Genomic DNA, 56,195 nt, shown 5'->3' on the forward strand with positions numbered 1-56,195 from the left:
GCGTACCTGCGCTACATGAAGAAGGCGCTGAACAACTGCGGCGACGTCGCACGTGCCGCGTTCGCGAAGATCGGCGTGCTGATGGCATCGGCGCGCCGCACCGAGAAGCCGCTGCACCCGACCAACCTGCACGTGAACCAGGCGCTGTTCCCGCGCGACACCGTGCAGTCGCGCCTGCCCGATCCGGAATGGCTCGAGCGCTGGCTCGACGAGCAGATCCGCTTCGACGGCGAGTGGGAAAAGAAGGTCGTCGAGCGGATCCTGCACAACCTGTCGATCCTGTTCGAGCGCACGTTCGCAACCGCGCAGGAGCTGAACCGCTACCGCAAGGAAGTCACCGGCCGCCTGCAGGCCGAAAGCGGCCCGTCGTCGGCCGCTCAGCCGGCCTGAGGCCGGCTGGCGCTGCAGCCGGCGTGAGTCGCGCCGGCCCTGTGCGGCGCCGTTTCGTATCCGTTGCATGAAGCCCGCCCGGCCGGTCCGGCGGGCTTTTTATCTGGCGCCGCCGCGTCCTGCCGTCAGGTCCGCCGCGCGCGCCGTTGCCCATCCCGTCCGACCTCCATCATGTCCGCCACTTTCGAACGCAAGCTGATCACCCGTGATGCCCTCGCCGCCCTGCGTGCGTCGCTGCCGTCGCCTGTCGTGTTCACCAACGGCGTATTCGACATCCTGCACCGCGGCCACGTCACGTATCTCGCCGACGCGAAAGCGCTCGGCGCATGCCTGATCGTCGGCGTGAACAGCGACGCGTCGGTACGCATGCTCGGCAAGGGCGACGACCGGCCGATCAATCGCCAAGACGACCGCGCGGCGCTGCTCGCGGCGCTGGAAAGCGTCGACTGGGTCGTGACGTTCGAGGAAAAGACGCCCGTGTCGCTGATCGAGGCCGTCCGGCCGGACATTCTCGTGAAGGGCGGCGATTACGACATGGACGCGTTGCCGGAATCGGCGCTGGTGCGTGGCTGGGGTGGCCGTGCGCTGGCGATTCCGTTCGAGCACGATCGCTCGACCACCGCGTTGCTGAAGAAGGTGCGCGCGCAGCAGTCCTGAGCGAGGCCCGGCGCCGTCAGGGTGCGGACGCCGCGAGCGGTTCGGCCGTGACGGCTGGCGGCGCGATCGGGCCGCCGATGACGGGCTGGTCGGAGGCGTGCGCGAGCGGCGTCACGCGCAGCGCATCGGGCCGCACCTGCCGCGCCAGCACGCCGGGTTCGCGCGGGCCGGCCGCCGGCAGCGGCCCGAACACGCCGCGCGCCACCACGAACGCAAGCATGTTGGCGAGAAAGAGAACAGCGATCAGCCAGCGCAGCATCGTCGACACTCCTCGTCGTCATTGACGTGGTTCACGTCATTCCATCGGGCCGGCCGCATGGCCGGCTTTTTCATTCCTGCCGTCGACCGTGCGCGCGGGCTGCCGTCGTGGCGCCGCGCGTCTTTCACCTTCATCGTGACGCGGGCCCGCCCGGGGCTTGCGTCGCCGTGCGCCGGCGCCTTTCCGTCACTCCTGCGCTGCCGTTGCGGCTGCCGCTTCCGCGGCAATCAGCGCGAGCCCGGACAGGATCAGGGCGTCGTGCCGCGTATGCGGGACCGTCAGCGCACGCGCGACGTCATCCGCCGCGCCGCCGGCCAGCACGAGCCGCACGGGCGCCTGCCACGCGTCGGCGAGATCGCGCCACGCGCGTTCGATCAACCCGGCCTGCGCGTACAGGCAGCCGGCCGACAGCGAGCGCGGCGTATCGACCTGGAACGGTTCGGCCGGTGCGCCTGCGAGCAGGCCGCTCGCGATGTCGGTGGTCAGCGTCGGCAACTGCGCAGTGTGCGTGCCGAGCGCGCGCATCATCAGCGCCCAGCCCGGTGCGATCAGCCCGCCCGTGAAGCGGCCGTCCGCGCGCAGCGCCTCGAGCGTCGTCGCGGTGCCGAACGTCGCGATCAGCAGGTGCTCGCCCGGAAACGCCGTGTGCGCGCCGATCAGGCCGGCCCAGCGGTCGCTGCCGAGCTGTTCGGGCGTCGTATAGCCGTTCGTCACACCGCATTGCGTCTGACGCGAGCGTATCGTCGTGCGCGGCAGGCCTGGCCAGCGAGCGTCGAGCAGCGCGTCGAGCCGGGCGGCCACGTCGGCGCCCGCGACGTTCGAGATCCACGCGCCGCGCGGACGCGGCAGGTTCGACCAGTCGGGATCGGCGCCGCCGTCGCGCGCGTGGCCGAACGCGCCCGTCTCGACGAGCGTGCGCCGCGCATCGGCGAGCGCCCACTTGATCCGGCTGTTGCCGGCGTCGATCAGCAGGTGCGGCTCGTTCATTGCGCTTCGCGCAGCGACACGTCGCCGGCGGCGATCGCCTGCACGCCGTTCGGTGTGTCGAGCAGCAACCGGCCGGCCGCATCGATGCCCGTCGCGATGCCGCGCACGCGTTCGACGCCCTGTTCGAGCAGGACGACTTCGCGCCCCGCGAATGCGTGCAGCGCGTGCCAGCGCGGCAGGAATGGCGCGAGCCCTTCGGCGCCGAATTGCGCGAGCGCGGGCGTGAGTGCGTTCAGCGACGCGGCGAGCGTATCGGTGAGGTTGGCCGATGCGCACGCGATCGACAGTGCGGCGGGCGGCAGCCCGCTTGCAAGCGTCGCTTCGCGCGCGCGCAGCGCGTCGACCTGCGCGGCGACGGCTTCCGCGCCACGCACGTTGATGCCGAAGCCGATCACGACGGCGGTGGCGTCGGCGCTCGCCCAGGCAGTTTCGATCAGGATCCCGGCGAGCTTGCCGACGATACGCGGCGTGCCGTCATCGGTGGCGGTCAGCAGCAGGTCGTTCGGCCATTTGAGCGCGACACGCGAGCGGGCGTCGAGCGGCAGGGTGGCCAGCCCTTCGGCGAGCGCAACGCCGATTGCGATGCTGAGGCCGCCGAGCGCGTCGACGGGGCGCGGCACGATGCAGCCGACCGAGCACAGCAGCGCATTGCCGGGCTGTGCGAACCACGGGCGGCCCTGCCGGCCGCGGCCGGCCGTCTGCTCGAATGCGACGCGCACGAGCGGCGCGGGTAGCGCGTTCGCATTGCGCGGCAGCGCCTTGAGCCGGGTGGCGACGTCGGCGTTGGTCGAGCCGGTGGCGGCGACGACGTCGAGCGGCCACGCACGCGGCGCGGCGTCCAGATGGGCCTCGAGCCGGCTGCGCGCGATGTGCGCGTCGCCGGAATCGGGCGTGTCGGAGGAGGTGGGGGCGTTCATGGCGCCTATTGTAGCGACAGGGGGCGCTGGCGCGCGTCGGGCGGGGTAATAGTCATTTCCCCGGGACAGGGGCCAATTGGTATCCGACGCTTCGCGCGTATGTGCTCGTGCCGAATCGAAGGAAGTTACGTTCAGGTAGTCATGGGCATGCGAGCCGGAAGAAATGCCGCACCGACATTCCGGTTGATCAATTGACGAAACATCGCCGACCGATATCGATGGGGCAGAAGTTCGAATTCGTATGATGGATTTCCTGGTGCCGATCGTGCATTTTGGTGCGATGAGATTGCGCTGATAGCGACGAGAGGGAATCCGGATGAATGGTGGCGAGAAATGGTTAAACGAGTCTTCGTTGACCGTTGGCGGAGGGGCGGGGCCCGGTACTTTCGCGGATGAGCGTTGCTCGGGCGCGATGAGCCGAGGTGACGGCGCATGATCCGCTATTTCCTCGCCAAGGGCGATCGGGGCGGCAGCGCGACGATCACCGAGGGATTGGAATGCGTCACGTGTTCCAATCCGCCACCGCGTGTGCAGATCGCCACGCTCTACATGAAAACTTACTGCACGGCTTGCGAGCAGGTGGGGTTTGTCGCGCCGAAAGGCCCGCGCTTGCCCGGCAGGGCGCCGAATGGTCAGGGATGGGCGTTGAGTGGAGATATCAATGCATGCGGGTGCAGTCCGCCGCCTGTGTTCTATGCCGAGCGAGGCATGAGGATGCGGGTCGGTGACGGGGCGACTGAGCCGAAAGAACTGGGAGACGATCATTCTCACTCGCCTGTCTCTGGGGCGGAATGCGACGAGCAGTATGTATTGAAAAACGAGAAGACGGGGCAGCCCTTGGTATGTGTGCCTTATCGAATACATACCAGTTCCGGCCAGGTCTTCAGCGGTATGACTGATCGTGCCGGGCACACACAGCGCGTAGCGACGCGTCATTCGGAGAAACTGCGAATTGAAATAGTGGAGCATGGCCATGCCGCACGATGACTACGAATACGTGACCGTGCATGACTCGGCCATAACGAATACGACGCGTGGTTCGAAGGTTGAGCTTTTACTGGCAGTCGACGGGCCGCCCATCTGCAAAAACATGACCGATGCGGAATTTCGGAAGAAAGTCCTGACGTTGCGCGACGATGCCGTAAAAATAATCACGCAGAGAGTCGACGAACTCGATGTCTGGAGAGAGCCGGCGCGGGCGAGAGTCAGAGAGTGGTTCGGGGTCGCCGACGAGCCCACTCGCGGTGCGCTGACGAGCAGATTGGTGGCGTTGATCACGGTCATGAAGGGATTGACGGCAAGGAATTTCGTTCGCTCCGATCCCGACCTTGATCGGGCTCTCGGCTGTACGCCAAATACGAAAAATCTAGACGGCGAAGTTGCGCACGTTTGCGGCCCCGATACCGCCACGCACACGATATCGATTTCCCCGAAGTTCTGTGAGCTTCCGGATACGAGCGCGGGTACGTTTTCCTCGATGCAACTGACCATTGTTCACGAGTGTGTGCATTTTCGGGATACATTCGGAGCGATTGACTACAAGAACACCTATGGACAATTTCTCAGCAGGCGGCTCGCCAAAGAGGTCCCGACAATGGCGATCAGGAATGCGGACAATATTGCGTGGTATATCTTGTGCATCGATTAGCCTTGTGGGGCTTTGTGCTTCAGGCGTCGTGTTTGCTTGCAGCTTTTCCTTGCAATACTCAAGTAAGCTCGACCTCGGCGTCATGGCCATTTCGAATGCTGACCGGATTGCGCTCGCCAGCTTGTTGGTGACCGTTCGGAACAGTGCGGCCAACAATGGTCCCGTCGTGATCTACGGATATGCCGACGAGCACGAGCGCGACGCAATTTCGATCGCCCGTACTCGGGCCAATGCTGTCCGAGCGTATCTGCTCGATCTCGGCGTAGCAAAAGATCGGATTCACATGGACTCTAAAATCTGGAGAAGCAACTCCGTTGTTCCGTCGAGTGAACGCAATCAGATAGAGATAGAGTTCATTCCAGCGTGTTCATCGGAAGGTTGCGAGAATCCGTGCGGTACGGTCTTGCAGGAGCAGAAGTAACGTACGGTATTCGCGTGTGAGATATCCCCGCAGTGGCGTTGCTGCGCGCCAGCGCTCCATCTCCTTAGCGCCGCATCTCCATCCGCTCCAGCGCCTTGATGTCCTCCTCGGACGTCATTTCGCAGGCCAGCAGCGTCTTGCCCTTCAGCGCCGGGCCCTGGCGGGCCGACACGAGGATCAGCGCGCCGCCCGGGCCGCGAACCGTCAGCCGGCGCGAATAGCCGACGGACGACGCGCCCAGCAGGTGGCCCTTCTCGAGGGCGAGCTGGTAGCGTTTCGCGAGCTGGTCGGCGACCTCGCCGTCCACGAGCACGCCGATCCCGGTACTGACGAACACGACCTGCTGCGTCGTGAAGCCGTCGCGGTGGATCGGCTCCGGCAGTCGATAGACAGCGGCGCCCAGCATCGATTCGTCCGGCTTCGGATCGGCCGCCTTGGCGATGTTGTAGATCGAGTCCATCAGATCCGACGTGAACGGCGGCTTGCAAAGCGCGGCGTTGAAGATGTCGGGCTGGGCGGGCGGCGCGGCGAGTGCGGTGAGCGGTGCGCCGGCAATGACGAGGGCGACGGCGCCGACGGCAGCGGCGCCAAGCCTGGAAAGGCGATGGGACATGGATGCAGTTCTCTCAGGTTTTATTGTGAGGCTGCATGTTAATGCAATGCCGCGTATCGAACGATCGACGTGGAGCAGCCGGGGGGGCGGCAATGCAACAGGCGCGTACGCCCGCGCCCCTCGATCGACTCCGTTGCCGGGTGATCGATGCGCGGGGCGTCGGGGCATGCGCGTCATGCAGCCGGTGGGATGCCGGTGCGTGCGGACGAACGTTACGGCGCGACGACCGGGTGTTTCAGCGCGTGCGCGGTCTCGATCCACTGCGCGTGGAATTCGTCCGCGTCGGGTTTGAGCCCGAGCTCGCCGTTGCGATAGGCCATCGCGAGCGTCTGCACGGCTTCCGGCAGTTCGTGCTCGGCGGCCCGGCGATACAGCGCCAGCGCGCGCGCGTCGTCGCGCGGCACGCCGCTGCCTTCGCGGTACGCGTTCGCGAGCATGAAGTCCGCGGCCGGGATGTCCGCGCGCGACGCGATCTCGAACCAGTGTGCAGCCTGCACGGGATCGGCAGCGATGCCGTAGCCGCTGCGATAGATCAGCCCGAGGTAATACGCGGCGGCCGGGTCGCCCTGCGCGGCCGCTTCGCCGAGCAGCGTGCGGGCGCGTGCGTAGTCCTTCGGCATGTCGCTGCTGCCGAGCAGCAGCGCCTTGCCGAGCGCGAGCTGCGCACGTCGGGCGGCTGGCGCGTCGGCCTTGCTGTCTGCCGCCGCGGCCGTCTCCAGCCAGCCGCGCCCCTCGTCGCGCAGCCCCGGTTCGCGTGCATCGACGAGCGCGATGCCGAGCGCCGCCTGCGCGTCGCCCGAGCCGCGCCGCGCCAGCGTGCGCAGCTGCGCGAGCGCGTGCGGCTCGGTGGCCTGCGTGACCATCGCCTGCCACTCGTCGAGCTGCGCGGCGCTCGGCGCGGGGCCGGCGCCGCGCAGGCCGGTCGCCGCGACGACGGCCGCGACGGTCACGGCCGCCGCCGCGAGCAGCGCGGCCGGCGGGAGTTTCGCGCGCAGCACGCGCCGCGCGGCAGCGGCGAGGCCGGTTTCGGCCGGCCGCATCGTCCGGATCGGTTGCATCGCGTGTCTCATTGGGTGAGGTCGATCTCGTAGGTGGCGAGGTTCTTGCCCGAGCCGTCGTCGGCCGCGACCTGCGTGATGCCGGTCAGGCCCGCCGCCGCCGCATCGCCGAGACGGTTCGGCGCGGACGCGAACTGCACGTGCGCGACCGAGCTCGCGAGCTTCGTGAAGCGCCAGCTGCGCTGCGCGCCGTCGGCCGCGCGCGTGATCGCGCCGCGCTTCTTGATGAACGCGATCAGCACGTCGCGGTTCGCATCGGGCGACGCGAAGATCGTCTTGCTGCCGTCGAGGCCCGGGAAGTTGCCGCCGCCGCTCGCACGGTAGTTGTTGGTCGCGACGATGAGCTGTGCGTTCGGGTCGATCGGCGCGCCCTTGTACGTCAGGTTCCTGATCCGGCTGCCGACGGGCTGCGTGACGTCGATTTCGTATGCGAGATCGGCCGACGTGAACATGTCGAAGTTGTAGCCGGGGAACGTGCTGACGAGCGGCTGCACGGTCGCCTTGGTCGGGTCGATCCGGTTGAAGCGCTTCGCGGCCGTCTCGAGCCAGTTCTTCACGTCGGCGCCGCTCACCTTCACCGCGTACACGGTGTTCGGATACAGGTACAGGTCGGCCGCGTTGTTGATCGCGAGCGCGCCCGGCGCGACGTCGGTGTAGTCGGTGCCGCCGCCGAAGCCGCTCTTGAACGGCGCGCTGACCGACAGCACCGGCAGCGACGCGTACTGCGGCAGGTTCGCCTGCACGTAGGTCTTCACGTAGTCGGCCTGCGCCTCGTTGACGATCTGGATCGCGCCCGGGTCGCCGACATCGGCGAAGTACGAGTTCATCCGGTAGTCGGTCGAGCCGATCGGCGTCTTCACGTAGTCGATCGTTGCCTGGTGCTCGGCGGCGATCGCGGCGGACACGGACGGATCGGCCGCGACGTAGCTCTTGTCGGCGTTCTGGATCGGCCGCGCCTCGACGGTCGTTAGCGACTTGTCGACGCTCCACGTCTTGCCGTCGAACTTCAGGCCGAGCTTGATCACGCCGAGGTGCTTGCCCCAGTAGTTGGCCATCACGGTCGGCACGCCGTTGACGGTGCCCTTGACCTTGTCGACGCCCGGCAGGTTGAACTGCGACACGGTGCTGTTCGCGTCCGGGAACACCTGGTGCGAGTGGCCGATCAGCATCGCGTCGATGCCCGTCACCTTCGACAGCCACCAGCTGCCGTTCTCCATCGTCGGCGAATACGCGGAATTGTCGAGGCCGCCGTGCGAGATCGCGACGACGAGATCGGCGCCCTTCGCGCGCATCTCCGGAATGTATTTCTCGGCGGCTTCCTTCAGGCCGGTCGTATAGACCTTGCCGTCGAGCCAGCGCTTGTCCCAGTTCATGATCGCGGGCGGCGTGAAGCCGATGATGCCGATCTTCACGGGCGCGCTGACCGTCTTGCCGTCCGGCGTCGTGGCCGTCACGGTGCGGGTCAGGATCGTGTACGGCGTGAACAGCGGCGCGTTGGTCTTCGCGCTGATCACGTTCGCGAGCACCTGCGGGAAGTTCGGGCCCGCGCACTTCTTCTGCTGGGCCGGCGCCGGCAGGCCGTCGATCTCGAACGTGTTGCCGGTCACCTGCGACAGGTACGGCAGCCCGTAGTTGAATTCGTGGTTGCCGATCCCGCCGCCGTCGAATTTCGCGGCGTTCATCACCTTGTAGATCGCCAGCGTCTGGTCGCATCCGATCGGCTTCACGAGCGCCTGGTAGTCCGACAGCGCGGTGCCCTGGATCGTGTCGCCGTTGTCGAGCAGCAGCGTGTTCGGATACTGCGCGCGGGCTTGCGCGATCAGCGTCGATACGCGTTCGAAGCCGAGCGAATTGTCGGCGGCGAGCTTGAAATAGTCATACGACAGCACGTTGGTATGCAGGTCGGTCGTCTCGAGCAGGGCGAGCGTGGCCGTCGTGCCGACGGGCGCCTGGGCCGCCGGCGGCGTCACCGGCGGCGAGGTGACGTCGTCGCCGCCGCAGGCGGCAAGGATGAAGGCGAGGCTGGCGAGCGCGGCGATGGCCGGCACGCGACGGCGGGAAAGCAGGGGGAGACGCATCGGTTGTCCTGTTCGGTCTTCTGTTTTATGAAATGCGAGAGTCGCAACGAATGACGGCGCGGGGCGCCGACGGCCTGATGTGCGGCGCGTGAGAGTATCGAAAGGAATCGTGACGGAAGAATGAAAGGTGATGACGCAGGCAACGGGCAAGGGGCGGCGGCTGCCGCGCGCACGCCGGGGCAGCCGCCCCGGCCCGCGCCGGCGTGCCCCGGCCGGCGCCCCCGGCCAGGCGTCCCCACGGAAATCCTCACGTCGCGTCGCCGGGCGGTTCGCTACAATGGCCGCTGTCACCTTTTTGCAAACAACCTGCCCTTGGACTTCGAGACTCCTCCCGGCCTGTCGGTCGACGCCGGCGGCCAGGGCCAGACGGTGCGCCTGTACGGCCAGTGGACCGCGCTCGCGCTGGCGCGCAATCGCGGCGCGGTGGCGCGCCGTATCGCGAGCATCGCGTCCGGGCGCGTGAGCGAATGGGATCTGTCCGGCATCGAGCGGCTCGACCACGTCGGCGGCCAGGCGCTGTGGCGCGTGTGGGGCCGCAAGCTGCCGGCCGGCGTCGCGCTGAGCGCCACGCAGCGCACGATCTTCGAGCGCATCGAGCGGCTCGACAGCGGGCGCGAGGCGCCCGAGCGCGTCGTGCACTTCGGCCCGATCACGCGCTTCGGCCTCATGCTGTTCGCGTTCGCCGAGCACCTGCAGGGCGGCATCGCGATGTTCGGCCGCGTGATCCTCGACGCGCTGTCGGTGCTGCGCCGCCCGAAGACGATGCCGTGGAAGGAGACCTCGGCGAACATCTACAGCGCCGGCGCGCAGGCGCTGCCGATCACCGCGCTGGTCGCGTTCCTGATCGGCATCGTGCTCAGCTACCTGTCCGCGCAGCAGCTGCAGACGTTCGGCGCGAACCGCTACATCGTGAACATTCTCGGGCTGTCGGTGATCCGCGAGCTCGGCCCGGTGCTGTCGGCGATCCTCGTCGCGGGCCGCTCGGGCTCGGCGATCACCGCGCAGATCGGCGTGATGCGCGTGACCGAGGAGCTCGATGCGATGCGCGTGATGGGCATCCCGCACGGGCTGCGGCTGATCCTGCCGCGCGTGCTCGCGCTCGGCGTCGCAATGCCGCTGCTCGTGATGTGGACCAACATCATCGCGTTGACGGGCGGCGCGCTTGCCGCGAAGTTCGTGCTGGGGATCGACGTCAACTATTTCGTGCGCTCGCTGCCGGGCGTCGTGCCGATCGCGAACCTGTATATCGGGGTCGGCAAGGGCGTCGTGTTCGGCATGCTGATCGCGCTGGTCGCTTGCCATTTCGGCTTCCGGATCAAGGCGAACTCGCAGAGCCTCGGCGAAGGCACGACCACGTCGGTCGTGTCGTCGATCACGGTCGTGATCCTCGCCGACGCGGTGTTCGCGATCCTGTTCCAGAACGTGGGGCTCGGATGAACGCATCGAACGAAACGACCGCGCATGCCGCGGCCATCGGCGCCGGGTCGGTCGGCACCCGGCCGGCCGCGGCGGCCGATGCCGGTGACCTCGTGATCGAGGTGCGCAACCTGACCAAGCGCTACGGGCGCAACATCATTCACCAGAAGCTCGACTTCGACGTGCGGCGCGGCGAGATCGTGTCGATCGTCGGCGGCTCGGGCTCCGGCAAGACCACGCTGGTGCGGCAGATCCTCGGCCTCGAGCGGCCGACGTCGGGCACGATCAAGGTATTCGGCGAGGATACGGCGACGATCGACGACGCGAGCGCGCGGATGATGCGCACGCGCTCCGGGATGCTGTTCCAGCAGGGCGCGCTGTTCTCGTCGATGACCGTGTTCGACAACGTCGCGCAGCCGCTGCGCGAGCTCGGCCGCGTGCCGCCGGATCTGCTGCACGACATCGTGATGCTGAAGCTCGAGATGGTCGGGCTGCCGTGCAAGCACGCGTCGAAGATGCCGGCCGCCCTGTCGGGCGGGATGGTCAAGCGGGTCGGCATTGCGCGCGCGATCGCGCTCGAGCCCGAGCTGCTGTTCCTCGACGAGCCGACGGCCGGCCTCGATCCGCAGGCGTCGGACGAATTCGTCGAGCTGATCGCGACGCTGCATCGCACGCTCGGGCTGACCGTCGTGATGGTGACGCACGATCTCGATACGATGGTCGCGCTGTCGACGCGCGTCGCGGTGCTGGCCGACCGCAAGGTGCTGGTCGCCGCGCCCGTCGAGGAGGCCGCGAACGTCGACCATCCGTTCATCCACGAATATTTCCTGGGGCTGCGCGGGCGCCGCGCATTGCAGGCGCTGCCGCCGGAGCGGCGCGCGAAGCTGCCGAAGGCGGCCCTCGAACCGGCGCTGTCGAGCGTCGAGCTGTAGGAACGAAGGAATCCGCGAATGGAAAACAAATCACATGCGTTCTGGGCTGGCCTGTTCACGATCGCGCTGACGCTCGCGATCGCGGGCACCGTGTTCTGGTTCAACGTCGACCGCACCGTGCGCGTGCCGTACGACCTGCTCGCGCGTACCAACGTGACGGGGCTGTTCCCGGACGCGGCCGTGCGCTTTCGCGGCCTCGACGTCGGCAAGGTACAGTCGATCGGCTTCGATCGCGCGCACCCGGGCCAGATCCGGATCCGGATCCTCGTCGACCACGACGCGCCGATCACGCAGTCGACCTACGGCAGCCTCGGCTTCCAGGGCGTGACGGGCATCGCGTTCGTGCAGCTCGAGGACACGGGGCGCGACCTGTCGCCGCTGCCGTCGTCGACGAAGGCGATCGCGCAGATCCCGATGCGGCCGAGCCTGTTCGACCAGATCCAGGAGCGCGGCGACGTGCTGCTGCGGCAGCTCGAAATGGCTGCGAAGAGCGCGAATGCGCTGATGTCGCCCGAGATGCGCGAGCAGTTGCGCGCGACCGCCGAAAGCCTGCAGCACGCGGCCGATGGCGCCGCCACGCTGACGAAGCAGCTCGGCCCGGCGGTCACTGCGCTGCCGGAAACGATGCATGAGGTGAACCGCGCGATGGCGTCGGCGAACACGCTGCTGCAGCCGAACGGGCCGCTCGTGTCGAACCTGAACAAGGCCGGGACGGCCGCGGATCAGATCGGTGTCGCGCTGAACGATCTCAACGCGCGCGTGCAGTACGACACGCTGCCGCGTTTCAACGCGCTGGCCGGCAGCGTCGGCGACGCGTCGCGGCAATTGAAGGACGTGGCCGGTGAACTTGGCCGCAACCCGCGCAGTCTGTTGTTCGGTTCGCCCGGCGCGGCGCCGGGGCCCGGCGAGCCGGGCTTCGCCTGGCCGGGTGCGACGGCCGGGCAGTGACACCCATCGAAACCGGAAACATCATGCAGGAACACGCCATGCCACGAATCCTTGACCGCGCGCTGCGTCCGGCCGCGGCCGCGCTTGCCGTGCTGACGCTGTCGCTCGCAGCCGGCTGCGCCGGCAACAGCGCGGTGCTGTCGAATGTCCGCTACGACCTCGGGCCGGCGACGTCGGTCGTGACCGCAGGCCCGGGCCCCGCGCTGAAGGTGCTCGACGTTGCCGCGCCCGACGCGCTCGACTCCGACAAGTTCGCCTACCGCCTCGCGTACGTGGACGCACAGCACGTGGCCGTCTATCGCGACAGCCGCTGGACGGCACCGCCCGCGCAGTTGCTCACGCAGCGGCTGCGTGGTGCGCTGTCGTCGCGCGGCACGGTGCTCGAGGGATCCGACGGCGTGCGCGCGCCGACGCTCAAGGTCGACCTGAACGAATTCGAACAGGTGTTCGACGGCCAGTCGCAGAGCCACGGCGCCGTCACCGCACGCGCGACGCTGACGCTGGACGGCAAGGTGCTCGGCCAGCGCACGTTCATCGCGCGTGCGCCGTCGAGCACACCCGACGCGGCGGGCGGTGCCCGCGCGCTCGCGACGGCGAGCGACCAGCTCGTGTCGCAGATCGCCGCGTGGGTCGGCATGCAGGCATACGCGGGCACGCCGTGACGCGTGCCGCGCAGCCGCGATGAGCGCGACCGGCACCCCTCGCGCATCGCCGCTCGCGCGGCAGGCCTTTGCCGCTTACGCGGCGCTCATCGTTTACGCGTCGCTGTATCCGTTTGGAGGCTGGGTGTCGCTCGGCATCGGGCCGTTCGACTACCTGTTCGCGCCGATGCAGCGCTACGTGACCGCGTTCGACGTGGTCACGAACGTGCTCGGCTACTTGCCGTTCGGCGCGCTCGGCGTGCTCGCGCTGCACCCGCGCTGGCGCGGCGTGGCCGCGACACTGATCGCGGGCGGGCTCGGCGTACTGCTGTCGGGCGCGATGGAAGCGTTGCAAACCTACCTGCCCACGCGCGTCGCGTCGAATCTCGATCTCGCGGCCAACGCACTCGGCGCGCTGCTGGGCGCGGCGCTGGTTGCGCCGGCCACTGGAGCGCTGCTCGATCGCGGTGCGCTGCGCCGGCTGCGCTTCGCGTGGTTCGAGGACGACGGCGCGACGCCGCTGCTGCTCGCCGGGCTGTGGCCGTTCGCGATCCTGTTCCCGTCGCCGTTCCTGTTCGGCATCGGCGACTGGCCGGCCGCGCTGTGGGAGCGTGCCGACGCGTCGATGCAGGACGCGCTGCTCGCATGGCTGCCGGCCGCGTGGCGCGTGGGCGAATGGCCCGAGCGCGTCGACGGCTGGCTGTCCGACTCCGCGTGGGAGGCCGCGCTTGGCGGGTTGATGCTGTTCGCCGCGCTGACGATCGCGTCGCTCGCGATGCGGCCGCACGCACCACGCATCCGGCTCTTGATCGCGCTCGTCGCCGCGACGCTCGTGCTGAAGGCGGCCGCGACGTTCATGCAGTCGGCCACCGGCCTTGTCGTCGTATGGGCGACGCCCGGCGCGCGGCTCGGGATCGAGCTCGGTTTCGCGGCCGCACTCGTCGCGCTGCACGTGCCGGCGACCTGGCGCGCGACGCTTGCGGCGCTCGCGCTGCTGGCTGGCGTGGCGCTCGTGAACCTGCTGCCCGTCAATCCGTTCTTCGACTTCACGCTGTCGGGCTGGCGGCAGGGCCGCTACGTGCACTTCAACAGCCTCGCGCGCTGGCTCGCGTGGATCTGGCCCTACGCGGCGCTGATCTGGCTCGGCCAGCGCGTCGAGCACGCGTGGCTGCCGGCCGCGTTGCGCCGTTGAAGTTGTGGCTGCGGCGGCGCGGCAGTGGTATCGCGGGCAGCGGCGTGCGCCGCTCGTTATAATCGTCCGCATGAGTGCAGTGTTCGGCACCAAGCGGCGCTTATGTGCGGCGCCTTCGCGCCCGTGGCCGCGTTGCAAATCCTCGCGATGCCGCCAGGCATCGCTGCGGTTTGCACCTTGCCACGAGCACGAATCCGCTGGCCATAAGCGCCGCTTGGCACCGAACACTACACGCCCGTTGCCCCGCGCAGCGGCAATCGCTCCTCTTTCCGCCCGTCTCGCGCCGGGCCGCTCGTCACCATCATGGATTCCTACTACCAGCACCACGTCTTCTTCTGCCTGAACCAGCGCGATCCGGGTGCCGAGCGCCCGAGCTGCGCGCAATGCGACGCGCAGACCATGCAGGAATACGCGAAAAAGCGCGTGAAGGAACTCGGCCTGGCGGGGCCCGGCAAGGTTCGTATCAACAAGGCCGGCTGCCTCGACCGCTGCGAGGAAGGGCCCGTGATGGTCGTGTATCCGGAAGGCACGTGGTACACGTACGTCGACCAGGCCGACATCGACGAGATCGTCGAATCGCACCTGCGCGACGGCAAGGTCGTCGACCGCCTGAAGATCTGAGCGGGCCGGCCGAATGAACGTTCATACGCAGAAGTCGCTGATCGCGGGCCCGGCCGGGCAGATCGAAATCGCGGTTGACCTCCCCGATGCCGTGCGCGAAAGCGGCGCCGCGCCGCGCGGCATCGCGCTCGTCGCGCATCCGCACCCGTTGTTCGGCGGAACGATGGACAACAAGGTCGCGCAAACGCTGGCGCGCACGCTGGTGCAACTGAACTACGTCGTGTTCCGGTCGAACTTCCGCGGCGTCGGCGCGACCGAAGGCGTGCATGACAACGGCACCGGCGAAGCCGACGACTTGCTCGCGGTACTCGCGCACATGCGCGCGCAGCCCGCGTATGCGGACCTGCCGCTCGTGCTCGCGGGCTTCTCGTTCGGCACCTTCGTGCTGTCGCATGTCGCGAAGCGCCTGCGCGACGCGGGCGAGACGATCGAACGGATGGTGTTCGTCGGCACGGCCGCGAGCCGCTGGCAGGTGGCCGACGTGCCCGAGAACACGCTCGTGATCCACGGCGAAACCGACGACACCGTGCCGATCGCTTCCGTGTACGACTGGGCGCGGCCGCAGGAACTGCCGGTCGTCGTGATCCCCGGCGCCGAGCATTTCCTGCATCGCAAGCTGCACGTGCTGAAGCGCATCATCGTCGACGCGTGGCGCTAGCCTGCGCGCGGGTGCCGGCGTAACGCCGGCGGCCCGCGTCGCCTGGCGCCTACGACCGCCGGCACGCGCCGGACGCGCGCGCCCCGCGCGACATCGCGCCGCAGCGTGCGGCGCCACCCGACTTCCACCTCGCCTGCGCACGCCTTTCGCACACCTTCGCGTGCGATGTCGCGCAGCTTGCCGGCACCCTGCGCTCGATGCCGATGTGCGGCCGTCCGGCGCCAGGTTCGCGAAAACGCCCTGCGCGGCCACGTATAATGGCCGCATTTCGCGTCGCCCGCGGCCCGGCTGGGCCCATGCGGCGCTCGTTTCGCCGCTTGTCCGCCCGCTCGCGACGGCCGCGAACCGAACGCGTCCGCACGAGTCCAACCGGCGCGTTTCGCGTCGCCTGCTGTTTCGGGCGAGTGCCCGAAACGCCCGCCGCCTTGCCGTTCAACCCTGCGCGTTTCGCACCGCACTTTCTGCCATCAGCCTGAATCGATCATGCGTCTGTCTTCCCAAGGCCTCAAGTCCCTCGCTTCCTCCATCGCCTTCGGCACCGCCGCGCGCAACGTCGCGCTCGGCGTGATGCTGCCAGTCGCGCTCGCGTCGACGATCGTCGTCGCCGAGGCGAAGCCGGCCGCCAAGGCCAAGGCCGCGCATGCGGCGCCGGCCGCCGCCGAGCAGTTCACCGGCGCGCCCGCGACCTACATGCCGGGCGCGGTGCCGCCGCCGGGCGTGAATGCGCGCTCATGGGTGCTCGTCGACGCGACCAGCAACACGGTGCTCGCATCGGGCAATGCCGATGAACGCGTCGAGCCCGCATCGCTGACGAAGCTGATGACGGCGTACCTCGTGTTCGAGGCGCTCGACAAGAAGAAGATCTCGATGGAGCAGATCGTCACGCCGAGCGAAGCGGTGCGCCGCGTCGGCCGCGACGAGTCGCGCATGTTCATCGAGGCGAACAAGCCGGTGTCGGTGCACGACCTCGTGTACGGGATGATCATCCAGTCGGGCAACGACGCCGCGATCGCGCTGGCCGAACTCGTCGGCGGCAGCGAAGGGCAGTTCGTCACGTTGATGAACGACGAGGCGCAGCGCCTCGGCATGAAGGGCACGCACTTCGCCGACGTGAACGGCATGCCCGACCCGAACCACTACACGACGGCCGGCGACCTCGCGAAGCTGTCCGCCCACCTGATCCGCGATTTTCCGCAGTACTACAGCATCTTCTCGGAGAAGGAATTCAAGTACAACAACATCCGCCAGGGCAACCGCAACCGCCTGCTGTGGCTCGACCCGACGGTCGACGGCCTGAAGACGGGCCACACGCAAGCGGCCGGCTACTGCCTGATCGCGTCGGCGAAGCGCGCGATTCCGGGCGTGGACGGCCAGCGCCGCCTGGTGTCGGTGATGATGGGCGAGCAGAAGGAAGGCGAGCGCACGCAGGACAGCATGAAGATGCTGAACTATGGCTACAGCGCGTTCGATTCGGTGCGCCTGTTCAAGGGCGGCCAGGCGATCTCGACGCCGCGCATCTACAAGGGCAAGGAAAACACCGTGCAGGTCGGCGTGAAGGGCGACCAGTGGGCGACCGTGCCGCGCGGCCTCGGCGACAAGGTCAAGACCGAAGTCGCCGTCAACGCGCCGCTGATCGCGCCGTTCGCGGAAGGCCAGCAGGTCGGCACCGTGAAGATCGTCGCCGACGGCAAGACGCTGTCCGAATTCCCGGTCGTCGCACTGCAGGCCGTGCCGGAAGCGGGTATCTTCGGGCGTATCTGGGACTCGATCCTGCTGATGTTCAGCAAGAAGAAGTAAGCACGACGGGCCTTTGTTTTCACGACTTCATCCCCATCTGTCATTGCCATGAGCCAAGCCGAATTCGAACCGATCGTCTACCTCAGCGTCTCGTCGCAGGAGGAAATGGTGCCGCTGTCGGAAGCCCGTGTACCGGTGCTCGATCGCGGGTTCATCTTCGGCGACGGTGTGTATGAAGTCGTCCCCGTTTATGCGCACGACGGCGCGCACGTGCCGTTCCGGATCGAACAGCATCTGGCGCGGCTCGAGCGCAGCCTGAAGAAGATCGGCATCGCCAGCCCGCACGACGACGCGGGCTGGCGTGCGCTGATCGAGCGCGTCGTCGCGGCGAATGCCGGAGGGCTCGGCGACGGCAACGCGCTCGTCTACTTGCAGGTGACGCGCGGCGTCGCGAAGCGCGGCCACGCGTTCCCGGCGAACGCGGTGCCGACGGTGTTCGTGATGACGAGCCCGCTGCGCCTGCCGTCGGAAGAGGAGCGTGCGAAGGGCGTGCGCTGCGTGACGGCCGAGGATCGCCGCTGGCTGCATTGCGACATCAAGTCGATCTCGCTGCTCGGCAACGTGCTGATGGCGCAGCATGCGGCCGAACGCGATGCATTCGAGACGCTGCAGCTGCGCGATGGCAACCTGACGGAAGGCTCGTCGTCGAACGTGTGGATCGTGAAGAACGGCGAGCTGCTCGCGCCGCCGCGCAGCAACAAGATCCTCGAAGGGATCCGCTACGCGCTGATCGAGCAGTTGGCCGACGAATGCAAGATCCCGTTCGTCGCGCGCGAGATCAGCGAGGTGGAATTGCGGGCGGCCGATGAAATCATGATCACGTCGGCCACGAAGGAAGTGCTGCCCGTCACGTCGCTCGACGATCTGCCCGTGCAGGGCGGCAAGCCGGGCCCCGTGTTCGCGGCGTTGTATGAAGCGTACCAGCGCGCGAAGGCGCGCGAGTTTGAACAGTTTGACCTAACCCGGAGAAAATGATGAGCGAACCGACCAAAACCATCGAGGTGACCGGCGCGATCGATACCCGGAAGGAGTCGCTGCTGGAGTTCCCGTGCGATTTCCCGATCAAGATCATGGGCAAGGCGCATCCCGAGTTCAAGGACACGATCTTCAAGGTCGTCGCTGTTCACGACAACGAGATCGATGTCGAGAAGATCGAGGAGCGTGCGTCGAGCGGCGGCAACTACACGGGCCTCACGATCACCGTCCGGGCGACGAGCCAGGAACAGCTCGACAACATCTATCGCGCACTGACCGGCCATCCGATGGTCAAGGTCGTACTCTGAGCGCCTTCCATCCTCCCTCTTGCGCGCACTCGGCGGGGGTCTTCCCCGCCGCGCGCCGCGCGTCCAGCTCGTCGCACAGCCGCTTGTATTCGGCGACTTCCTGAAGCAGCCAGGTTCTGAACGCCTGCACGCGCGGCGTGTTCAGGAGCGGCGGCGGACACACGAAAAAATAGTGCCACGGGCTCGGCCCGTCGATGTCGAACAGGCGCACGATGCGTCCGTCCAGCAGGTCGTGCACCGCGAGCGAGCGGCGCACCAGCGCGATGCCCTGGCCGTCGATCGCGGCCAGCAGCAGGTTCGACGAATCCTGGTACAGAATCCCCCGTTTCGGTTCGGTCAGCGTCTTGAGGCCGGCCGCGTCGAACCACGGCCGCCACAGCTCGTCGTCCGAGCGCAGCAGGTTGTAGTGCACGAGATCGGCGGGCGTTTGCGGCAGCTTGCCGCCATTCAGCGTCGGCGAGCACGCCGGAAAGAACACCTCGTCGAACAGCGGCTCGACGTGCAGCCCCGGATAGTTGCCGTTGCCGAAGCGGATCGCGAGATCGACGTCGTCGCGCGCGAAATCGGTGAGCGAATTGGTCGACTGCAGTTCGACGTCGATTTCCGGATGCCGCTCGATGAACGTGCCGATGCGCGGCGTGATGAAGCGCGCGGCGAACGACGACAGCATCGACACTACGAGCCGCCGGTCGCGGTCGCTCGCGCGCACGTCGCGCGTCGCGTCGGCGATCACCATCAGCGCGGTGCGGATCTGCTGCGCGTAGCGCATGCCGGCGTCGGTCAGGCACAGCCGCTTGCCGTTGCGCGTGAACAGCTGTATGCCGAGCTCTTCCTCGAGCGCGCGCACCTGGTGGCTGACCGCGCCGTGCGTGACGTACAGCTCGTCGGCGGCGCGCGAGAAATTCTCGTGACGGGCGGCGGCTTCGAACGCGCGAATCGCGTTCAGCGCAGGCAGCTGGCGGAGGTCCATTTGCTAATTTTCCTCACATTGACGTGAAAATTGGTCGTTTTGTCGGACGCCTTGAAGTGACTACGATTGTAGCCATCGAAGCATTTATTGGCGGAGTCGATCATGCAAGAAATTTCTTCAAGCACCACGTTCGAAATCCCCGCGGGCGAAACCGTGCCGATGAAGGTGCAACGCAGCACGCGGCTGGTGGTACAGCGCGGTCCGGTGTGGGCGACGCGCAGCAACGACGTCAACGATTACTTCCTGGTCGACGGCGAGACGCTGAAGCTGCGCCGCGGCGAGCGGCTGTGGCTCAGCGCGGAAGGCCGGGAGGGCACGTGCGTGGCGTTCTCGGTGTCGCGGCCGCCCCGGGAAGTCGCGCTCGGCGGGCTCGCACGGCTGCGCGAACGCGTGACCGCGCTGCTCCACGACGGATGGCGCACCGTCTGACCATTGTTTCCTCCGACGGATACCGGCGATCCGTCCCCCTCCCAAGGCCGGCGAGACCCACGGGTTTTCGGTAAACTACCGCCCATGTCCGTTTCGCCGGTTTCCATCGTGTCCACGCCTGTTGCCGTTTCCGCATCGCCCGCCGGGTCCCCGGGTCAGCCGGCCCAGCCGGTCACCGTGCGCTGGCGAGGCGTCGAGACCTACGAGGCGAGCTTCGACGCGATGCGCGCGTTCACCGACACGCGCACGGCCGACACCGGCGACGAGATCTGGCTGGTCGAGCATCCGCCCGTCTACACGCTCGGCCAGGCCGGCGACCCGGCCCACCTGCTGGTGGCCGACAGCGGCGTGCCGCTCGTGAAGGTCGACCGCGGCGGGCAAATCACCTACCACGGCCCCGGCCAGATCGTCGCCTACCTGCTGCTGGACCTGCGCCGGCGCAAGCTGATGGTGCGCACGCTGGTGACGAAGATCGAGGAGGCCGTGATCGAAACCCTCGCGGCGTATAATCTCGCTTCGGTCCGCAAGGCGGGCGCGCCCGGGATCTACGTGGCATCCGGCGTGCACGAGGGCGCGAAAATCGCGGCCCTCGGCCTGAAGATCCGCAACGGCTGCAGCTATCACGGGCTGAGCCTGAACGTGAAGATGGATCTGCGCCCGTTTCTTGCGATCAACCCGTGCGGCTATGCCGGACTGGAAACTGTCGACATGGCGAGCCTCGAGGTTGCCGCCGACTGGAACGACGTTGCCCACACGCTGGTGCGCCGTCTGATCGCCAACCTCGACGGCGCATCCGCGGCCGCCGACAAGCCGCAGGCACTGGAACAATCGAATGACTGACGTTACCGCTTCTCCCGCACCGGCCGATTCGGCCGCCCCCGCTGCGTACGATCCGACCGCCAAGCAGAAGGCACAGGCGAAGACGGCGCGCATCCCGATCAAGGTCATTCCGATCGAGAAGCTGAAGAAGCCCGAGTGGATCCGCGTGAAGGCGGCCACCGGCAGCTCGCGCTTCAACGAGATCAAGACGATCCTGCGCGAGCACAACCTGCATACCGTGTGCGAGGAAGCGAGCTGCCCGAACATCGGCGAATGCTTCGGCAAGGGCACCGCGACGTTCATGATCATGGGCGACAAGTGCACGCGCCGCTGCCCGTTCTGCGACGTCGGCCATGGTCGCCCCGATCCGCTGGATCCGGACGAGCCGAAGAATCTCGCACGCACGATCGGCGCGCTGAAGCTGAAGTACGTGGTGATCACGAGCGTCGACCGCGACGACCTGCGCGACGGCGGCGCCGGCCACTTCGTCGAGTGCATCCGCGAAGTGCGCGAGCAGTCGCCGGAAACGCGCATCGAGATCCTGACGCCGGACTTCCGCGGCCGTCTCGACCGTGCGATCTCGATCCTGAACGCCGCACCGCCGGACGTGATGAACCACAACCTCGAAACGGTGCCGCGCCTGTACAAGGAAGCGCGCCCGGGTTCGGACTACGCGCACTCGCTGAAGCTGCTGAAGGACTTCAAGGCGCTGCATCCGGACGTCGCGACGAAGTCGGGCCTGATGGTCGGCCTTGGCGAGACCGAAGAGGAAATCCTGCAGGTGATGCGCGACCTGCGCGCGCACGACGTCGACATGCTGACGATCGGCCAGTACCTGCAGCCGTCGGAGCACCACCTGCCGGTGCGTGCGTACGTGCATCCGGATACGTTCAAGATGTACGAGGAAGAGGCGTACAAGATGGGCTTCACGCACGCGGCCGTCGGCGCGATGGTGCGCTCGAGCTATCACGCCGATCTGCAGGCGCATGGGGCGGGGGTGGTCTGAGCGCCGTTGCTCCCGTCGTCTTCGGACGAACCTGAAAAGCCCGCAGCGATGCGGGCTTTTTTGTTGATGCGGACGCCATTCCTGCGTTCGCACGGCAATCGCCACCCGACCGGACGCGCGATCCAGTCGAGCATGAAAAGCAAAGCTGAAACATCATCGATAGCTTCGCAGGATAAGTTCGCTCCCGCCGCACGCAAAGCCCGTAAAGTCGGCTCTCCCGCAGCAATGCCCGCATTCCGAAGGAGAGCCGCATGTCCCGTTTCAGCTTCATCCGCCGCGCCGTCGTCGTGCTGACCGCCTTTGCCGCGTTCGGCGCGGCGCACGCCGAATCGCGCGAAGTCGTGATCGCGTACCAGGACATGGTCGTGCCGTGGCGCTACGCACAGGCAAGCGGTGAAGTCGAAAAGGCGACCGGCTACAAGGTCACGTTCCGCAAGCTCGACAGCGGCGCCGACGTGATCCGCGCGCTCGCATCGGGCTCCGTGCAGCTCGGCGAGGCCGGGTCGAGCCCGATCGCGGCCGGCCTGTCGCAGGGGCTCGATATCTCGCTGTTCTGGGTGCTCGACAACATCAACGATGCCGAGGCGCTCGTCGCGCGCAACGGCTCGGGCGTCACGAGCATCGCGGCGTTGAAGGGCAAGAAGATCGGCGTGCCGTTCGTATCGACATCGCACTTCCATACGCTCGTCGCGCTGCAGGCCGCCGGCGTCAATCCGAACGACGTGAAGATCGTCAACCTGCGTCCGCCCGAAGTCGCGGCCGCATGGACGCGCGGCGACATTGACGCGACCTATATCTGGGATCCGGTGCTCGCGAAGGTCAAGCAGTCGGGCACCGTGCTGACGACGTCGGGCCAGGTGGCGAAAGAAAGTGGCAAGGCGACCTTCGACGGCTTCGTCGTGAGCCGCAAGTTCGCGCGCGAGAACCCCGAGTTCGTCACGCGTTTCGTGAAGGTGCTCGCAGCTGCCGATGCCGACTACCGCGCGCATGCGGCGGCGTGGAAGGTCGGCTCGCCGCAGGTCGCGGCGGTCGCGAAGGTGTCGGGCGCGAATGCGCAGGACGTGCCGGCCAGCCTCGCGCTCTACGCATTCCCGACGGCGGCCGAACAGGCTTCGCCGACGTGGCTCGGCGGCGGCGCGCAATCGGGCGCCGCGAAGTCGCTCGCGGCCACGGCCACGTTCCTCAAATCGCAAGGCACGATCCAGACGGTACTCGCCGACTATTCGGCCGGTGTCGATCCGCAGTTCGTGCAGAAGGCCGCGCGCTGAGCGCGACCATTCAGCCCACTCATCGCGGAGTCCTTCGATCATGAGCACGCTGGAAGTCCGTCAGGTCTCGGTCTCTTATCCCGGCGAACGCGGCCGGCCGACGACGCAGGCGCTCGCGCGCGTCGACCTGCGCATCGATGCCGGTGAGTTCGTCGTCGCGCTCGGTGCGTCCGGCTGCGGGAAGACGACGCTGCTGAACTGCATGGCCGGCTTCGTCGCGCCGACGACGGGCGACGTGCACGTCGACGGCGTGCCGGTCACGGGCCCCGGCGCCGATCGCGGTGTCGTGTTCCAGAAATACGCGCTGCTGCCGTGGCTCGACGTGCTCGACAACGTCGCGCTCGGGCTGCGTTTCGCGCGCGTGTCGAGGGCCGAGCGTGAAGCGCGCGCGACTGAGATGCTCGCGCTCGTCGGTCTCGAGCGCCACGCGCATGCGCGCGTGTACGAGCTGTCGGGCGGGATGCAGCAGCGCGTCGGCATCGCGCGTGCGCTCGCGAGCGACCCACGCGTGCTGCTGATGGACGAGCCGATGGGGGCGCTCGACGCGATGACGCGCGGCACGATGCAGGCGCTTGTGCTCGACGTGTGGGCGCGCACCGGCAAGACGGTGTTCTTCATCACGCACGATGTGGAGGAGGCGCTGTTCCTCGCGACGCGTCTCGTCGTGATGACGCCGGGCCCCGGCCGCATCGCGGAAACCTTCGAGTTGCCGTTCGCGCGGCGCTACGTCGAATCGCGCGATGCGCGCGCGGTGAAGTCTTCGCCGGATTTCATCGCGTGGCGCGAGCGGCTGATCGAGTACCTGCATCGAGACGAGGTGGTCGCGGAGACCGCGTGATGCACGAATTCGCGCGGCACGGCGTGGCCGTCGGGCGCGGCCGGAACAGCACTTTGCACAGGCAGGACAGCATGAGCACACAGGATTCGTGGACGGCCGATCGCGCGGCCGCCGATTTCGAACAGGATGATCGCACCCCGCCTCGGGCGGCCGAGCGCCGAGCGCCGTCGTCGCGCCGCTACCGGTTGCCGGGGCAGGGAAAGACGGCCGGGTTGAGCGCCGCGACGGTCGCGGCACTGGCCGCGCTCTGGTGGGTCGCGACGCATTTCCAGTGGCTGCCGCCGCTGTTCCTGCCCGCGCCGGAAGCCGTGTGGACGGCATTCGTCGATGCATGGCACGGCCGTATCCAGGGCGGCCTGCCACTGTCCGAACATCTGCTGTGGAGCGCCGGGCGCGTGTTCGGCGCGTTCCTGCTCGCGACCATGATCGGCGTGCCGGCCGGCATCCTGATGGGCGTGAGCCGAGTTGCACGCGGCGTGCTCGATCCGCTGCTGGAGTTCTACCGGCCGCTGCCGCCGCTCGCGTACCTGCCGCTCGTCGTGATCTGGTTCGGTATCGATGAAACGGCGAAGCTCGTCGTGATTTTCCTCGCGTGCTTCGCGCCGATCGCGATGGCTGCGCGTGCCGGCGTGCGCGCGGCAACGGTCGAACAGATCAATGCCGCGTATTCGCTCGGCGGCAGCTTCGCGCAGATCGTGCGCCACGTGGTGCTGCCGGCCGCGCTGCCGGAAATCCTCACCGGGCTGCGAATCGCGATCGGGTTCGGCTGGACGACGCTCGTCGCGGCCGAGATGGTTGCCGCGACCGCCGGGCTCGGGCAGATGGTGCTCAATGCGTCGAGCTTCCTGCGCACGGACATCGTCGTGATGGGGATCCTGATCATCGGCGCGATCGCATGGCTGTTCGATCTCGCGATGCGATGGGTCGAGCGGCGAGTGGTGCCGTGGAAGGGGCGGGGATAGGGGCTGGATAAGGTCGATCGCCTCGTGCCATCAACGGACAAGAAGGGGCAGGGATTCGTGCCGGGCGAATCCCTGCCCCTTGTTATTTGATGCCCATTGCGACGGCTTACCAGCGATATCCGGCGCCGGCGCCGACTGCCACCGTGCCGCGCGTATTGGTGGACCCGGATGCCTTGACCACCCAGCGCCCGTTGCGCGTGGCGGTGGACAGGCCGAACGCGACGGCCGACTGCCCGCTGTAAGTACCGCCCGCGATCGACACCATGCTTTCGCCCGCCAGCGACGCTTGCGGCAGGTTCGCGATCGCGACGGCGGATGCGATGCCGCCGCTTGCGTCGCGCCGGTAGTGGTCGATGTCGGATCGTACGCTGCCGATGCGATCGTTCAGCTGTTGCACGTTCACGGCATCGGTCGGCGCGGTGCCGGCCTTGACGTTGGTGATCTGCCGCTCCTGGCCGGGCGCGCCGACGGAGACGGTGTTGTCGCGATCGGCGACGGAGTTGTTGCCGAGCGCGACCGAATTGTTGCCCGATGCCGTCGCGTTGTTCCCGATCGCAAGGCTATCGTTGCCGGACGCAGTTGAGCCGTTGCCGAGTGCCATCGAATTCGAGCCGGTCGCGCCCGAGCCGTCGCCGAGCTGCGCGAGCTGGTTACCGTGGTCGCCCGCTGGCGGCTTGACGGTGGGGCCGTTCTTCTCGATGTCCGACAGGCGCGTGTTGAGCGAATCGAAGCGGCTGTCGAATTGCTGCTGCATCGTAAAGAGCTGCCCGCCATTGACGGCCTGCATGCCGCCCGCGACGATCGCACCGGGCCGCACGTTGTCCAGCAGCGTGCCGCCCACGCCGCCGAGCGTCGCACGACCGAGCGACAGATCGTCGTACACGAGCGCGCTGAGCGGCTTGCCGTCCGGGTCGACCAGGCCGGCTGCCTTCAACTGCGCGATCGTCACGGCGTCGGTATCGCCGACGCCGTTCGACAGCCCGGTCAGCGTGCGCGTGCCGTTCGCGCCGGCGACGCTGACCGACGTGCCGCCCTTGTCTGCGCCGATCGAGATCGCGAGGCTCGCGGGATCCTGCCTCACGAGGCCGGTACTGCCGTTGTTGATGCGCGTGCCGAGATCGTCGACGTCGACGCGGATGGATTTGACGTCGCCCTCGACGTTCGTGACGCGGCCGTCGAGCGTCGTGATCGACTGCGTGGTGGCTTTGGCCCGATCGTCCAGATTCGTCAGCGCGCTGCCGACATCGTTGAACGACTTGCCGTCGATCGCGTAGTTCGGAGCGCGCACGCTTCCGTCCACATTGATCGTGGCGCCGCCGCCGAGCGCCTCGACGGCCGGCTTGAGCTGTGACAGGTTGACGGCGTCGGTGTCGTTCGTACCGGCGCGAAGATTGACGAGCTGGCGCTCGTTGCCGCTCTTGCCGATCGACACCGTGTTGCCGCGGTCGGCGACGCTGCCCTGGCCGAGTGCGACTGCATCGTGTGCGGTGACCGACGCATCCGCGCCGAGTGCGAGCGAGCGGTTCGCGTTGATGTTCGACCCGACGCCGAGCGCGATCGATCTATCGCCGTGAACGTTCGCTCCTTCGCCGATGGCGATCGTGGAGCGCCCGTCGGCGATTGCTCCTCCGCCAATTGCAATTGCCGAGTAATCGCCGCCGGTTTCCCCCTTTGCTTGCGCACCTGGCCCAAGCGCGATCGAACCCGCGCCCGTTGCGCTGGGTGGCGGGGCTTCACCGGCCTTGACAACGAGGTTGTCGAGAACCAGATCGGGCTGCGCAGCATAGCTATAGCCGGAAGCGAGCGCGACGAGCGAGAAGGCGAGTGCGGACAGGCGTGGCCGGTGCGTCGCAATGCTCCAGCGGACGCGCGCGCTATCGGGGGGCGTAGTGATGGGGTGAATCATGAATCGGACTCCTGATTGTTGGGCTTTGCGCACGCAGCCTGGAATGATGGCAATACGCTTCGTCTGCAGCGGAGCTGCATCGTCGTTGCGAACGGGACGAGCGTAAAAGACGGCTGCGGCTTGAGCGGACGACTATACGGAGCGACTTATAGGTCGTCGATCAGACGAATACGAAATTTGAGGCGAGAGGTATGGGACGCGATATCAGGCGTGAAGTGCGATATCGCGGTCGGACTGGGGCGAAAGGCAGGGCGCGCGCGGCGCCCGTAAGACGAGTCCGTATGTCGCCGCGGATGGGCGGTCGAATGGCTTTGCGCGGCGCGTTGCGCCGCCGCGCACGGGCATGCTCACTCCCCCATCGCGACCCCTTCCCGCCGCGGATCGGCCCCACCGAACCACACCGTCTGCCCCTGCACGTTCAGCCGCTGGATTCCCTGCAGCCCCGAGTTCATCTCGACGACCCGCACGTCGTGCCCGCGGCCCTTCAGCCCGTCGGCGAGCGCGTCCGACACGCGGCCGCGTTCGAGCTGAGTCGGCCCGTTCATCGACCCGAAGTTCGGCAGCGCGATCGCCTGCTGCATCGTCATCCCCCAGTCGAGCACGCCGACCAGCGTCTTCGCGACGTGGTTGATGATCGCGGGGCCGCCGGCCGAGCCGACGATCATCGTCACCTGCTTCGTCTTCTGGTCGAACACGAGCTCCGGCGACATCGCCGAGCGCGGCCGCTTGCCGGGCTGCACGCGGTTCGCGACCGGCCGGCCGTTCTCGCTCGACACGAACGAGAAATCGGTGAGCTGGTTGTTCAGCATGAAGCCGCGCACCATCAGCCGCGAACCGAACGCGTCCTCGACGCTGGTCGTCATCGACAGCGCCTGGCCGTAGCGGTCGACGATCGCGATGTCGGACGTCGACGGCAGCTCGGGGCTGCGGTCGTCGGCCATCGCGAGCGCCGCGCCCTGCGGCGTGCCGGCCTGCGCGACGCCCATGCTGCTGTCGCCGATCAGGTGCGCGCGCTGCGCGAGATAGGTCTTGTCGGTAAGGCTCGCCCAGCTGCCGCCCGGCAGCGGCACGAAATCGGGATCGGCGACATAGCGCGCGCGGTCCGCATACGCGAGGCGCCCGGCTTCGCTGAACAGGTGCGCGGCGAACGGCGTCGGCTCGTAGCCGACGTCGTTGCGCACCGGCTTCTGCGCGCCGATCTGCTGCCAGTCCGGCATCGCTTCGAGGATGCCGAGCATCTGCGCGATCGCGAGGCCGCCCGACGACGGCGGCGGCATCCCGCACACGACCGAGCGCCGGTAGTCGGCGCACAGCGGCACGCGCACCTTCGCCTTGTAGCGCGCGAGATCCTGGAGCGACAGCAGGCCCGGGTTGGTCGGGTGCTTGCGCACCTTCGTGACGATGTCGCGGGCGATCGCGCCGCTGTAGAACGCGTTCGCGCCGCGGTCGGCGACCTGGCGCAGCACGGTCGCGAGCGCGGGGTTCTTCAGCACGGTGCCGGCCGCCTTCGGCGTGCCGTCCGCGTTGTAGAAGTACGCGCGCGCGGCCGGGTCGTTCTTCAGGTACTTGTCGTTCGCGATCAGCATCGCGAGCCGCGGGCTGATCGTGAAGCCGCGCTCGGCGAGCCGGATGGCCGGCTGGAACAGCCGGCGCCACGGCAGCTTGCCGTGCGCGCGGTGCGCGGCGTCGAGCATGCGCAGCACGCCCGGCGTGCCGACCGAGCGCCCGCCGACGACGCCTTCATAGAAGCCCATTGGCTGGCCGGTCGGCCCGTAGAACAGGCGGTCGGTCGCCGCGGCCGGCGCGGTTTCGCGGCCGTCGTACGCCTGCGTCGCGTTGCCGTCGAAGTACAGCAGGAACGCGCCGCCGCCGATCCCCGACGATTGCGGCTCGACGAGCGCGAGTACCATCTGCGTCGCGATCGCCGCATCGATCGCGGTGCCGCCCGCCTTCAGCATGTCGTAGCCGGCCTGCGTCGCGAGCGGGTTCGCGGCCGCGATCATGAAGTGCTGCGAGGTCCAGCCCGGCTTGTCGGTCCAGCCGGACGACAGCTCGGGCGCGTGGAAGCCGGGCAGCGGCACGGCGGCGCCCGATGCGGCGACGACGGGCACCACTGCGCCCGACGACGGCGTGGACGGGGACGTGCAGCCGGTGTTGATCGCGACGAGCGCGACGGCAGCGAGCAGCGTCCAGGGACGCGAAGGCGGACGAATCCGGTCGAACATTGAACCCTCGGCAGCAGTGAATTCAAAGGAGGCGATGGCGCCGGCGCAACGGGGCTGCCCGCCCCGGCGCGCTATTGTCGCCGCGGGGCCGGCGGATTGTCACCCGACAGGAAACCCTGACGCATCGCGCCGGGCCCGCCCCGGCCGGTCTTTCCGGCCTGTTCGAGGATGAACTCTATGAATGTCGACGTCGCGCGCGTGTGGTGCCGGTTCGGCATGTAGAGCATGTACATGTGCGTGCCGAAGATGCTGAGCCGGTACGCGTCGAGCGACGTGACGACCGTGCCGCGCCGGATATCGTCGTGCACCACGTAGTCGGGCACGATGCCGACGCCGATCCCGCCGAGGATCGCCTGCCGCAGGAACAGGAAGTTCTCCGAAATCAGCGTGGGCTCGAGCAGCACCTCGTGGCGCTCGTCGCCGAGATACGCGGCGATCCTGAGCTGCCGGCCCATCACCGTCGCGGTGACGACGGGGGACGCCGACAGCGCGCCGAGACTCGCCGGCATCCCGTGCTCGGCCGCGAAGGCGGCCGACGCGCACGCGACGTAGCGCACCGCGCCCATGTCGCGCGCCACGAGGTTCTGCGGCGGCTCCGGCATCACGCGCACCGCGATGTCGATCTCGTCGCGCATCAGGTCTTCCACGCGGTTCTCGAACACGACATCGAGCACGATGCCCGGATGCAGCCGCTTGAAGGCAAGCAGCCAGTCGGACATCACCATCTGCCCGTAGCCGCTCGGCACCGACAGCCGCACGCGGCCCTGCAGGTCCTGGCCGAGCGTCGTCACCGATTCCTGCGCGGCGAGCAGTTCGTTGCGGATGCGCCGGCCGTGCTCGTACAGCTTCAGGCCGATCTCGGTCGGCTCGATGCGCCGCGTCGTGCGCCGCACGAGCTGCTGGCCGATCGAGCGCTCGAGCTGGTTCAGCCGGTAGCTGACGTTCGCGCGGCTCATCTTGAGCCGCTGCGCGGCCTTGCTGAGATTGCCGGCGTCGAGGATCTCGACGAGCAGCGTCAGCGCGTTCAGGTCCATGCGTCGCGTCTCCTGATCCGGCCCGTTTAACGGTCGGAAACATTCAGTGTCAAGTCAGACTTGACAGCTTGTAAAGGCGGGAGGGAATTGTCAATGAATCTCGATCAATCGAGAATCGGGTCATGCCCGGCGTACGGCCGGATCTTGTCCCGCTTCGTGCGGGACCGGGGCCGGTGCCCCGGCGCCGCTCCCGTGGCCGCGAGCCACGAACCGGCGTCGACGCACCTGCCGCCGCGTCAAGGAGACACGATGAACTCACCCGCTTCCCCCGCCAGCCCGGCCTGCACCGTCACGCGCGAGCGGCGCGACAAGGTGCTCGTCGTCACGATCGACCACCCGCCCGTCAACGCGCTGTCCGCCGATGTGCGGCGCGGCCTCGCCGACGCGCTCGACGCCGCGCAGGCCGACGACGCGATCCGTGCGGTGCTGATCGTCGGCGCCGGCCGCAACTTCATCGCGGGCGCCGATATCCGTGAATTCGGCAAGCCGATCGTGCCGCCGTCGCTGCCCGACGTGTGCGAGCGCATCGAATCGGGCGCGAAGCCGGTCGTGGTCGCGCTGCACGGCGCGACGCTTGGCGGCGGCCTCGAAGTCGCGCTCGCCGCGCATTACCGGCTCGCGGTGCCCGGCGCAAAGCTCGGGCTGCCCGAAGTCACGCTCGGCCTGCTGCCCGGCGCGGGCGGCACGCAGCGCGCGCCGCGCCTGATCGGTGCGAAGGCCGCGCTCGACCTGATGCTGACGGGCCGTCATGCAAGCGCCGACGAAGCGCTCACGCTCGGCCTCGTCGACCGTGTCGCGCACAGCGACGACACGCTCGCCGAAGGCCTCGCGTACGCGCAGGAACTCGTGTCGCTCGGCGCACCGGTGCGCCGCACGCGCGATGCGCAGGGGCTGGCCGACCGCGCGGCCGCGCAGGCCGCGATCGATGCGGCGCGCGCGGAGCTGCCGAAGAAATCGCGTGGCCTGTTCTCGCCTGCGAAGATCGTCGACGCGGTCGAAGCCGCGCTCACGCAGTCGTTCGACGCGGGGATGACGTTCGAGCGCAGCCTGTTCCTGCAGTGCATCGACAGCCCGCAGCGCGCGGGCCTCGTGCATGCGTTCTTCGCGGAGCGCGAAGCGGCGAAGGCACCCGAGGCGCGCCGCGCGAGCGCGCGGCCGGTCGAGCGGATCGGCGTGGTCGGCGGCGGCACGATGGGCGCGGGCATCGCGGTCGCGGCGCTCGATGCCGGGCTGCCGGTGACGATGATCGAACGCGACGAAGCGTCGCTCGCGCGCGGCCGCGCGCATGTCGAGAAGGTGTACGACGGCCTCGTCGCGAAAGGGCGCATGACGCCGGCCGCGCACGCGGCGCGGCTCGCGCGCTTCAAGGGCAGCACGTCGTACGACGCGCTCGCGCAGGCCGACGTCGTGATCGAGGCCGTGTTCGAGGACATGGCCGTGAAGCAGGCCGTGTTCGCCGAGCTCGCGCGCGCGTGCAAGCCGGGCGCGGTGCTCGCGACCAACACGTCGTATCTCGACATCGACGAGCTTGCCGCGAGCATCGACCGCCCGGCCGACGTGATCGGCCTGCATTTCTTCTCGCCGGCCAACGTGATGAAGCTGCTCGAGATCGTCGTGCCGGCACGCGTGAGCGCGGAGGTCGTCGCGACCGCGTTCGCGCTCGCGAAGCAGCTGAAGAAGACGCCGGTGCGCGCGGGCGTGTGCGACGGCTTCATCGGCAACCGGATCCTCGCCGTCTATCGCACGGCGGCCGACTACCTGATGGAAGACGGCGCGTCGCCGTACCAGATCGATCGCGCGGTGCGCGAATTCGGCTTCCCGATGGGGCCGTTCCAGGTCGTCGACCTCGCGGGCGGCGACATCGGCTGGGCGACCCGCAAGCGCCGCGCGGCGACGCGCGACCCGCGGGCGCGCTACGTGGAGATTTCCGACCGGCTGTGCGAGCGCGGCTGGTTCGGCCAGAAGACGGCGCGCGGCTACTACCTGTATCCGGACGGCGCGCGCGTCGGCACGCCGGACCCGGAAGTCGAGGCGATCGTCGCGGAAGAACGCGCTAAGAAGGGCATCACGCCGCGCACGTTCACCGACGACGAGATCCTGCGCCGCTACCTCGCCGCGATGATCAACGAAGGCGCGAACGTCGTGCACGAGAAGATCGCGCTGCGCCCGCTCGACGTCGACGCGGTGTTCCTGTACGGGTACGGCTTCCCGCGCTATCGCGGCGGCCCGATGCATTACGCGGACACGGTCGGCCTCGCGAACGTGCTCGCCGATATCCGCACGTTCGCGAAGGACGATCCGCTGTTCTGGAAGCCGTCGCCGCTGCTCGTCGATCTCGTCGCGCGCGGCGCGGATTTCGCGAGCCTGAACCACATCGACTGAACGCCAACCGCATACGCCACGGACTGAAGATGGACCTGAATTTCACTCCCGAAGAGGAAGCCTTCCGCACGGAAGTGCAGCGCTTCCTGCAAGCCGAACTGCCCGAGCGCATCGCGCGCAAGGTGAAGGGCGGCCTGCATCTTACGCGCGACGACATGCGCGAATGGCACGCGATCCTCAACGCGCGCGGCTGGCTCGCGAGCCACTGGCCGCGCGAATACGGCGGCCCCGGCTGGAGCGTCGCGCAGAAGTTCCTGTTCGACAACGAGTGCGCGCTCGCGGGTGCGCCGCGCATCGTGCCGTTCGGCGTGAACATGCTCGGCCCCGTGCTGATCAAGTACGGCAACGAAGCGCAGAAGCGTCACTGGCTGCCGCGCATTCTCGACGGTACCGACTGGTGGTGCCAGGGCTACTCGGAGCCGGGCGCCGGTTCCGATCTCGCGGCGGTGAAGACGAGCGCGGTGCGCGGGATCGACGCGCAGGGCGAGCACTACCTCGTGAACGGCCAGAAGACGTGGACCACGCTCGGCCACTACGCGAACATGATCTTCTGCCTCGTGCGCACCGCGACCGACGTGCGCAAGCAGGAAGGCATCAGCTTCCTGCTGATCGACATGAATACGCCGGGCGTCGAGGTGCGCCCGATCGTCACGCTCGACGGCGAGCACGAAGTGAACGAGGTGTTTTTCACCGACGTGCGCGTGCCGGCCGAAAACCTCGTCGGCGAGGAGAACCGCGGCTGGACCTACGCGAAATACCTGCTCACGTACGAGCGCACCAACATCGCCGGAATCGGCTTCTCGACGGCCGCGCTCGACCGGCTGCGCGCGGTCGCTGCAAAGGTCACGAAGAACGGCCGGCCGCTCGCGGACGACCCGTTCTTCGCGGCGCGCGTCGCGCGTGTCGAGATCGAACTCGAGAACATGCGCACGACCAACCTGCGCGTGCTGGCCGCCGTTGCGGGCGGCGGCGCGCCGGGCGCGGAAAGCTCGATGCTGAAGATCCGCGGCACGCAGATCCGCCAGGAGATCACCGCGCTGATGCGGCGCGCGATGGGGCCGTACGCGCAGCCGTTCGACGACGCAGCGCTCGATGCCGATTACGACGGCGAGCCGGTCGGCCCGGACGAAGCCGCGAGCGCCGCGCAGCAGTACTTCAACAACCGGAAGCTGTCGATCTTCGGCGGCTCGAACGAGATCCAGAAGAACATCATCGCGAAGATGATGCTCGGGCTGTAACGAGGGACGCGACGATGGATTTCCAGCACACAGAAGACCGCCGGATGCTGGCGGATACGTTGAACCGCTTCATCGCCGAACAGTACGCGTTCCCGGTGCGCGATCGCATCGCGCAGTCGGCCGAAGGTTTCGATCGCGCGATGTGGCAGCGCTTTGCCGAACTCGGTACGGTCGGCGCGCTGTTTTCCGAAGCCGACGGCGGTTTCGGCGGCGCGGGCTTCGACATCGCCGTGGTGTTCGAGTGCCTCGGGCGCGGGCTCGTCGTCGAGCCGTTCCTTGGCGCGCTGCTCGCGGGCCGCGCGCTGTCGCTCGCCGGCGGCGCCGCGCATCGCGACCGGCTGGCCGCGCTGATCGACGGCAGCGTGAGCGCCGCGTTCGCGCATGACGAGCCGGGCTCGCACTACGAACTGACGACCGTGCGCACGCGCGCCGAACGCTCGGGCGACGGCTGGGTGCTGACGGGCGCGAAGGGCGTCGTCGACCAGGCCGCGCAGGCGGCGTTCTTCGTCGTCAGCGCGCGCGTGTCGGGGCACGACGACGATGCGGCCGGCATCGGCCTGTTCGTCGTGCCGGCCGACGCGCCGGGCGTATCGCTGCGCGACTACAAGAAGATCGACGGCGGCCGCGCGGCCGAAGTGCGCTTCGAACGCGTCGCACTGCCGGCCGATGCCGCGCTCGGCGCGCACGACGGCGAAGCGGGCACGGCGCTGCTCGAACGCGTGCTCGGCTACGGGTTGCTCGCGCTGTCGGCGGAAGCGCTCGGCGCGATGGACGTCGCGAAGGCGTACACGCTCGACTACCTGCGCACGCGCAAGCAGTTCGGCTTGCCGATCGGCAGTTTCCAGGCGCTGCAGCACCGGATGGCCGACCTGCTGCTCGAAGTCGAGCAGGCACGCTCGGCCGTGATCAACGCGGCCGCGCAGCTCGATGCATCGCGCGTGGTGCGCGAACGCGCGCTCGCGGCGGCGAAATACAGCATCGGCCGGATCGGCACGCTGGTTGCCGAGGAGAGCATCCAGTTGCACGGCGGGATCGGGATGACGTGGGAGCTGCCGCTGTCGCACTACGCGAAGCGTCTCGTGATGATCGATCACCAGCTCGGCGACGAGGATCACCATCTCGCGCGCTACATCGCGCTGTCGAAACAGTAAAGGCGAACCACGCGAATGGAGGAGACAAGGATGACGAACGAATCGCGTGCATTGCCGCTGGCCGGCGTGAAGGTGCTCGATTTCTCGCGCGTGCTCGCGGGCCCGTGGTGCGCGATGGTGCTCGCCGATTTCGGCGCGGAAGTGATCAAGGTCGAGCATCCGGCGCGCGGCGACGACACGCGCGACTGGGGCTTGAGGATCGGCGACACCGAAACCACCTATTTCAACAGCGTGAACCGCAGCAAGCGCTCGATCTGTCTCGACCTGCAGACCGGCGAAGGGCAGCGGCTCGCACGCGAGCTGGCTGCTCAGGCCGACGTCGTACTTCACAACTTCAAGTTCGGCGGCGCCGAAAAGCTCGGGCTCGGCTACGACGCGCTGGCCGAACTGAATCCGCGCCTCGTGCACTGCGCGATTTCCGGCTACGACCGTTCGGGCGCCGAGGCCGCGCGGCCCGGCTACGATCTCGTCGTGCAGGGCGAGGCCGGGCTGATGGCGCTGAACGGCGAGGCCGGCCAGCCGCCGCTGAAGTTCGGCGTCGCGGCGGTCGACCTGTTCACCGGCATGTACTCGGCGCAGGCGATTCTCGCCGCGCTGTACGAACGCCACGCCACCGGGCGCGGGCGCCGCATCGAGATGGCGCTGTTCGACTGCGGGCTGATGATCACCGCGTACTACGGGCTCGACGCGCTGCTGATGGGCGAGGACCCGCCGCGCTACGGCAATGCGCATCCGTCGATCGTGCCGTACGGCGTGTTCGACGCGGCCGACGGCCCGCTCGTGATCACGGTCGGCAACAACACGCAGTTCGCGCGCTTCTGCGATGCGATCGAGCGGCCCGACCTTGCGGCCGACGCGCGTTACAAGACCAACCTCGGCCGCTCGGAGAACCGTGCGGACCTGCTGCCCGAGATTCGCCGCGAGCTCGCGCGCCGGTCACGCGCGACGCTGCTTGCGGCGCTTGCCGATGCGGGCATTCCCTGCGGCGAAGTGCTCGGGCTGCACGAAGCGCTGAAGTCGGAACGTGCGACGAGCGCGGGGCTCGTCACGCGGCAGCCGCATCCGGTCGCGGGCGGCGTCGACGTGCTCGCGCCGCCGTATCGGTTCGACGGCGCGCGGCTGCCGGTGCGTGGCGCGCCGCCGGTGCTCGGTGCGGATACGGACGCGGTGCTCGGCGGCTGGCTCGGGATGTCGGCCGACGAGGTCGCGCGCCTGCGTGCGGATCGCATCGTGTAAGTCGTTTTTCGCCGCCGCGGCGCGGGCGGATCGGATCGCGCGCCGGCCATTCACAAGACAGTGCTCGCGAAACGACGAGACGAGACAATATTGGAGACACCATGGAGCTTTCCGTCATCGAATCGGTCACGGCGCGCCGCGACTACCAGCAGCTCGTGCGCGCGCGGCGCCGCTTCAGCTTCACGCTGACGGCGCTGATGATCGCCACGTACTACGGCTTCATCCTGCTCGTCGCGCTCGCACCGCACGTGCTCGCCGCGCCGTTGTACCGCGGCGCGACGACGACGGTCGGAATCGCCGCGGGCGTCGCGATCATCCTGGTCGCGATCAGCCTGACCGCGTGCTACGTGCTGCGCGCGAACCGTGCGTTCGACCGCCGCGTCGACGCGATCCTGCAGCGTTCGTGACGGAGGCCGACATGCGACGTACCTCGATCGCGCCTGGCGCGCTTGCCGTTCCCGCAGTGCTCGTTTCCACCGCCGCGCAGGCGGTATCGGTCGCGGGCCCGATGCCCGACAAGGTCGAACTGAACCCGGTCGCGATCGGGATGTTCTTCGCGTTCGTGTTCGCGACGCTCGCGCTCACGCGCTGGGCCGCGCGCCGCACGCGCTCCACACGCGACTTCTACACGGCCGGCGGCGGCATCACCGGGCTGCAGAACGGGCTCGCGATCGCGGGCGACTACATGTCGGCCGCGTCGTTCCTCGGGCTGTCCGGGATGGTGTTCATGTTCGGCTTCGACGGGCTCATCTACTCGATCGGCTTTCTGGTCGGCTGGCCGTTCGTGATGTTCCTGATCGCCGAACCCTTGCGCAACCTCGGCAAGTTCACGTTCGTCGACGTCGTTGCATACCGCTTCGCGCAGCGGCCGATCCGGCTGCTGACGTCCGCGAATTCGCTGACCATCGTCGTCTTGTACCTCGTCGTGCAGATGGTCGGCGCGGGCAAGCTGATCCAGCTCCTGTTCGGGCTGTCGTACGGCACGGCCGAGCTGATCGTCGGCGTGCTGATGGTGGTCTACGTGTTCTTCGGCGGGATGACCGCGACCACCTGGGTGCAGGTGATCAAGGCCGTGCTGCTGCTGTGCGGCGCGACAGTGCTCGTCGTGCTCGCGCTCGCCGAATTCGGCTTCAGCATCGACGAGATGTTCCGCCGCGCGGTGGCCGTGCATCCGGGCGCGCTGTCCATCATGGGCCCCGGCAAGCTGATCCGCGATCCGGCCAACGCGCTGTCGCTCGGCATCGCGCTGATGTTCGGCACGGCCGGCTTCCCGCACATCCTGATGCGCTTCTTCACGGTGCCGAACGCGAAGGAGGCGCGCAAGTCGGTGCTCTATGCGACCGGCTTCATCGGCTATTTCTACCTGCTGACGTTCGTGATCGGCTTCTCGGCGATCGTGCTGCTCGCGCAGCATCCGGAGTTCTTCAAGCTCGGCGCAAACGGCACGTTCAACCTGACGCACGACCTGCTCGGCGGCTCGAACATGGTCGCGGTGAAGCTCGCGCAGGCGGTCGGCGGGAACTGGTTCTACGGCTTCATCGCGGCCGTCACGTTCGCGACGATCCTCGCGGTGGTCGCCGGCCTGACGCTCGCCGGCGCGACGACGATCTCGCACGACCTGTACGCGCAGATGTGGGCGCGCGGCAAGCCCGACGAACGCCTCGAGATGCGCATCTCGCGCGCGGCGACGATCGCCCTGTCGGCGGTCGCGATCGGGCTGTCGATCCTGTTCGAGCACGTGAACGTCGCGTTCATGGTCGGCCTCGTCGCGGCGGTGGCCGCGAGCGCGAATTTCCCGGTGCTCGCGATGTCGATCTTCTGGCGCGGGATGACGACGCGCGGCGCGGTGCTCGGCGGCGGCCTCGGCCTCGTGTCGGCGGTCACGCTCACGGTGCTGTCGAAGTCGGTGTGGGTCGACGTGCTGCACCATGTGCGCGCGCCGGTGTTTCTCGACAACCCGGCGCTCGTGTCGGTGCCGCTCGCGTTCATTGGGATCGTCGTCGGCTCGCTCCTGGATCGCGGCGAGCGTGCACGGCGCGAGCGCGAAGCCTTCGCGCAGCAGGAGTTCTATGCGCAGACGGGCGTGCTGGCCGGCCCGGCCGTGCAGCACTGATTCATCCGATGAACGAGCATATCCGTCCGGATCGCCGGACGGATATTTTCCGGAAATCCGGAATCCCGGATTTCCTTGCCTGCCGCATTATGGGAAATACAATGAAAACAACGGTTTGAGGGGTTCCGGAAACCTGGCATCGACCTTGCGTTATAAAGCGCACGGCCATCCCCCCGGCCGAACTACTACAGCAAGCAAGGAGACAATCGATGACCACTGCCTTCCTCCCCCTCCGGACGTCCTGAGGCATCGCTTGTTGCGGCACGGCAGCCGCGCGGGCGAGTGACTTTTCCCCTGAGGCATTCGCCTGCGCGCGTGACGCCGTTTCCATCGGCTCATCTACTTCTGCAGGAACCATCGTGAAGAAGAAACCCTTCTACAAAGTGCTCTATGTGCAGGTGATCTTCGCCATCATCGTCGGCGTGATCCTCGGCCACTACTACCCGGCGCTCGCCACCGACATGAAGCCGCTCGGCGACGGGTTCATCAAGCTGATCAAGATGGTGATCGGCCCGATCATCTTCTGTACGGTCGTCACCGGCATCGCCGGCATGGAGGACATGAAGAAGGTGGGCCGCGTCGGCGGCAAGGCACTCCTGTACTTCGAGATCGTGTCGACCTTCGCGCTGCTGCTCGGCCTCGCGGCCACGCACATCCTGCGTCCGGGCGTCGGCTTTAACATCGATCCGGCGACGCTCGACGGCAAGGCCGTCGCGTCGTACGCGGCGAAGGCGCACGGGCAGTCGACGGTCGACTTCCTGATGCACATCATCCCGAACACGATGGTCGATGCGTTCGCGCAGGGCGAGATCCTGCAGATCCTGCTGATCGCGCTGCTGTTCGGCAGCGTGCTCGCACACCTCGGCGAGCGCGGCAAGGTCGTGACCGACTTCATCGACGGGCTCACGCGTGTGCTGTTCGGCATCGTGCACATCGTCACGAAGCTGGCACCGATCGGCGCGTTCGGCGCGATGGCGTTCACGATCGGCAAGTACGGCGTCGGCTCGCTGGTGCCGCTGCTCAAGCTGATCGGCACGTTCTACCTGACGTCGGTCGTGTTCGTGCTCGTCGTGCTCGGTTCGATCGCGCGCGTCACGGGCTTCTCGATCATCCGCTTCGTGTCCTACATCAAGGAAGAGCTGCTGATCGTGCTCGGCACGAGCTCGTCGGAAGCCGCGCTGCCGCAGCTGATGGAAAAGCTCGAGAAGGCCGGCTGCTCGCGTTCGGTCGTCGGCCTCGTCGTGCCGACCGGCTATTCGTTCAACCTCGACGGCACCAACATCTACATGACGATGGCCGTGCTGTTCATCGCGCAGGCGACCAACATCGAACTGACGTGGATGCAGCAGCTCACGCTGCTGGCCGTCGCGATGCTGACGTCGAAGGGCGCGAGCGGCGTGACGGGCGCGGGCTTCATCACGCTCGCCGCGACGCTGGCCGTCGTGCCGACGATCCCGCTGTCGGGCATGGTGCTGATCCTCGGCATCGACCGCTTCATGAGCGAATGCCGCGCGCTGACCAATATCGTCGGCAACGGCGTCGCGACGGTCGTCGTGTCGGCCTGGGAGAAGGAGCTCGACCGCAACAAGCTGCGCCAGGCGCTGAACGGCGGCGGCGAGGTCACGCCGACCGAGACGGCCGGCGTCTGACGCCATGACGGAGCAGGCGGCGGCACGGCCCGCCGGCGGCGCGGCCCGCGGCGGCCGAGGCGCAGAGGCGGAGGCCTATGACACAATAGGCGATCCGCATCGCCAGGAAGCCTCGACCGTGACGCGCCGCCTGCTCATTCTCGTCGTGCTTGCCGCCGCGCTCGCCGCGGCGTGCACGCTGACGTGGACGATCACCTGGCGGCGCGGCGTCGCCGAGCTGCAGCGCAACGCCGCGGTGCGCGTCGACCGCACCACCAACGCGCTCAAGAGCACGCTCGACCGCTACGAATCGCTGCCCTATCTGCTCGGCAGCCATCCGTACGTGCAGGACCTGCTCGCCGAGCCGAAGCGCGCCGACTACACCGCGCGCGTCAATCGCTATCTCGAAGACCTCAACGAGCACGCGCACGCGACCGTCACCTACGTGATCGGCGCGGACGGCCTGTGCGTCGCCGCCAGCAACTGGCGCGCGCCCGACAGCTTCGTCGGGATCGAATACCGCTTCCGCCCGTATTTCCTCAATGCGATGAACGGCCAGGTCGGCCGCTTCTTCGGGATCGGCACGATCTCGCGCGATCCCGGCTACTACATCTCGCAGCCCGTGTGGCGCAACGGCAGGATCGCGGGTGTCGTCGTCGTGAAGCTCAATCTCGAATGGTTCCAGGGCGCCGATGCGTCCGAGCCGCTCGTCGTTGCGGACGACCACGGCGTCGTGTTCCTGTCGTCGGTGCCCGCATGGAAATACCACACGCTGCGGCCGCTGACGGGGCCCGTGGCCGCGTCGATCTACGAGACGCGCCAGTACGCGCAGCAACCCGTCACGCCGCTGCCGCTGCGCATCGAGCAGGTGCTCGGCCCCGATGCGGAGATCGTGCGCCTCGGCCCCGGCCTGCGTGCGCCGCGCTTCCTCGCGAGCAAGCGGCGGATCGGCGAGCCCGACTGGCTGCTCGTCACGCTCGCGCCGATCGCGCCCATCGACGCCGATGCGCGCAACGCGACGATCGTCACGGGCTTCGGCTTCGTGTCGGTCGCGCTGCTCGCGTTCTACTGGCGGATGCGCCGCGCGCGCGTGCGCGAAATGATCCGTGGCCGCGCGCTGCTGCAGCAGGCGTACGCGGAGCTGAACCGGCGTGTCGAGGAGCGCACGGCCGACCTGTCGGAAGCGAACGAGCAATTGCAGAAGGAGGTCGGCGACCGGATCCGCGCGGAGCAGGAGCTGCGCGCCGCGCACGACGAACTGATCCAGGCGAGCAAGCTCGCCGCGCTCGGCCAGATGGCGGCCGGCATCACGCATGAGCTGAACCAGCCGCTCGCGGCGCTGCGCAGCTTCTCGGACAACACGCGCGTGCTGCTCGATCGCGGCGAGCAGGCGGCCGCGCGCGAGAACCTCGAGGCGATCGCTGCGCTCACCGAGCGGATGGGCAAGATCACGAACCAGCTGAAGCTGTTCGTCGGCCGCGCGAAGCCGCGCAACGAGCAGGCGCTCGTCGTGCGCGCGCTGCGCAGCGTGCTGTCGCTGCTCGACGAGCGCCTGCGCGGCGTCGCGCTCACGCTGACATTGCAGGACGCGACCGTGTCGCCCGCACATGAAGCGCCGCTCGACCTGGCGCGCGATTATCCCGAGCTCGTCGCCCGTTGCGAGGATCTGCGCCTCGAACAGGTGCTGATCAACCTGCTCGGCAACGCGCTCGACGCGGTCGCTGGCGTGGCGGCGCCGGCCATCGAGGTGACGATCGCGGTGTCGGCCGCGACGCTCGCGGTCGAGGTGCGCGACAACGGCTGCGGCATCGCGCCCGACCTGCTGCCGCGCCTGTTCGAGCCGTTCTTCACGACCAAGGAAATGGGGCGCGGGCTCGGGCTCGGCCTCGCGATCTCGTCGTCGATCGCAAGCGACGCGGGTGGTGCGCTGACCGCGCGCAACGCGCCGTCGGGCGGCGCGCTGTTCGTCTTGACGCTGCGGCGCGCACGCACGCATCATCCGGACTCCGTGTCCGAGCCGGCGGGCTCGCGCTAGACGCGCCACGCCGCCCGCCCGATCGGCATACGATCGGTATAACGACGCCGCGCGTGCTGCCGCCGCGCGGCCCGTCAGGAGCAAGTGAGTACGATGGCCAACCGGCTGCAAGTGATCTATATCGAAGACGATGCGCTCGTTCGCCGGGCAAGCGTGCAGAGCCTTCAACTGGCGGGGTTCGACGTTGTCGGCTTCGAGTCGGCCGAGGCGGCCGAGAAGGCGATCGTCGCGGATACCGCCGGCGCGATCGTCAGCGACATCCGGCTGCCCGGCGCGAGCGGGCTCGACGTGCTCGCGCAGTGCCGCGAGCGCGTGCCCGACGTGCCCGTGATCCTCGTCACGGGGCATGGCGACATCTCGATGGCCGTGCAGGCGATGCGTGACGGCGCGTACGACTTCATCGAAAAGCCGTTCGCGGCCGAGCGCCTGATCGAGACGGTGCGCCGCGCGCTCGAGCGCCGCGAGCTCGTGCTCGAGAACCACGCGCTGCGGCGCGAGCTGGCCGGGCAGAACGTCGTCGCGCCGCGCATCATCGGCCGCAGCCCCGCGATCGAGCAGGTGCGCAAGCTGATCGCGAACGTCGCGCCGACCGACGCGTCGGTGCTGATCAACGGCGACACCGGTGCCGGCAAGGAACTGATCGCGCGCAGCCTGCACGAGCTGTCGCCGCGCCGCGACAAGCCGTTCATCGCGGTGAATTGCGGCGCGCTGCCCGAGCCGATGTTCGAGTCGGAGATGTTCGGCTACGAGCCCGGCGCGTTCACCGGCGCCGCGAAGCGCCGCGTCGGCAAGCTGGAATACGCGTCGGGCGGCACGCTGTTCCTCGACGAAATCGAAAGCATGCCGCTCGCGCTGCAGGTGAAGCTGCTGCGCGTGCTGCAGGACGGCGTGCTGGAGCGGCTCGGCTCGAACCAGCCGATTCGCGTGAACTGCCGCGTCGTCGCGGCCGCGAAGGGCGACATGAGCGAACTCGTCGCGGCCGGCACGTTCCGGCGCGACCTGCTGTACCGGCTCAACGTCGTGACGATCGCGCTGCCGCCGCTTGCCGAGCGCCGCGAGGACATCGTGCCGCTGTTCGAGCACTTCATGCTCGATGCGGCCGTGCGTTACGCGCGGCCCGCGCCGGTGCTGACCGACCGGCAGCGCGCGAGCCTGATGCAGCGCGACTGGCCCGGCAACGTGCGCGAGCTGCGCAACGCGGCCGACCGCTTCGTGCTCGGCGTGGCCGACATGCCGCAAGAGACGGGCGCGAGCGGCGACGAGGCCGACAACGAGCAGACGCTGAAGGAGCGCATCGAGCAATTCGAGCGCGCGGTGATCGCCGAGGCGCTGAACCAGACGGGCGGCGCGGTCGCCGCAACGGCCGACCGGCTGCATGTCGGCAAGGCGACGCTGTACGAGAAGATGAAGCGCTACGGGCTGTCGGCGAAAGGCGAATCCGAGCGCTGAAAAGCAAACGGACCGCGGAACCGGGTTGCCCGGTCGTGTGGTCCGTCGTGCGGGGAAGGGCGCTGCGCGCGGCCCTTCGAGCCGGATCGGGCGGCGCTCAGGCCGCGTTGCTGCCGAGTGCCTTCTTGAGCAGCGCGTCGAGTTCCGCGAACTGCGGTGCGCCGACGTAGCGCTTCAGGATCTTGCCGTCCTTGTCGACGACGAAGGTCGTCGGCGTGAGCTGCACGTTGCCGAACTGCTTCGCGACGCTGCCGTCGTCGAGCGCGACCTTGAACGGCAGCTGGCGCGTCTGCGCGTAGTTCGCGACGTACATCGGCGGATCGTAATTCATCGCGACCGCGACGAATTCCAGCCCCTGACCCTTGAAGCGATTATAGGTATCGACCATCTGCGGCATTTCCTGCATGCAGGTTGCGCAGCTCGTCGCCCAGAAGTTCACGAGATAGACCTTGCCTTTCAGGTCGCCTGCAGTCGAGACCTTCTGGCCCGACAGCAGCGTGAACGTGGCGTCCGGCACGGTGGACTTGCCGTTGAACGCGAAGAAGCCGGCGACGGCGATCGCTGCGACGACAACGGCGGCGACGATGTAGCGGACGGGGCCGGCGCTGCGCCGGGCGGGAGGCGTGGTGTTCATCTGGTGCTCTCGGAGTCGGTCGATGACGCGGATCAATGCAAAGGACATCGAAATTCGGCGCTCATTTTAGCGCGAATGCGGCGTGCGCACCGACGACGGCCACACATCCCGGATTTCGCGTTCGGCGGATAATGCCCGTTTTGCCCGCCCGATCCACGCCATGCCGAAGGAAGTCATCGTTTCGTTGCGCCCCTTTTTTCGTCCGCTGCGACACTTCGCCGCGCTCGCGTGCATGAGCGTCGCGCTGGCCGCGTGCTCGCCGTCGTACGACTGGCGCACGCTGCACAACGATGCCGGCTACACGATCGACCTGCCGGCGAAGCCGACTGTCGAGGAGCAGCCGGTGGCGATCGGCGGCGCGTCGATGCCGATGCGGATGCAGGCCGCGCACGTAGACGGCGCGGTGTTCGCGGTCGGCACGCTGACGCTGCCGGACGACCGCGACGACACGCGCCGCGCGGCGCTCGAGTTCCTGCGCGCCGGGCTGTCCCGCAACCTCGAAGGCACGCCGCAGACGGCTTCGGTGCCCGTGCCGCTCGCGGCCGGCGGCGCGGTGAACGGACTCGAGCTGCGCGTCGCGGGCGCGGCCGCCGGCGGCGATCGCGCGCGCAAGACGATCGTCGCGCGGCTCGCCGCGCGCGGCCGGCACGCTTACCAAGCCGTCGTGATTGCCGACGGACCGCTCGCACAGGAGCAGTTCGACCAGTTTTTCGGGTCGTTCAAACTCGATTGACGGTGGCCGGCGAGGGCGCTGAGACACACTGTGACAACTGAAAGTTCATTCGCAGCTTTCGACGCTAGTCGCCGGATTTTGCGAGGTTTTTCCGGCTATCCACAGCGCATGTGGATAACTTTGTTGAAAAGTCGGCCGGATTTCCCGCTGAGCCGCTCGGGACGGCCTTCCGGCCCGTTTGGTCGCTCGCGCGCATTTTGAGAAAAATCAATCAAAACAATGGGATACGGATTCTGCGCCGCAAAGGTCCCGCCGCGCCGTGATCCGGGGCCGGACTCGCGAAATTGTGCATAAGTCAAGTCTTGACAGCCGGATTTTGTCCTCCCGGTGCGCTCACAGCGCCGTAAGTGCGCGCCGGTAGCGGATTGCTTCGGCGATCTGCGCGGCCGTCGGCACAGGGTCGCCGGCGAGGTCGGCGATCGTCCGCGCAACCTTCAGCACGCGGTAATACGCGCGCGCCGACCAGCCGAAGCGCTCGCCGGCCTCGCGCAGCAGCCGTTCGCCTTCGTCGGTCGGCCGGCACAGGTCATCCGTCTCGCGGCCGCTCAGCATGTGATTCGTCTTGCCCTGCCGATCGAGTTGCAGCGCACGCGCCTGCGCCACGCGCGCCGCTACTGCGGCACTCGGCTCGCCGGGTGCCGACGCGCGCGTCGCCAGTTCGGCCGGCGACAGCGCGGGCAGGTCGATCTGGATGTCGATGCGGTCGACGAGCGGCCCCGACAGCTTGCGCAGGTAGCGCGCGGCGACGTCCGGCGTGCAGCGGCAGCGCCCGGACGGATCGCCGTGCCAGCCGCACGGGCATGGGTTCATCGCGGCGATCAGCTGGCACGCGGCCGGAAAGTCGGCTTGCTGGGCCGCGCGTGAAATCGTGATGCGGCCGGCCTCCAGCGGCTCGCGCAGCATTTCGAGCACGTGCCGGTCGAATTCCGGGAGTTCGTCGAGGAACAGGACGCCGAGGTGGGCAAGCGTGATCTCGCCCGGCTGCGGCGGGTTGCGGCCGCCGACCAGCGCGGCGGCGCTCGACGAGTGATGCGGCGAACGGAACGGCCGCTGGCGCCACTGCGCGGGCGAGAAGCCGAGGCGGCTCGCGGACAGGAGCGCCGCCGACGTCAGCGCCTCGTCGTCGGTCAGCGGCGGCAGGAGGCCCGGCAGCCGGGCGGCCAGCATCGACTTGCCGGCCCCCGGCGGCCCGACCATCAGCATGTGATGGCCGCCCGCGGCCGCGACTTCCAGCGCGCGGCGGGCACCGCGCTGGCCGACCACATCGGCGAGATCGGGAGCGGCCGGCATCGGCAGACCGTCGAGGCACGGCGCCGCGACCGGGGCGAGCCGCCCGTCCGGCGCATTGGCGAGGTGCGCGCACAGCGCGGGCAGGTCCGGCGCGCCGAACACGGTGACGCCGGGCACGAGCGCGGCCTCGGCGGCGCTGGCGAGCGGCAGGTACAGTTCGGGCCCGTTCGACGCGGCGGAGCCTGGTTCCGGGCCGGCCTCGCAGCCGCCATTGCCCGCTTCGGAATGCGTGCCGGAGCGCGGACCGGAAGCCACCGCGCTTGCCGCGACTTGCCAATCCCGCGCCACCCCGCACGCCATCGCGAACGCGCCGCGCATCGGCCGCAGCGCGCCCGTCAGCGACAGCTCGCCCGCGAATTCGCGGCCGGCCAGCGCGTCGACCGGGATCTGGCCGTTCGCGGCGAGGATGCCGAGCGCGATCGGCAGGTCGAACCGCCCCGACTCCTTCGGCAGGTCGGCCGGCGCGAGATTGACGGTGATGCGTCGCACCGGGAATTCGAAGCCGCAGTTCTGCAGCGCGGCACGGACGCGCTCGCGGCTTTCGCGGACTTCGAGATCGGGCAGGCCGACGATCGAGAACGACGGCAGCCCGTTGGCGAGATGGACTTCGACGGTGACATCCGGCGCGCGGCCGGAGGCGGGCGCGCGACTGCGCACCACGGCGAGCGACATGGCGAGGCTCCTGTTAACAAGACGGGCGACGGCCGTTCGGGGCCGCATGCCGCGGGAATCGGAGGAATCGGTGCGCGCTTGCCGGCGTGGCGCGGGAAAAGAACGAGGGACTGCGGAACGACGGACTGCGAAGAGCGATGGACAGCGAAGAGCGGGGGTACTGCGGAGAACGACGGACGACGAAGAGCGGGGACGACTTCGGTGCTTCAGTGCTTCAGTGCTTCAGTGCGGCGGGCGCGGGCCGCGCGAGGCGGCCCGCGCCCGGACCTTGCGGCCGGGTGGGGCGTCAGGCTTGCGGCGCGGCGAGCTTTTGCTCGAGTTCCGCGACGCGTTTCTCGAGTTCCTCGAGGCGCACGCGGGTGCGGGCGAGCACCTGTGCCTGCGTGTCGAATTCCTCGCGCGTGACGAGATCGAGTTTCGAGAAGCCTTGCGACAGCATGGCCTTCACGTTGCGCTCGACGTCCTTGGCCGGCGAGTTTTTCAGCAGATCGCTGACGCGCGACTGCAGATCGTTGAAAACGTCGCTGGGTTGCTTCATGTGATTCCCCTTCCTTGCACAAAAAATGTGCATCTTCAGTTGCGTACGTGCCCATGATGCACGCATGACCGGAAATGGTGCGCCCGGAGCGCGAATTCCGGGCATGGCGCCCGCATGGGTGAATGCCCCGGCGATCCGGGACGTGCGTGCACTCTAGCAACGATCCTTTCGCCGCGCCAGCAAACCGGGCCACGTTGGCCGTTCGGCCGGGCTTCCGCACCTTACATCACGGGATGCGACCCCGTGACGAAGCCCTTTGAAACGGTGCGTGAACCGACATGGCATGCGAGTTGCTGAGAAGAGTCCGTTACAACATTCCAACCAATTCGACGGGACAACCCAGCGAGAGGACTTCATGAAACTCATTACCGCAATCATCAAGCCGTTCAAGCTCGATGAGACGCGCGAGGCGCTGTCGGCGCTTGGCGTCTCGGGCATCACGGTGACGGAGGTGAAAGGGTTCGGGCGCCAGAAGGGGCACACCGAGCTGTACCGCGGCGCCGAATACGTGGTCGATTTCCTGCCGAAGATGAAGATCGAGGCAGCCGTGTCCGACGATCTCGTCGACCAGGCGGTCGAGGCGATCGAGCGGGCCGCGCGCACCGGCAAGATCGGCGACGGCAAGATCTTCGTCACGACGATCGAACAGGTCATCCGGATTCGCACCGGGGAGACAGGCGCAGACGCGCTGTAACAGAACAGACAAGACAAGCGAAAAGAGGAAACCCAAGATGCGCAAACTTCTGATGTCCCTGCTGATGGCCGGCTCGCTGATCGCGGCCGGCGTCGGCTCCGCGCTCGCCGACGACGCGGCGTCCGCCGCGGCTGCGTCCGCACCTGCTGCCGCCACGGCTTCCGACGCATCGGCCGCCGCCGCTCCGGCCGCTTCGGCGCCGGCAGCAACCGATGCATCCGCCACGGCCGCTGCCGCCGCACCGGCCTCGGGCGCCGCCGACGCATCGGCAGCCGCTGCCGCGTCCGCGCCGGCTGCCCCGGCTGCGCCGACCGCCCCGTTCTCGGTCGATTCGTCGAAGATCAGCGCGGGCGACACCGCGTGGATGCTGACGTCCACCGCGCTCGTGCTGTTCATGACGATCCCCGGCCTCGCGCTGTTCTACGCGGGCATGGTCCGCAAGAAGAACGTGCTCGCAACCGTGATGCAGAGCTTCGCGATCACCGCGGTGATCACGGTGCTGTGGACGGTGGTCGGCTACAGCCTCGCGTTCACGCCGGGCAACGGCTTCATCGGCGGCCTGTCGCGCGCGTTCCTGCACGGCATGAACTACATCAAGGGCGACAAGGCGACGACGCTGACCGTCAGCCACCTCGCGACGACGATTCCGGAATCGGTCTACTTCGTCTACCAGATGACGTTCGCGATCATCACGCCGGCGCTGATCTGCGGCGCGTTCGCCGACCGGATGAAGTTCTCGGCGATGCTCGTGTTCATGACGCTCTGGTCGCTGATCGTCTACGTGCCGATCGCGCACATGGTGTGGGAACCGACCGGCTGGCTGTCGGCTGACGGCGTGCTCGACTTCGCGGGCGGCACGGTCGTGCACATCAACGCCGGTATCGCGGGCCTCGTGTCGTGCCTCGTGCTCGGCAAGCGCGTCGGCTACGGCCGTGAATCGATGGCACCGCACAACCTCGTGCTGACGATGATCGGCGGCTCGATGCTGTGGGTCGGCTGGTTCGGCTTCAACGCAGGCTCTGCGGTCGCGGCCGACGGTCGTGCCGGCTTCGCGATGCTGACGACGCAGGTCGCGACGGCCTGCGCGGCGCTCGGCTGGATGTTTGCCGAATGGATCGCGAAGGGCAAGCCTTCGGTGCTCGGCATCGTGTCGGGCGCGGTCGCGGGTCTGGTGGCGATCACGCCGGCAGCCGGCTTCGTCGGCGTGGCAGGCGCGCTCGTGATCGGTATCGCGGCGGGCGTCGTGTGCTTCTGGTCGGCGACGTGGCTCAAGTCGAAGCTCGGCTACGACGATTCGCTCGACGCGTTCGGCGTGCACGGCATTGGCGGGATTCTCGGCGCACTGCTGACCGGCGTATTCGCGGTCAAGGATATCGGCGGCGCCGACGGCAGCCTGCTGCTGCAGGCCAAGGGCGTGCTGATCACGCTGGTCTACAGCGGCGTGCTGAGCTTCGTGCTGCTGAAGCTGATCGATCTGACGATGGGCCTGCGCGTGACCGAAGAGGAAGAGCGCGAAGGTCTCGACGTGATCCTGCACGGGGAGCATGTCGAATAAGTCACAAGGATGACCGGCGGGCCGCCGCGAAGACGGCGCCCGCCACCGAATGAGCGCAGCGACTTCGGCCCGCCCACCCGGCGGGCTTTTTTTCTTCTGTCACGCGCTGCCGTAGCGGATAACCCTTCACTCTATCGGGTCAATAGCCGAAAACTTCCTCCATATCCTTGTGAAGCCGGGAACAATCCCCAAATGGGCAGGGCAATTGCTCTACAATCTTCATTCTCCCGCTCGCGAGTGATTCATGGTTCCCCACCTCGTTACCGCGTTGAACGGTCCGCTGCTCGAACTCGAGCAGAAGATCCTCGACGCGACGCCTGCGATCGAACGCTGGTTCAGGCTCGAATGGCAGGAACATACCCCGCCGTTCTATTGTTCGGTGGACCTGCGCAACGCCGGCTTCAAGCTGGCCCCCGTCGACGCGAACCTGTTTCCCGGCGCGTTCAACAACCTGCCGTCCGAAGTGCTGCCGCTCGCCGTGCAGGCCGCGATGGCCGCGATCGAGAAGATCTGCCCGGACGCGAAGAACCTGCTCGTAATTCCCGAGCTGCCGACCCGCAACGCGTTCTACCTCGAAAACGTCGCACGCCTCGCGACGATCATGCGCCAGGCCGGCCTGAACGTGCGCTTCGGCTCGCTTGACCCGAGCATCACCGACATGACGCCGATCACGCTGGCCGACGGCCAGAAGATCGTGCTCGAACCGCTCGAGCGTTCGCAGCGCCGCCTCGGCCTGAAGAATTTCGACCCGTGCTCGATCCTGCTGAACAACGACCTGTCGGCCGGCATCCCGGCCGTGCTGGAAAACCTGCACGAGCAATACCTGCTGCCGCCGCTGCATGCGGGCTGGGCCGTGCGCCGCAAGTCGACGCACTTTTCCTGCTACGACGACGTCGCGAAGAAGTTCGCGAAGATGGTCGGTGTCGATCCGTGGATGGTGAATCCGTATTTCGCGCACGTGGAAGGGGTCGACTGGCAGGCGCATGAAGGGGAGCAGGCGCTCGCCGATGCGATCGACGGCGTGCTGAAGAAGATCGCGCGCAAGTATCGCGAATACGGGATCAGCGAGAAGCCGTACGTCGTCGTGAAGGCCGACGCGGGCACCGCCGGTCGCGGCGTGATGACCGTGCACGACGCGGCCGAGATCGGCCGCATGTCGAAAGCCGAGCGCGCGCAGATGGCCGAGTCGAAGGCCGGCCTCGCGGTGCGCGACGTGATCGTGCAGGAAGGTGTCTACACGTTCGAGCGCGTCGGCGACGAAGTCGCGGAGCCCGTCGTGTACATGATCGACCGCTACGTGGTCGGCGGCTTCTACCGCACGCACGCCGGCCGCGAGCGCGACCAGAACCTGAACGCGCCCGGCATGCACTACGTGCCGCTCGGCTTCGAGCACACCGCGCTGCCGGATGCCGGCGCCAAGCCGGGTGCCGCGCCGCCGAACCGTTTCTACATGTACGGCGTCGTCGCGCGGCTGTCGCTGATCGCGTCGTCGATCGAACTGGAAAAGACCGACCCCGAAGCCATCCAGGTGTAACGGATATTCGCTACGTACAGGACCTCATGGACATTCTCTTTATCGCCGACCCGCTCGAGCGCTTCAAGATCTACAAGGATTCGACCTACGCGATGATGGCCGAGGCGGCACGGCGCGGGCATGCGGTGTACGCGTGCGAGCCGAACCAGCTCGCCTGGACGGGCTCGGGCGTCGAGGCGGACGTGCAGCGCGTGACGATCGTCGGCGACACGGCCGACCTGCATCGCCGTCCGTGGTACGAGGCGGCCGCGCACGAGTCGCGTCAGCTGACGTCGTTCGGCGCGGTGCTGATGCGCAAGGATCCGCCGTTCGACATGGAGTACGTGACGGCCACCTGGATGCTCGAGCTTGCCGAACGCGCAGGCGCACGCGTGTTCAACAAGCCTCAGTCGATCCGCGATCACTCGGAGAAGCTCGCGATCGGCGAGTTTCCGCAATTCGTCGCACCGACGCTCGTCACGCGCGACGCCGCGCGCCTGCGGGCGTTCCATGCCGAGCATGGCGACGTGATCGTGAAGCCGCTCGACGGCATGGGCGGGATGGGCGTGTTCCGCGTGAAGGCCGACGGCATGAATCTTGGCGCGATCATCGAGATGCTGGGCCATGACGGCACGCGCTCGTTGATGATCCAGAAGTTCATTCCCGAGATCAAGGCCGGCGACAAGCGCATCCTGCTGATCGGCGGCGAGCCGGTGCCGTATTCGCTTGCCCGGATTCCGCAGGGCAGCGAGGTGCGCGGCAATCTCGCGGCGGGCGGGCTCGGTGTCGCGCAGCCGCTGACCGCGCGCGATCGCGAGATCGCCGAAACGCTTGGGCCCGTGCTCGCGGCGCGCGGGTTGCTGCTGGTCGGTCTCGATGCGATCGGCGACTGGCTGACCGAGGTGAACGTCACGAGCCCGACGTGCTTCCGCGAGATCATGGAGCAGACGGGCTTCGACGTCGCCGCAATGTTCATCGACGCGCTGGAGCGTGCGGCCGGATAGGCCGTCTCCTGTGCAACCCCGGCGGCGGCCGCGCAGGCCCCCCGTCGCCGGAGCAGCTCGACCGGCCTGCTACAATGCCCGCTTGCCCGGTGCCGCGCTCGCGCACCGAAGGCCCGGCGGTCGGGCCGAAACTGTTGCAAGGCTGAACATGGAACGTTTCCCACACTCGCTACGCTCATTGCCCCGCCGCGGGGTGTTGGCCCGCCAGGGGCGGCCGGGAGCGATCTGACATGGCCGGGATTCTGATCATCGCGCACGCCCCGCTCGCCACCGCGCTGCGGGATTGCATCGCGCACATCTACGGCGGCGTGCCCGCACGCATCGGCTGTATCGACGTGACGGCGGACAGCGATCCGACCCAGGTGATGGCGTTCGCGCACGCGGAGCTCGCGCGGCTCAAGGAAGAGAACGGCCTGATCGTGCTGACCGACATGTACGGTGCGACGCCCGCGAACATCGCGGGCCAGCTCGCGAAGATCGACAACGTGCGCGTGCTCGCGGGCGTGAACCTGCCGATGCTCGTGCGGGCCGTCTGCTACCGCACCGTGCCGCTCGACAAGCTGGTCGACAAGGCGCTGTCCGGCGGTGCGAAGGGCGTCCATGAGGTGTCGGCCGGTACGCCGCCGCCGCCGACGGAAACCGGCTGCGGCCAGTGCGCGCCGATTCCGCCCGAACCGCAACCGCGCACCGAGTCGCACTGATTTCCCGTTTTCCGTTTTAGACAGCACCGCCGGCGCGCGCCGCCGGCGGCCCCGACCGACCCGACCGAGAATCATGCTTCAACAAGAAACCACCATCGTCAATAAATTGGGGCTCCATGCGCGCGCATCGGCCAAGCTCACGCAACTGGCCGGCAACTTCCAGTCGGAAGTCTGGATGACGCGCAACGGGCGCAAGATCAATGCGAAGAGCATCATGGGCGTGATGATGCTGGCGGCGGGCATCGGCAGCACCGTGACGATCGAGACCGAAGGGGTGGACGAGCGGGAAGCGATGGACGCGCTGCTGAAGCTGATCGCGGACAAGTTCGGCGAAGGGCAGTGATCCTCGTGCGGGATCATTGTCGTTTCCAGTCAGAATGCCGCGGATTCCGCGGCATTTTTTTCGCCGGAAGCATTGATGCGGAATGCGCAATGCTGCGGTGCATGCAGTCAGCAGGGAGTCGCGGAATTTATAATCGCTAACCGGGGTCATAAGCGCATCGCAGCAGTGTGCCGCGGCTTTACTTGTATAGAGGAGGTGCGCGTGTCCTTCACGCTGCATGGCATTCCCGTCTCACGTGGTATCGCGATCGGGCGAGCGTACCTGATCGCGCCGGCGGCGCTCGACGTCGCCCATTACCTGATCGACGCAAACCAGATCGACGCCGAGGTCGAGCGCTTCCGCACGGCGCTCGATGTCGTGCATCACGAACTCGAAGCGCTGCGCGCCGACCTGACCGACGACACCCCGAGTGAAGTCGGCGCATTCATCGACGTCCACATGATGATCCTGAGCGACGAGATGCTCGTGCAGGAAACCATCGACCTGATCCGCACGCGCCGCTACAACGTCGAATGGGCGCTGACCGAGCAGCTCGGGCTGCTCACGCGCCACTTCGACGACATCGAGGACGAATACCTGCGCGAGCGCAAGGCCGACATCGAGCAGGTGGTCGAGCGCGTGCTGAAGGCGCTCGCCGGCGCGCCGTCCGCATCGCAGGCGCTCGACCGCGCGGCCGCGAACGGCACGAACGAGATGATCGTCGTCGCGCACGACATCGCGCCGGCCGACATGATGCAGTTCAAGTCGCAGTCGTTCCAGGCGTTCGTCACCGACCTCGGCGGGCGCACGTCGCACACGGCGATCGTCGCGCGCAGCCTCGGCATTCCGGCCGCGGTCGGCGTGCAGCACGCAAGCGCTTTGATCCGCCAGGACGACCTGATCATCGTCGACGGCGACCAGGGCATCGTGATCGTCGATCCGGCGCCGATCGTCCTCGAGGAATATTCGTACCGGCAGTCCGAGAAGCTGCTGGAGCAACGCAAGCTGCAGCGCCTGAAGTTCTCGCCGACGCAAACGTTGTGCGGCACCAAGATCGATCTGTACGCGAACATCGAATTGCCCGACGACGCGAAGGCGGCCGTCGAGGCCGGCGCGGTCGGCGTCGGGCTGTTCCGTTCCGAGTTCCTGTTCATGCATCAGAAGGAGATGCCGGAAGAGGAGGAACAGTTCGCCGCGTACAAGCGGGCCGTCGAGTGGATGAAGGGCATGCCGGTGACGATCCGCACGATCGACGTCGGCGCGGACAAGCCGCTCGAGGCGCTCGACGAAGGTTACGAGACGGCGCCGAACCCGGCGCTCGGGCTGCGCGCGATTCGCTGGAGCCTGTCCGAGCCGCAGATGTTCCTCACGCAGTTGCGTGCGATCCTGCGCGCGTCGGCGTTCGGCCAGGTGAAGATCCTGATCCCGATGCTTGCGCACGCGCAGGAGATCGACCAGACGCTCGACCTGATCCGCGAGGCGAAGCGCCAGCTCGACGACGCGGGGCTCGCGTACGATCCGAACGTGCGCATCGGCGCGATGATCGAGATCCCGGCCGCGGCGATCGCGCTGCCGCTGTTCCTGAAGCGGTTCGATTTCCTGTCGATCGGCACGAACGACCTGATCCAGTACACGCTCGCGATCGATCGCGCCGACAACGCGGTCGCGCACCTGTACGACCCGCTGCATCCGGCCGTGCTGCACCTGATCGCCTATACGTTGCGCGAAGCGAAGCGTGCGGGCGTGTCCGTGTCGGTGTGCGGGGAGATGGCCGGCGATCCGGCGCTCACACGCCTGTTGCTCGGGATGGGGCTCACCGAGTTCTCGATGCACCCGAGCCAACTGCTCGTCGTGAAGCAGGAGATCCTGCGCGCCCACCTGAAGGCGCTCGAAAAGCCGACGGCCGACGTGCTCGCCGCGTTCGAGCCGGAGGAAGTTCAGGCTGCGCTGCAGCGCCTGTCGGTCGCGGAGCCGCGCGCAGACGCCGCCGCTTGACGCACCTGCGTCGCCGCTAAACGTAGCGAAGTGTCACCACGCATGCGCCCCCCGGCGCATGCCCGTCGCGCGTCAGTGCCGGCCCCCGCACACGGGGCAGTCGGCCTGGCGCGCGATTTTCATCGTCGTCCATTCCATCCGCAGCGAATCGAGCATCATCAGCCGCCCGTTGAGCGTCTTGCCGATGTCCCCGATCACGCGCAGCGCCTCGGCGGCCTGCATCGCGCCGATGATTCCGACCGTCGGCGCGAACACGCCCATCGTCGCGCACGCGACTTCCTCGAACGGCTGGTCTTCCGGAAACACGCACGCATAGCAGGGCGCGGCCGGGTCGCGGAAATCGAACGTGCTGATCTGGCCGTCGAAGCGCAGCGCGGCGCCCGACACGAGCGGCACGCCGTGTGCGACGCAGGCCCGGTTGATCGCATGCCGCGTCGCGAAGTTGTCGGTGCAGTCGAGCACGACGGTCGCGTGCGGCACGTGCGCGTCGAGCCAGGCGTCGTCGACGCGCTCCGCAACCGCATGCACTTTCACCTCGGGGTTCAGTTGCGCGAGCGCGTCGCGCCCCGATTCGACCTTGTTGCGGCCGACCGATGCCGTCACGTGCAGGATCTGCCGCTGCAGGTTCGTGAGGTCGACCGTATCGGCGTCGACGAGCGTGATCGTGCCGACGCCCGATGCCGCGAGGTACATCGCGGCGGGCGAGCCGAGGCCGCCCGCGCCGACGACGATCGCATGCGCATCGAGAAAGCGCTGCTGCGCCTCGATGCCGATTTCGTCGACGAGGATGTGACGGGAGTAGCGAAGGAGTTGATCGTCGTTCATGGGGAATCGTGGGCGAGGCGGGCGGTCGTGTCGTTATTTTAGGCGCGCATGAAAAACGGGCCATCGCGGTCTTCCCGCGATGGCCCGTCGGATGCCGGCCGGCGCTTACTTCGGCGCCGACGCGGGCTTCGGTGCGGAAGCCGGCTTCGCGCTGGCGCCCGATGCCTTCGAGGCCGTCGCAGCCTTGCCGGCCGGGCTCTTCGTGCTTTCGGCGAGCAGCGACTTCGATTCCTGGACCGACTTGCCTTCGAGCTTGTTGAGCGCCTGCTGCATCATGAAGTCGTCGGCGCTGCCGAACTCGATCGGCTTGCGATCGCGATCCTTCTGGCGTTGTTCCGGCGTCTTCTTGTCGTTCTGCTCTTCGAGGACGCGCAGCTGATCCATCCGGCGCTGCTCGCGCTCTTCCTGTTCCTTCTTCTCGTTCGGATCCTGCGTGTTCGCGAGGTGGTTCGTGTAGTCGACCTCGCGCGTCACGAGCACGTCGTCCGGATCGCCGTCCGCATACTGATCGACC

52 protein-coding genes and 1 pseudogene (1 of these 53 running past the window's edge) are annotated in these 56,195 nt (G+C 67.9%); 38 read left to right on the top strand and 15 right to left on the bottom strand.

Translation table 11 applies throughout. The annotated features are described in order from the left end of the window. Both B7G54_RS28535 and rfaE2 read left to right on the top strand, forming a co-directional pair. Positions 1 to 390 (top strand): annotated as a pseudogene (locus B7G54_RS28535) (ferritin-like domain-containing protein); the annotation flags it as partial. 171 nt (positions 391 to 561) lie between these two features. Beyond that, a complete protein-coding gene (gene rfaE2, locus B7G54_RS28540; protein ID WP_085042088.1) occupies positions 562 to 1,047 on the top strand; it encodes a D-glycero-beta-D-manno-heptose 1-phosphate adenylyltransferase in 486 nt (161 codons plus the stop codon). A 16-nt stretch (positions 1,048 to 1,063) separates the two neighbouring features. Here rfaE2 and B7G54_RS28545 read toward each other — a convergent pair whose 3' ends face one another. From B7G54_RS28545 to B7G54_RS28555, 3 genes are all read right to left on the bottom strand, one after another. Further along, entirely contained in the window at positions 1,064 to 1,306 is a 243-nt protein-coding gene (locus B7G54_RS28545) for a hypothetical protein (protein ID WP_085042194.1), read from the bottom strand. 186 nt (positions 1,307 to 1,492) lie between these two features. Beyond that, positions 1,493 to 2,293: a type III pantothenate kinase gene (locus B7G54_RS28550; protein ID WP_085042089.1), complete on the bottom strand. Its 801-nt coding sequence runs from the start codon at positions 2,291 to 2,293 to the stop codon at positions 1,493 to 1,495. After that, complete coding sequence (locus B7G54_RS28555) at positions 2,290 to 3,210, bottom strand: biotin--[acetyl-CoA-carboxylase] ligase (RefSeq protein WP_085042090.1); 921 nt, start codon at positions 3,208 to 3,210, stop codon at positions 2,290 to 2,292. Before B7G54_RS28555 ends, B7G54_RS28550 begins: the two co-directional genes overlap by 4 nt. Before the next feature lie 432 nt (positions 3,211 to 3,642). On the opposite strand from B7G54_RS28555, the gene B7G54_RS28560 reads away from it, so the two are divergent. The 3 genes from B7G54_RS28560 (at position 3,643) to B7G54_RS28570 (ending at position 5,279) form a co-directional block, all read left to right on the top strand. Beyond that, positions 3,643 to 4,197, top strand: coding sequence for a PAAR domain-containing protein (locus B7G54_RS28560; protein WP_085042091.1), 555 nt, complete (start codon positions 3,643 to 3,645; stop codon positions 4,195 to 4,197). After that, positions 4,184 to 4,858, top strand: a complete 675-nt coding sequence (locus B7G54_RS28565; RefSeq protein WP_165765631.1) for a M35 family metalloendopeptidase — start codon at positions 4,184 to 4,186, stop codon at positions 4,856 to 4,858. Before B7G54_RS28560 ends, B7G54_RS28565 begins: the two co-directional genes overlap by 14 nt. Before the next feature lie 82 nt (positions 4,859 to 4,940). Further along, positions 4,941 to 5,279, top strand: coding sequence for an OmpA family protein (locus B7G54_RS28570; protein WP_165765632.1), 339 nt, complete (start codon positions 4,941 to 4,943; stop codon positions 5,277 to 5,279). Between the two features lie 64 nt (positions 5,280 to 5,343). Here the strand turns inward: B7G54_RS28570 and B7G54_RS28575 are convergent, their stop codons facing one another. From B7G54_RS28575 to B7G54_RS28585, 3 genes are all read right to left on the bottom strand, one after another. Then, the gene (locus tag B7G54_RS28575) at positions 5,344 to 5,892 is read right to left on the bottom strand and encodes a hypothetical protein (protein WP_085042094.1); all 549 of its coding nucleotides are present in this window, start codon (positions 5,890 to 5,892) and stop codon (positions 5,344 to 5,346) included. Between the two features lie 212 nt (positions 5,893 to 6,104). Continuing rightward, on the bottom strand, positions 6,105 to 6,950 hold the full coding sequence (locus tag B7G54_RS28580; RefSeq protein WP_085042095.1) for a tetratricopeptide repeat protein: 846 nt from the start codon (positions 6,948 to 6,950) through the stop codon (positions 6,105 to 6,107). 8 nt (positions 6,951 to 6,958) lie between these two features. Then, complete coding sequence (locus tag B7G54_RS28585) at positions 6,959 to 9,028, bottom strand: bifunctional 2',3'-cyclic-nucleotide 2'-phosphodiesterase/3'-nucleotidase (RefSeq protein ID WP_085042096.1); 2,070 nt, start codon at positions 9,026 to 9,028, stop codon at positions 6,959 to 6,961. Between the two features lie 312 nt (positions 9,029 to 9,340). On the opposite strand from B7G54_RS28585, the gene B7G54_RS28590 reads away from it, so the two are divergent. The 10 genes from B7G54_RS28590 to B7G54_RS28635 all read left to right on the top strand — a co-directional run bounded on the left by B7G54_RS28590 (position 9,341) and on the right by B7G54_RS28635 (position 18,516). Then, positions 9,341 to 10,465 carry an MlaE family ABC transporter permease gene (locus B7G54_RS28590; protein WP_085042097.1) on the top strand — a complete coding sequence of 375 codons (1,125 nt, stop codon included), beginning with the start codon at positions 9,341 to 9,343 and terminating at the stop codon, positions 10,463 to 10,465. Then, the gene (locus tag B7G54_RS28595) at positions 10,462 to 11,376 is read left to right on the top strand and encodes an ABC transporter ATP-binding protein (RefSeq protein ID WP_085042098.1); all 915 of its coding nucleotides are present in this window, start codon (positions 10,462 to 10,464) and stop codon (positions 11,374 to 11,376) included. The genes B7G54_RS28590 and B7G54_RS28595 overlap by 4 nt, the downstream gene beginning before the upstream one ends. 18 nt (positions 11,377 to 11,394) lie before the next feature. Beyond that, a complete protein-coding gene (locus B7G54_RS28600; RefSeq protein WP_085042099.1) occupies positions 11,395 to 12,324 on the top strand; it encodes an MlaD family protein in 930 nt (309 codons plus the stop codon). Positions 12,325 to 12,347: 23 nt separating this feature from the next. Beyond that, positions 12,348 to 12,986: an ABC-type transport auxiliary lipoprotein family protein gene (locus B7G54_RS28605; protein ID WP_425266526.1), complete on the top strand. Its 639-nt coding sequence runs from the start codon at positions 12,348 to 12,350 to the stop codon at positions 12,984 to 12,986. A 19-nt stretch (positions 12,987 to 13,005) separates the two neighbouring features. Beyond that, positions 13,006 to 14,157, top strand: coding sequence for a VanZ family protein (locus B7G54_RS28610; protein ID WP_085042100.1), 1,152 nt, complete (start codon positions 13,006 to 13,008; stop codon positions 14,155 to 14,157). A 303-nt stretch (positions 14,158 to 14,460) separates the two neighbouring features. Further along, positions 14,461 to 14,778: a (2Fe-2S) ferredoxin domain-containing protein gene (locus B7G54_RS28615; protein ID WP_006485233.1), complete on the top strand. Its 318-nt coding sequence runs from the start codon at positions 14,461 to 14,463 to the stop codon at positions 14,776 to 14,778. 13 nt (positions 14,779 to 14,791) lie between these two features. Continuing rightward, positions 14,792 to 15,436, top strand: coding sequence for an alpha/beta hydrolase (locus tag B7G54_RS28620; RefSeq protein WP_085042101.1), 645 nt, complete (start codon positions 14,792 to 14,794; stop codon positions 15,434 to 15,436). Between the two features lie 483 nt (positions 15,437 to 15,919). Then, entirely contained in the window at positions 15,920 to 17,233 is a 1,314-nt protein-coding gene (locus B7G54_RS28625; RefSeq protein ID WP_085042102.1) for a D-alanyl-D-alanine carboxypeptidase family protein, read from the top strand. 48 nt (positions 17,234 to 17,281) lie between these two features. Then, positions 17,282 to 18,208, top strand: coding sequence for a D-amino acid aminotransferase (locus B7G54_RS28630; RefSeq protein ID WP_085042103.1), 927 nt, complete (start codon positions 17,282 to 17,284; stop codon positions 18,206 to 18,208). After that, positions 18,208 to 18,516, top strand: coding sequence for an HP0495 family protein (locus tag B7G54_RS28635; RefSeq protein ID WP_011353335.1), 309 nt, complete (start codon positions 18,208 to 18,210; stop codon positions 18,514 to 18,516). The genes B7G54_RS28630 and B7G54_RS28635 overlap by 1 nt, the downstream gene beginning before the upstream one ends. On the opposite strand, the gene B7G54_RS28640 is transcribed toward B7G54_RS28635, so the two are convergent. Then, positions 18,500 to 19,486, bottom strand: coding sequence for a transcriptional regulator GcvA (locus B7G54_RS28640; protein ID WP_085042104.1), 987 nt, complete (start codon positions 19,484 to 19,486; stop codon positions 18,500 to 18,502). The two genes, B7G54_RS28635 and B7G54_RS28640, sit on opposite strands and share 17 nt — an antisense overlap. Positions 19,487 to 19,588: 102 nt before the next feature. On the opposite strand from B7G54_RS28640, the gene B7G54_RS28645 reads away from it, so the two are divergent. The 6 genes from B7G54_RS28645 (at position 19,589) to B7G54_RS28670 (ending at position 24,808) form a co-directional block, all read left to right on the top strand. After that, a complete protein-coding gene (locus tag B7G54_RS28645) occupies positions 19,589 to 19,915 on the top strand; it encodes a DUF2917 domain-containing protein (protein WP_085042196.1) in 327 nt (108 codons plus the stop codon). A gap of 84 nt (positions 19,916 to 19,999) precedes the next feature. After that, complete coding sequence (gene lipB / locus B7G54_RS28650; protein ID WP_085042105.1) at positions 20,000 to 20,755, top strand: lipoyl(octanoyl) transferase LipB; 756 nt, start codon at positions 20,000 to 20,002, stop codon at positions 20,753 to 20,755. Next, positions 20,748 to 21,740 (top strand): lipoyl synthase, encoded by a 993-nt coding sequence (gene lipA / locus B7G54_RS28655; RefSeq protein ID WP_085042106.1) that lies wholly within the window; start codon positions 20,748 to 20,750, stop codon positions 21,738 to 21,740. Before lipB ends, lipA begins: the two co-directional genes overlap by 8 nt. Positions 21,741 to 21,991: 251 nt before the next feature. Further along, positions 21,992 to 23,008 (top strand): taurine ABC transporter substrate-binding protein, encoded by a 1,017-nt coding sequence (gene tauA, locus B7G54_RS28660; protein WP_085042107.1) that lies wholly within the window; start codon positions 21,992 to 21,994, stop codon positions 23,006 to 23,008. 40 nt (positions 23,009 to 23,048) lie between these two features. Beyond that, complete coding sequence (locus B7G54_RS28665; protein ID WP_085042108.1) at positions 23,049 to 23,846, top strand: taurine ABC transporter ATP-binding protein; 798 nt, start codon at positions 23,049 to 23,051, stop codon at positions 23,844 to 23,846. Further along, positions 23,846 to 24,808 carry an ABC transporter permease subunit gene (locus B7G54_RS28670; protein ID WP_085042109.1) on the top strand — a complete coding sequence of 321 codons (963 nt, stop codon included), beginning with the start codon at positions 23,846 to 23,848 and terminating at the stop codon, positions 24,806 to 24,808. The genes B7G54_RS28665 and B7G54_RS28670 overlap by 1 nt, the downstream gene beginning before the upstream one ends. 106 nt (positions 24,809 to 24,914) lie before the next feature. Here B7G54_RS28670 and B7G54_RS28675 read toward each other — a convergent pair whose 3' ends face one another. The 3 genes from B7G54_RS28675 to B7G54_RS28685 form a co-directional block, all read right to left on the bottom strand. Further along, the gene (locus tag B7G54_RS28675) at positions 24,915 to 26,714 is read right to left on the bottom strand and encodes a YadA family autotransporter adhesin (RefSeq protein ID WP_085042110.1); all 1,800 of its coding nucleotides are present in this window, start codon (positions 26,712 to 26,714) and stop codon (positions 24,915 to 24,917) included. 347 nt (positions 26,715 to 27,061) lie between these two features. Next, complete coding sequence (ggt, locus tag B7G54_RS28680) at positions 27,062 to 28,939, bottom strand: gamma-glutamyltransferase (protein WP_085042111.1); 1,878 nt, start codon at positions 28,937 to 28,939, stop codon at positions 27,062 to 27,064. A gap of 71 nt (positions 28,940 to 29,010) precedes the next feature. Next, positions 29,011 to 29,973 carry a LysR family transcriptional regulator gene (locus B7G54_RS28685; RefSeq protein WP_085042112.1) on the bottom strand — a complete coding sequence of 321 codons (963 nt, stop codon included), beginning with the start codon at positions 29,971 to 29,973 and terminating at the stop codon, positions 29,011 to 29,013. Between the two features lie 249 nt (positions 29,974 to 30,222). Between B7G54_RS28685 and B7G54_RS28690 the strand changes: the two genes are divergently transcribed. The 9 genes from B7G54_RS28690 to B7G54_RS28730 all read left to right on the top strand — a co-directional run bounded on the left by B7G54_RS28690 (position 30,223) and on the right by B7G54_RS28730 (position 43,205). Then, a complete protein-coding gene (locus tag B7G54_RS28690) occupies positions 30,223 to 32,355 on the top strand; it encodes a 3-hydroxyacyl-CoA dehydrogenase NAD-binding domain-containing protein (RefSeq protein ID WP_085042197.1) in 2,133 nt (710 codons plus the stop codon). A 29-nt stretch (positions 32,356 to 32,384) separates the two neighbouring features. Beyond that, the gene (locus B7G54_RS28695) at positions 32,385 to 33,593 is read left to right on the top strand and encodes an acyl-CoA dehydrogenase family protein (RefSeq protein WP_085042113.1); all 1,209 of its coding nucleotides are present in this window, start codon (positions 32,385 to 32,387) and stop codon (positions 33,591 to 33,593) included. A gap of 14 nt (positions 33,594 to 33,607) precedes the next feature. After that, positions 33,608 to 34,744: an acyl-CoA dehydrogenase family protein gene (locus B7G54_RS28700; RefSeq protein WP_085042114.1), complete on the top strand. Its 1,137-nt coding sequence runs from the start codon at positions 33,608 to 33,610 to the stop codon at positions 34,742 to 34,744. A 30-nt stretch (positions 34,745 to 34,774) separates the two neighbouring features. Then, positions 34,775 to 35,980 carry a CaiB/BaiF CoA transferase family protein gene (locus B7G54_RS28705; protein ID WP_085042115.1) on the top strand — a complete coding sequence of 402 codons (1,206 nt, stop codon included), beginning with the start codon at positions 34,775 to 34,777 and terminating at the stop codon, positions 35,978 to 35,980. 101 nt (positions 35,981 to 36,081) lie between these two features. Then, a complete protein-coding gene (locus tag B7G54_RS28710; RefSeq protein WP_085042116.1) occupies positions 36,082 to 36,387 on the top strand; it encodes a DUF485 domain-containing protein in 306 nt (101 codons plus the stop codon). Positions 36,388 to 36,398: 11 nt separating this feature from the next. Continuing rightward, the gene (locus B7G54_RS28715; RefSeq protein ID WP_085042198.1) at positions 36,399 to 38,093 is read left to right on the top strand and encodes a cation acetate symporter; all 1,695 of its coding nucleotides are present in this window, start codon (positions 36,399 to 36,401) and stop codon (positions 38,091 to 38,093) included. A 359-nt stretch (positions 38,094 to 38,452) separates the two neighbouring features. Beyond that, positions 38,453 to 39,742, top strand: coding sequence for a dicarboxylate/amino acid:cation symporter (locus tag B7G54_RS28720; protein ID WP_085042117.1), 1,290 nt, complete (start codon positions 38,453 to 38,455; stop codon positions 39,740 to 39,742). Between the two features lie 4 nt (positions 39,743 to 39,746). Further along, entirely contained in the window at positions 39,747 to 41,756 is a 2,010-nt protein-coding gene (locus B7G54_RS28725) for a sensor histidine kinase (protein ID WP_085042118.1), read from the top strand. A 93-nt stretch (positions 41,757 to 41,849) separates the two neighbouring features. Next, entirely contained in the window at positions 41,850 to 43,205 is a 1,356-nt protein-coding gene (locus tag B7G54_RS28730; RefSeq protein ID WP_085042119.1) for a sigma-54-dependent transcriptional regulator, read from the top strand. A 97-nt stretch (positions 43,206 to 43,302) separates the two neighbouring features. Here the strand turns inward: B7G54_RS28730 and B7G54_RS28735 are convergent, their stop codons facing one another. Next, positions 43,303 to 43,839, bottom strand: coding sequence for a TlpA disulfide reductase family protein (locus tag B7G54_RS28735; RefSeq protein ID WP_085042120.1), 537 nt, complete (start codon positions 43,837 to 43,839; stop codon positions 43,303 to 43,305). Positions 43,840 to 43,999: 160 nt separating this feature from the next. Here B7G54_RS28735 and B7G54_RS28740 point away from each other — a divergent pair, with 160 nt between their 5' ends. After that, entirely contained in the window at positions 44,000 to 44,572 is a 573-nt protein-coding gene (locus tag B7G54_RS28740) for a hypothetical protein (protein WP_085042121.1), read from the top strand. A gap of 333 nt (positions 44,573 to 44,905) precedes the next feature. On the opposite strand, the gene B7G54_RS28750 is transcribed toward B7G54_RS28740, so the two are convergent. Further along, positions 44,906 to 46,534 carry a YifB family Mg chelatase-like AAA ATPase gene (locus B7G54_RS28750; protein WP_085042123.1) on the bottom strand — a complete coding sequence of 543 codons (1,629 nt, stop codon included), beginning with the start codon at positions 46,532 to 46,534 and terminating at the stop codon, positions 44,906 to 44,908. A 286-nt stretch (positions 46,535 to 46,820) separates the two neighbouring features. Further along, positions 46,821 to 47,072, bottom strand: a complete 252-nt coding sequence (locus tag B7G54_RS28755) for an accessory factor UbiK family protein (protein WP_006489451.1) — start codon at positions 47,070 to 47,072, stop codon at positions 46,821 to 46,823. A gap of 355 nt (positions 47,073 to 47,427) precedes the next feature. Here B7G54_RS28755 and B7G54_RS28760 point away from each other — a divergent pair, with 355 nt between their 5' ends. The 7 genes from B7G54_RS28760 (at position 47,428) to ptsP (ending at position 54,856) form a co-directional block, all read left to right on the top strand. Further along, positions 47,428 to 47,766 (top strand): P-II family nitrogen regulator, encoded by a 339-nt coding sequence (locus tag B7G54_RS28760; RefSeq protein WP_085042124.1) that lies wholly within the window; start codon positions 47,428 to 47,430, stop codon positions 47,764 to 47,766. A gap of 37 nt (positions 47,767 to 47,803) precedes the next feature. Continuing rightward, on the top strand, positions 47,804 to 49,321 hold the full coding sequence (locus B7G54_RS28765) for an ammonium transporter (protein WP_085042125.1): 1,518 nt from the start codon (positions 47,804 to 47,806) through the stop codon (positions 49,319 to 49,321). 244 nt (positions 49,322 to 49,565) lie between these two features. After that, the gene (gshA, locus tag B7G54_RS28770) at positions 49,566 to 50,855 is read left to right on the top strand and encodes a glutamate--cysteine ligase (RefSeq protein ID WP_011353295.1); all 1,290 of its coding nucleotides are present in this window, start codon (positions 49,566 to 49,568) and stop codon (positions 50,853 to 50,855) included. A gap of 26 nt (positions 50,856 to 50,881) precedes the next feature. Beyond that, positions 50,882 to 51,838, top strand: coding sequence for a glutathione synthase (gene gshB, locus B7G54_RS28775; RefSeq protein ID WP_085042126.1), 957 nt, complete (start codon positions 50,882 to 50,884; stop codon positions 51,836 to 51,838). A gap of 230 nt (positions 51,839 to 52,068) precedes the next feature. Next, positions 52,069 to 52,539: a PTS sugar transporter subunit IIA gene (locus B7G54_RS28780; protein ID WP_085042127.1), complete on the top strand. Its 471-nt coding sequence runs from the start codon at positions 52,069 to 52,071 to the stop codon at positions 52,537 to 52,539. Between the two features lie 73 nt (positions 52,540 to 52,612). Continuing rightward, on the top strand, positions 52,613 to 52,882 hold the full coding sequence (locus tag B7G54_RS28785; protein WP_085042128.1) for an HPr family phosphocarrier protein: 270 nt from the start codon (positions 52,613 to 52,615) through the stop codon (positions 52,880 to 52,882). Positions 52,883 to 53,083: 201 nt separating this feature from the next. Beyond that, entirely contained in the window at positions 53,084 to 54,856 is a 1,773-nt protein-coding gene (gene ptsP / locus B7G54_RS28790; RefSeq protein WP_085042199.1) for a phosphoenolpyruvate--protein phosphotransferase, read from the top strand. Between the two features lie 72 nt (positions 54,857 to 54,928). On the opposite strand, the gene B7G54_RS28795 is transcribed toward ptsP, so the two are convergent. Together B7G54_RS28795 and B7G54_RS28800 are read right to left on the bottom strand one after the other, a co-directional pair. Further along, positions 54,929 to 55,681 carry a HesA/MoeB/ThiF family protein gene (locus B7G54_RS28795; protein WP_085042129.1) on the bottom strand — a complete coding sequence of 251 codons (753 nt, stop codon included), beginning with the start codon at positions 55,679 to 55,681 and terminating at the stop codon, positions 54,929 to 54,931. 105 nt (positions 55,682 to 55,786) lie between these two features. Further along, a protein-coding gene (locus B7G54_RS28800) for a S41 family peptidase (RefSeq protein ID WP_085042130.1) crosses the window boundary here: on the bottom strand, positions 55,787 to 56,195 show its 3' portion. The gene runs 1,139 nt beyond the window's last position; only the last 409 of its 1,548 coding nucleotides appear in the window; the start codon falls outside the window, past its right edge; the stop codon is at positions 55,787 to 55,789.

It is taken from the genome of Burkholderia puraquae, from assembly GCF_002099195.1.
GTDB lineage: Bacteria > Pseudomonadota > Gammaproteobacteria > Burkholderiales > Burkholderiaceae > Burkholderia > Burkholderia puraquae.

Bases quoted from the DNA above. Each gene is read 5' to 3' on its own strand.
- rfaE2 (WP_085042088.1), top strand. From the start codon at position 562: ATGTCCGCCACTTTCGAACGCAAGCTGATCACCCGTGATGCCCTCGCC.
- B7G54_RS28545 (WP_085042194.1), bottom strand. From the start codon at position 1,306: ATGCTGCGCTGGCTGATCGCTGTTCTCTTTCTCGCCAACATGCTTGCG.
- B7G54_RS28550 (WP_085042089.1), bottom strand. From the start codon at position 2,293: ATGAACGAGCCGCACCTGCTGATCGACGCCGGCAACAGCCGGATCAAG.
- B7G54_RS28555 (WP_085042090.1), bottom strand. From the start codon at position 3,210: ATGAACGCCCCCACCTCCTCCGACACGCCCGATTCCGGCGACGCGCAC.
- B7G54_RS28560 (WP_085042091.1), top strand. From the start codon at position 3,643: ATGATCCGCTATTTCCTCGCCAAGGGCGATCGGGGCGGCAGCGCGACG.
- B7G54_RS28565 (WP_165765631.1), top strand. From the start codon at position 4,184: ATGCCGCACGATGACTACGAATACGTGACCGTGCATGACTCGGCCATA.
- B7G54_RS28570 (WP_165765632.1), top strand. From the start codon at position 4,941: ATGGCCATTTCGAATGCTGACCGGATTGCGCTCGCCAGCTTGTTGGTG.
- B7G54_RS28575 (WP_085042094.1), bottom strand. From the start codon at position 5,892: ATGTCCCATCGCCTTTCCAGGCTTGGCGCCGCTGCCGTCGGCGCCGTC.
- B7G54_RS28580 (WP_085042095.1), bottom strand. From the start codon at position 6,950: ATGCAACCGATCCGGACGATGCGGCCGGCCGAAACCGGCCTCGCCGCT.
- B7G54_RS28585 (WP_085042096.1), bottom strand. From the start codon at position 9,028: ATGCGTCTCCCCCTGCTTTCCCGCCGTCGCGTGCCGGCCATCGCCGCG.
- B7G54_RS28595 (WP_085042098.1), top strand. From the start codon at position 10,462: ATGAACGCATCGAACGAAACGACCGCGCATGCCGCGGCCATCGGCGCC.
- B7G54_RS28600 (WP_085042099.1), top strand. From the start codon at position 11,395: ATGGAAAACAAATCACATGCGTTCTGGGCTGGCCTGTTCACGATCGCG.
- B7G54_RS28605 (WP_425266526.1), top strand. From the start codon at position 12,348: ATGCAGGAACACGCCATGCCACGAATCCTTGACCGCGCGCTGCGTCCG.
- B7G54_RS28610 (WP_085042100.1), top strand. From the start codon at position 13,006: ATGAGCGCGACCGGCACCCCTCGCGCATCGCCGCTCGCGCGGCAGGCC.
- B7G54_RS28615 (WP_006485233.1), top strand. From the start codon at position 14,461: ATGGATTCCTACTACCAGCACCACGTCTTCTTCTGCCTGAACCAGCGC.
- B7G54_RS28620 (WP_085042101.1), top strand. From the start codon at position 14,792: ATGAACGTTCATACGCAGAAGTCGCTGATCGCGGGCCCGGCCGGGCAG.
- B7G54_RS28625 (WP_085042102.1), top strand. From the start codon at position 15,920: ATGCGTCTGTCTTCCCAAGGCCTCAAGTCCCTCGCTTCCTCCATCGCC.
- B7G54_RS28630 (WP_085042103.1), top strand. From the start codon at position 17,282: ATGAGCCAAGCCGAATTCGAACCGATCGTCTACCTCAGCGTCTCGTCG.
- B7G54_RS28635 (WP_011353335.1), top strand. From the start codon at position 18,208: ATGAGCGAACCGACCAAAACCATCGAGGTGACCGGCGCGATCGATACC.
- B7G54_RS28640 (WP_085042104.1), bottom strand. From the start codon at position 19,486: ATGGACCTCCGCCAGCTGCCTGCGCTGAACGCGATTCGCGCGTTCGAA.
- B7G54_RS28645 (WP_085042196.1), top strand. From the start codon at position 19,589: ATGCAAGAAATTTCTTCAAGCACCACGTTCGAAATCCCCGCGGGCGAA.
- lipB (WP_085042105.1), top strand. From the start codon at position 20,000: ATGTCCGTTTCGCCGGTTTCCATCGTGTCCACGCCTGTTGCCGTTTCC.
- lipA (WP_085042106.1), top strand. From the start codon at position 20,748: ATGACTGACGTTACCGCTTCTCCCGCACCGGCCGATTCGGCCGCCCCC.
- tauA (WP_085042107.1), top strand. From the start codon at position 21,992: ATGTCCCGTTTCAGCTTCATCCGCCGCGCCGTCGTCGTGCTGACCGCC.
- B7G54_RS28665 (WP_085042108.1), top strand. From the start codon at position 23,049: ATGAGCACGCTGGAAGTCCGTCAGGTCTCGGTCTCTTATCCCGGCGAA.
- B7G54_RS28670 (WP_085042109.1), top strand. From the start codon at position 23,846: ATGCACGAATTCGCGCGGCACGGCGTGGCCGTCGGGCGCGGCCGGAAC.
- B7G54_RS28675 (WP_085042110.1), bottom strand. From the start codon at position 26,714: ATGATTCACCCCATCACTACGCCCCCCGATAGCGCGCGCGTCCGCTGG.
- ggt (WP_085042111.1), bottom strand. From the start codon at position 28,939: ATGTTCGACCGGATTCGTCCGCCTTCGCGTCCCTGGACGCTGCTCGCT.
- B7G54_RS28685 (WP_085042112.1), bottom strand. From the start codon at position 29,973: ATGGACCTGAACGCGCTGACGCTGCTCGTCGAGATCCTCGACGCCGGC.
- B7G54_RS28690 (WP_085042197.1), top strand. From the start codon at position 30,223: ATGAACTCACCCGCTTCCCCCGCCAGCCCGGCCTGCACCGTCACGCGC.
- B7G54_RS28695 (WP_085042113.1), top strand. From the start codon at position 32,385: ATGGACCTGAATTTCACTCCCGAAGAGGAAGCCTTCCGCACGGAAGTG.
- B7G54_RS28700 (WP_085042114.1), top strand. From the start codon at position 33,608: ATGGATTTCCAGCACACAGAAGACCGCCGGATGCTGGCGGATACGTTG.
- B7G54_RS28705 (WP_085042115.1), top strand. From the start codon at position 34,775: ATGACGAACGAATCGCGTGCATTGCCGCTGGCCGGCGTGAAGGTGCTC.
- B7G54_RS28710 (WP_085042116.1), top strand. From the start codon at position 36,082: ATGGAGCTTTCCGTCATCGAATCGGTCACGGCGCGCCGCGACTACCAG.
- B7G54_RS28715 (WP_085042198.1), top strand. From the start codon at position 36,399: ATGCGACGTACCTCGATCGCGCCTGGCGCGCTTGCCGTTCCCGCAGTG.
- B7G54_RS28725 (WP_085042118.1), top strand. From the start codon at position 39,747: ATGACGGAGCAGGCGGCGGCACGGCCCGCCGGCGGCGCGGCCCGCGGC.
- B7G54_RS28730 (WP_085042119.1), top strand. From the start codon at position 41,850: ATGGCCAACCGGCTGCAAGTGATCTATATCGAAGACGATGCGCTCGTT.
- B7G54_RS28735 (WP_085042120.1), bottom strand. From the start codon at position 43,839: ATGAACACCACGCCTCCCGCCCGGCGCAGCGCCGGCCCCGTCCGCTAC.
- B7G54_RS28740 (WP_085042121.1), top strand. From the start codon at position 44,000: ATGCCGAAGGAAGTCATCGTTTCGTTGCGCCCCTTTTTTCGTCCGCTG.
- B7G54_RS28750 (WP_085042123.1), bottom strand. From the start codon at position 46,534: ATGTCGCTCGCCGTGGTGCGCAGTCGCGCGCCCGCCTCCGGCCGCGCG.
- B7G54_RS28755 (WP_006489451.1), bottom strand. From the start codon at position 47,072: ATGAAGCAACCCAGCGACGTTTTCAACGATCTGCAGTCGCGCGTCAGC.
- B7G54_RS28760 (WP_085042124.1), top strand. From the start codon at position 47,428: ATGAAACTCATTACCGCAATCATCAAGCCGTTCAAGCTCGATGAGACG.
- B7G54_RS28765 (WP_085042125.1), top strand. From the start codon at position 47,804: ATGCGCAAACTTCTGATGTCCCTGCTGATGGCCGGCTCGCTGATCGCG.
- gshA (WP_011353295.1), top strand. From the start codon at position 49,566: ATGGTTCCCCACCTCGTTACCGCGTTGAACGGTCCGCTGCTCGAACTC.
- gshB (WP_085042126.1), top strand. From the start codon at position 50,882: ATGGACATTCTCTTTATCGCCGACCCGCTCGAGCGCTTCAAGATCTAC.
- B7G54_RS28780 (WP_085042127.1), top strand. From the start codon at position 52,069: ATGGCCGGGATTCTGATCATCGCGCACGCCCCGCTCGCCACCGCGCTG.
- B7G54_RS28785 (WP_085042128.1), top strand. From the start codon at position 52,613: ATGCTTCAACAAGAAACCACCATCGTCAATAAATTGGGGCTCCATGCG.
- B7G54_RS28795 (WP_085042129.1), bottom strand. From the start codon at position 55,681: ATGAACGACGATCAACTCCTTCGCTACTCCCGTCACATCCTCGTCGAC.